49 protein-coding genes, 2 tRNA genes and 1 pseudogene are annotated in these 54,302 nt (G+C 66.0%); 39 read left to right on the top strand and 13 right to left on the bottom strand.

Annotation, left to right across the window (positions count from 1 at the left end; all coding sequences use genetic code 11):
* Positions 1 to 40: 40 nt before the first annotated feature.
* Together tatC and A9974_RS00460 are read left to right on the top strand one after the other, a co-directional pair.
* Positions 41 to 832: a twin-arginine translocase subunit TatC gene (gene tatC, locus A9974_RS00465; protein ID WP_183002236.1), complete on the top strand. Its 792-nt coding sequence runs from the start codon at positions 41 to 43 to the stop codon at positions 830 to 832.
* A gap of 139 nt (positions 833 to 971) precedes the next feature.
* Complete coding sequence (locus A9974_RS00460; RefSeq protein WP_183002235.1) at positions 972 to 1,403, top strand: helix-turn-helix transcriptional regulator; 432 nt, start codon at positions 972 to 974, stop codon at positions 1,401 to 1,403.
* Positions 1,404 to 1,425: 22 nt separating this feature from the next.
* Here the strand turns inward: A9974_RS00460 and A9974_RS00455 are convergent, their stop codons facing one another.
* The gene (locus A9974_RS00455; protein WP_183002234.1) at positions 1,426 to 2,586 is read right to left on the bottom strand and encodes a trypsin-like peptidase domain-containing protein; all 1,161 of its coding nucleotides are present in this window, start codon (positions 2,584 to 2,586) and stop codon (positions 1,426 to 1,428) included.
* 19 nt (positions 2,587 to 2,605) lie between these two features.
* On the opposite strand from A9974_RS00455, the gene A9974_RS00450 reads away from it, so the two are divergent.
* The gene (locus tag A9974_RS00450; RefSeq protein ID WP_183002233.1) at positions 2,606 to 3,382 is read left to right on the top strand and encodes a Nif3-like dinuclear metal center hexameric protein; all 777 of its coding nucleotides are present in this window, start codon (positions 2,606 to 2,608) and stop codon (positions 3,380 to 3,382) included.
* Between the two features lie 70 nt (positions 3,383 to 3,452).
* On the opposite strand, the gene mscL is transcribed toward A9974_RS00450, so the two are convergent.
* Positions 3,453 to 3,902, bottom strand: a complete 450-nt coding sequence (gene mscL / locus A9974_RS00445; protein ID WP_025139949.1) for a large conductance mechanosensitive channel protein MscL — start codon at positions 3,900 to 3,902, stop codon at positions 3,453 to 3,455.
* 140 nt (positions 3,903 to 4,042) lie between these two features.
* On the opposite strand from mscL, the gene petA reads away from it, so the two are divergent.
* The 8 genes from petA to A9974_RS00405 all read left to right on the top strand — a co-directional run bounded on the left by petA (position 4,043) and on the right by A9974_RS00405 (position 10,285).
* On the top strand, positions 4,043 to 4,684 hold the full coding sequence (petA, locus tag A9974_RS00440; protein ID WP_025139950.1) for a ubiquinol-cytochrome c reductase iron-sulfur subunit: 642 nt from the start codon (positions 4,043 to 4,045) through the stop codon (positions 4,682 to 4,684).
* Positions 4,685 to 4,758: 74 nt separating this feature from the next.
* Positions 4,759 to 6,147, top strand: coding sequence for a cytochrome bc complex cytochrome b subunit (locus A9974_RS00435; protein ID WP_183002232.1), 1,389 nt, complete (start codon positions 4,759 to 4,761; stop codon positions 6,145 to 6,147).
* Positions 6,148 to 6,171: 24 nt separating this feature from the next.
* Complete coding sequence (locus tag A9974_RS00430; RefSeq protein ID WP_183002231.1) at positions 6,172 to 7,023, top strand: cytochrome c1; 852 nt, start codon at positions 6,172 to 6,174, stop codon at positions 7,021 to 7,023.
* A 152-nt stretch (positions 7,024 to 7,175) separates the two neighbouring features.
* Positions 7,176 to 7,787, top strand: a complete 612-nt coding sequence (locus A9974_RS00425) for a glutathione S-transferase N-terminal domain-containing protein (protein WP_006388039.1) — start codon at positions 7,176 to 7,178, stop codon at positions 7,785 to 7,787.
* Positions 7,788 to 7,799: 12 nt separating this feature from the next.
* Positions 7,800 to 8,240: a ClpXP protease specificity-enhancing factor gene (locus A9974_RS00420; protein WP_183002230.1), complete on the top strand. Its 441-nt coding sequence runs from the start codon at positions 7,800 to 7,802 to the stop codon at positions 8,238 to 8,240.
* Between the two features lie 207 nt (positions 8,241 to 8,447).
* Positions 8,448 to 9,503 carry a tetratricopeptide repeat protein gene (locus A9974_RS00415; RefSeq protein ID WP_183002229.1) on the top strand — a complete coding sequence of 352 codons (1,056 nt, stop codon included), beginning with the start codon at positions 8,448 to 8,450 and terminating at the stop codon, positions 9,501 to 9,503.
* A gap of 181 nt (positions 9,504 to 9,684) precedes the next feature.
* Positions 9,685 to 9,760 (top strand) — tRNA-Thr (locus A9974_RS00410).
* A 318-nt stretch (positions 9,761 to 10,078) separates the two neighbouring features.
* Complete coding sequence (locus A9974_RS00405; protein ID WP_183002228.1) at positions 10,079 to 10,285, top strand: sulfatase; 207 nt, start codon at positions 10,079 to 10,081, stop codon at positions 10,283 to 10,285.
* A 135-nt stretch (positions 10,286 to 10,420) separates the two neighbouring features.
* Here the strand turns inward: A9974_RS00405 and A9974_RS00400 are convergent, their stop codons facing one another.
* The gene (locus A9974_RS00400) at positions 10,421 to 11,809 is read right to left on the bottom strand and encodes a GntP family permease (RefSeq protein ID WP_183002227.1); all 1,389 of its coding nucleotides are present in this window, start codon (positions 11,807 to 11,809) and stop codon (positions 10,421 to 10,423) included.
* 150 nt (positions 11,810 to 11,959) lie between these two features.
* Between A9974_RS00400 and A9974_RS00395 the strand changes: the two genes are divergently transcribed.
* From A9974_RS00395 to A9974_RS00380, 4 genes are all read left to right on the top strand, one after another.
* Positions 11,960 to 12,035: transfer RNA gene (locus A9974_RS00395), tRNA-Asn, on the top strand.
* A 133-nt stretch (positions 12,036 to 12,168) separates the two neighbouring features.
* Positions 12,169 to 13,071, top strand: coding sequence for a transcriptional regulator GcvA (gene gcvA / locus A9974_RS00390; RefSeq protein WP_183002226.1), 903 nt, complete (start codon positions 12,169 to 12,171; stop codon positions 13,069 to 13,071).
* 112 nt (positions 13,072 to 13,183) lie between these two features.
* Positions 13,184 to 13,657 (top strand): RidA family protein, encoded by a 474-nt coding sequence (locus A9974_RS00385; protein ID WP_183002225.1) that lies wholly within the window; start codon positions 13,184 to 13,186, stop codon positions 13,655 to 13,657.
* Positions 13,658 to 13,704: 47 nt separating this feature from the next.
* Positions 13,705 to 14,913 (top strand): aminotransferase class V-fold PLP-dependent enzyme, encoded by a 1,209-nt coding sequence (locus A9974_RS00380; RefSeq protein ID WP_183002224.1) that lies wholly within the window; start codon positions 13,705 to 13,707, stop codon positions 14,911 to 14,913.
* A gap of 18 nt (positions 14,914 to 14,931) precedes the next feature.
* Here the strand turns inward: A9974_RS00380 and A9974_RS00375 are convergent, their stop codons facing one another.
* On the bottom strand, positions 14,932 to 15,825 hold the full coding sequence (locus tag A9974_RS00375; protein ID WP_183002223.1) for an EamA family transporter: 894 nt from the start codon (positions 15,823 to 15,825) through the stop codon (positions 14,932 to 14,934).
* Between the two features lie 169 nt (positions 15,826 to 15,994).
* Between A9974_RS00375 and A9974_RS00370 the strand changes: the two genes are divergently transcribed.
* The 8 genes from A9974_RS00370 (at position 15,995) to A9974_RS00335 (ending at position 26,712) form a co-directional block, all read left to right on the top strand.
* Entirely contained in the window at positions 15,995 to 16,882 is an 888-nt protein-coding gene (locus A9974_RS00370) for a helix-turn-helix domain-containing protein (RefSeq protein ID WP_183002222.1), read from the top strand.
* A 112-nt stretch (positions 16,883 to 16,994) separates the two neighbouring features.
* On the top strand, positions 16,995 to 18,425 hold the full coding sequence (locus A9974_RS00365; protein WP_183002221.1) for a DUF2868 domain-containing protein: 1,431 nt from the start codon (positions 16,995 to 16,997) through the stop codon (positions 18,423 to 18,425).
* Positions 18,418 to 19,806, top strand: coding sequence for a GTPase/DUF3482 domain-containing protein (locus A9974_RS00360; protein ID WP_183002220.1), 1,389 nt, complete (start codon positions 18,418 to 18,420; stop codon positions 19,804 to 19,806). The genes A9974_RS00365 and A9974_RS00360 overlap by 8 nt, the downstream gene beginning before the upstream one ends.
* A 275-nt stretch (positions 19,807 to 20,081) precedes the next feature.
* Positions 20,082 to 21,689 carry an ABC transporter substrate-binding protein gene (locus A9974_RS00355; protein WP_183002219.1) on the top strand — a complete coding sequence of 536 codons (1,608 nt, stop codon included), beginning with the start codon at positions 20,082 to 20,084 and terminating at the stop codon, positions 21,687 to 21,689.
* A gap of 144 nt (positions 21,690 to 21,833) precedes the next feature.
* Entirely contained in the window at positions 21,834 to 22,805 is a 972-nt protein-coding gene (locus A9974_RS00350; RefSeq protein ID WP_183002218.1) for an ABC transporter permease, read from the top strand.
* A 10-nt stretch (positions 22,806 to 22,815) separates the two neighbouring features.
* Positions 22,816 to 23,742 (top strand): ABC transporter permease, encoded by a 927-nt coding sequence (locus A9974_RS00345; RefSeq protein WP_183002217.1) that lies wholly within the window; start codon positions 22,816 to 22,818, stop codon positions 23,740 to 23,742.
* Positions 23,743 to 23,749: 7 nt separating this feature from the next.
* Positions 23,750 to 25,477 (top strand): ABC transporter ATP-binding protein, encoded by a 1,728-nt coding sequence (locus tag A9974_RS00340; RefSeq protein WP_183002216.1) that lies wholly within the window; start codon positions 23,750 to 23,752, stop codon positions 25,475 to 25,477.
* A gap of 26 nt (positions 25,478 to 25,503) precedes the next feature.
* Positions 25,504 to 26,712 carry an amidohydrolase family protein gene (locus A9974_RS00335; protein ID WP_183002215.1) on the top strand — a complete coding sequence of 403 codons (1,209 nt, stop codon included), beginning with the start codon at positions 25,504 to 25,506 and terminating at the stop codon, positions 26,710 to 26,712.
* A 40-nt stretch (positions 26,713 to 26,752) separates the two neighbouring features.
* Here A9974_RS00335 and A9974_RS00330 read toward each other — a convergent pair whose 3' ends face one another.
* Together A9974_RS00330 and A9974_RS00325 are read right to left on the bottom strand one after the other, a co-directional pair.
* Positions 26,753 to 28,186 (bottom strand): YdgA family protein, encoded by a 1,434-nt coding sequence (locus A9974_RS00330; RefSeq protein WP_183002214.1) that lies wholly within the window; start codon positions 28,184 to 28,186, stop codon positions 26,753 to 26,755.
* Positions 28,187 to 28,318: 132 nt separating this feature from the next.
* Positions 28,319 to 29,791 (bottom strand): YdgA family protein, encoded by a 1,473-nt coding sequence (locus A9974_RS00325; protein ID WP_183002213.1) that lies wholly within the window; start codon positions 29,789 to 29,791, stop codon positions 28,319 to 28,321.
* 306 nt (positions 29,792 to 30,097) lie between these two features.
* Here A9974_RS00325 and A9974_RS00320 point away from each other — a divergent pair, with 306 nt between their 5' ends.
* The 4 genes from A9974_RS00320 (at position 30,098) to A9974_RS00305 (ending at position 34,734) form a co-directional block, all read left to right on the top strand.
* Positions 30,098 to 31,624: a DEAD/DEAH box helicase gene (locus A9974_RS00320; RefSeq protein WP_183002212.1), complete on the top strand. Its 1,527-nt coding sequence runs from the start codon at positions 30,098 to 30,100 to the stop codon at positions 31,622 to 31,624.
* Positions 31,625 to 31,669: 45 nt separating this feature from the next.
* Positions 31,670 to 32,299: a LysE family translocator gene (locus tag A9974_RS00315; RefSeq protein ID WP_183002211.1), complete on the top strand. Its 630-nt coding sequence runs from the start codon at positions 31,670 to 31,672 to the stop codon at positions 32,297 to 32,299.
* Between the two features lie 110 nt (positions 32,300 to 32,409).
* Positions 32,410 to 34,017 (top strand): peptide chain release factor 3, encoded by a 1,608-nt coding sequence (locus A9974_RS00310; RefSeq protein WP_183002210.1) that lies wholly within the window; start codon positions 32,410 to 32,412, stop codon positions 34,015 to 34,017.
* 24 nt (positions 34,018 to 34,041) lie between these two features.
* Positions 34,042 to 34,734 carry a hypothetical protein gene (locus A9974_RS00305; RefSeq protein ID WP_183002209.1) on the top strand — a complete coding sequence of 231 codons (693 nt, stop codon included), beginning with the start codon at positions 34,042 to 34,044 and terminating at the stop codon, positions 34,732 to 34,734.
* Between the two features lie 82 nt (positions 34,735 to 34,816).
* Here the strand turns inward: A9974_RS00305 and bfr are convergent, their stop codons facing one another.
* Both bfr and A9974_RS00295 read right to left on the bottom strand, forming a co-directional pair.
* The gene (bfr, locus tag A9974_RS00300; protein ID WP_025139974.1) at positions 34,817 to 35,293 is read right to left on the bottom strand and encodes a bacterioferritin; all 477 of its coding nucleotides are present in this window, start codon (positions 35,291 to 35,293) and stop codon (positions 34,817 to 34,819) included.
* Between the two features lie 422 nt (positions 35,294 to 35,715).
* Positions 35,716 to 36,579 (bottom strand): DMT family transporter, encoded by an 864-nt coding sequence (locus A9974_RS00295; RefSeq protein ID WP_255467939.1) that lies wholly within the window; start codon positions 36,577 to 36,579, stop codon positions 35,716 to 35,718.
* A gap of 175 nt (positions 36,580 to 36,754) precedes the next feature.
* On the opposite strand from A9974_RS00295, the gene A9974_RS00290 reads away from it, so the two are divergent.
* Positions 36,755 to 37,672, top strand: coding sequence for a LysR substrate-binding domain-containing protein (locus A9974_RS00290; RefSeq protein ID WP_183002207.1), 918 nt, complete (start codon positions 36,755 to 36,757; stop codon positions 37,670 to 37,672).
* Here the strand turns inward: A9974_RS00290 and A9974_RS00285 are convergent.
* Together A9974_RS00285 and rpoN are read right to left on the bottom strand one after the other, a co-directional pair.
* Complete coding sequence (locus A9974_RS00285) at positions 37,642 to 37,923, bottom strand: bacterioferritin-associated ferredoxin (protein WP_183002206.1); 282 nt, start codon at positions 37,921 to 37,923, stop codon at positions 37,642 to 37,644. The two genes, A9974_RS00290 and A9974_RS00285, sit on opposite strands and share 31 nt — an antisense overlap.
* Before the next feature lie 122 nt (positions 37,924 to 38,045).
* Complete coding sequence (gene rpoN, locus A9974_RS00280) at positions 38,046 to 39,491, bottom strand: RNA polymerase factor sigma-54 (protein WP_183002205.1); 1,446 nt, start codon at positions 39,489 to 39,491, stop codon at positions 38,046 to 38,048.
* Between rpoN and A9974_RS00275 the strand changes: the two genes are divergently transcribed.
* From A9974_RS00275 to leuA, 3 genes are all read left to right on the top strand, one after another.
* A complete protein-coding gene (locus A9974_RS00275; protein ID WP_183002204.1) occupies positions 39,490 to 40,131 on the top strand; it encodes a hypothetical protein in 642 nt (213 codons plus the stop codon). The two genes, rpoN and A9974_RS00275, sit on opposite strands and share 2 nt — an antisense overlap.
* A 193-nt stretch (positions 40,132 to 40,324) precedes the next feature.
* Complete coding sequence (locus A9974_RS00270; protein WP_183002203.1) at positions 40,325 to 41,302, top strand: tripartite tricarboxylate transporter substrate binding protein; 978 nt, start codon at positions 40,325 to 40,327, stop codon at positions 41,300 to 41,302.
* A 375-nt stretch (positions 41,303 to 41,677) separates the two neighbouring features.
* Positions 41,678 to 43,387, top strand: coding sequence for a 2-isopropylmalate synthase (leuA, locus tag A9974_RS00265; RefSeq protein WP_183002202.1), 1,710 nt, complete (start codon positions 41,678 to 41,680; stop codon positions 43,385 to 43,387).
* A gap of 160 nt (positions 43,388 to 43,547) precedes the next feature.
* Here leuA and A9974_RS00260 read toward each other — a convergent pair whose 3' ends face one another.
* Positions 43,548 to 44,876 carry an amidase gene (locus A9974_RS00260; protein ID WP_183002201.1) on the bottom strand — a complete coding sequence of 443 codons (1,329 nt, stop codon included), beginning with the start codon at positions 44,874 to 44,876 and terminating at the stop codon, positions 43,548 to 43,550.
* 313 nt (positions 44,877 to 45,189) lie between these two features.
* Between A9974_RS00260 and A9974_RS00255 the strand changes: the two genes are divergently transcribed.
* The 6 genes from A9974_RS00255 to A9974_RS00230 all read left to right on the top strand — a co-directional run bounded on the left by A9974_RS00255 (position 45,190) and on the right by A9974_RS00230 (position 51,224).
* Complete coding sequence (locus A9974_RS00255) at positions 45,190 to 46,203, top strand: LacI family DNA-binding transcriptional regulator (RefSeq protein WP_183002200.1); 1,014 nt, start codon at positions 45,190 to 45,192, stop codon at positions 46,201 to 46,203.
* A gap of 34 nt (positions 46,204 to 46,237) precedes the next feature.
* Positions 46,238 to 47,035, top strand: coding sequence for a phosphodiesterase (locus tag A9974_RS00250; RefSeq protein ID WP_183002199.1), 798 nt, complete (start codon positions 46,238 to 46,240; stop codon positions 47,033 to 47,035).
* A 118-nt stretch (positions 47,036 to 47,153) separates the two neighbouring features.
* Positions 47,154 to 48,209, top strand: a complete 1,056-nt coding sequence (locus tag A9974_RS00245; protein WP_183002198.1) for an ABC transporter ATP-binding protein — start codon at positions 47,154 to 47,156, stop codon at positions 48,207 to 48,209.
* A 33-nt stretch (positions 48,210 to 48,242) separates the two neighbouring features.
* Positions 48,243 to 49,538 (top strand): ABC transporter substrate-binding protein, encoded by a 1,296-nt coding sequence (locus A9974_RS00240; RefSeq protein WP_183002197.1) that lies wholly within the window; start codon positions 48,243 to 48,245, stop codon positions 49,536 to 49,538.
* A gap of 13 nt (positions 49,539 to 49,551) precedes the next feature.
* Positions 49,552 to 50,427: a carbohydrate ABC transporter permease gene (locus A9974_RS00235; protein WP_183002196.1), complete on the top strand. Its 876-nt coding sequence runs from the start codon at positions 49,552 to 49,554 to the stop codon at positions 50,425 to 50,427.
* Complete coding sequence (locus tag A9974_RS00230) at positions 50,424 to 51,224, top strand: carbohydrate ABC transporter permease (RefSeq protein ID WP_025139986.1); 801 nt, start codon at positions 50,424 to 50,426, stop codon at positions 51,222 to 51,224. The genes A9974_RS00235 and A9974_RS00230 overlap by 4 nt, the downstream gene beginning before the upstream one ends.
* An 8-nt stretch (positions 51,225 to 51,232) precedes the next feature.
* Here the strand turns inward: A9974_RS00230 and A9974_RS00225 are convergent, their stop codons facing one another.
* On the bottom strand, positions 51,233 to 51,550 hold the full coding sequence (locus tag A9974_RS00225; RefSeq protein ID WP_183002195.1) for a hypothetical protein: 318 nt from the start codon (positions 51,548 to 51,550) through the stop codon (positions 51,233 to 51,235).
* A gap of 95 nt (positions 51,551 to 51,645) precedes the next feature.
* Positions 51,646 to 51,990: a DUF1840 domain-containing protein gene (locus A9974_RS00220; protein WP_183002194.1), complete on the bottom strand. Its 345-nt coding sequence runs from the start codon at positions 51,988 to 51,990 to the stop codon at positions 51,646 to 51,648.
* A 321-nt stretch (positions 51,991 to 52,311) separates the two neighbouring features.
* On the opposite strand from A9974_RS00220, the gene argS reads away from it, so the two are divergent.
* Both argS and A9974_RS00210 read left to right on the top strand, forming a co-directional pair.
* Entirely contained in the window at positions 52,312 to 53,997 is a 1,686-nt protein-coding gene (gene argS / locus A9974_RS00215; protein ID WP_183002193.1) for an arginine--tRNA ligase, read from the top strand.
* A gap of 9 nt (positions 53,998 to 54,006) precedes the next feature.
* Positions 54,007 to 54,302: pseudogene (locus tag A9974_RS00210) on the top strand (SPOR domain-containing protein); the annotation flags it as partial.

Raw genomic sequence — 54,302 nt, 5'->3', positions numbered from 1 at the left:
CCCCCCCGGCCAAGCCCGCCACGCCCTCCGGAACGACAACGTGACCCAGGACGCCTCCCAAGAAGACGGCCAGCAGGAAAGCTTCATTTCCCACCTGGTCGAACTGCGCACCCGCCTGCTGCGCGCGGTCGCCGCGGTGGTGATCGTATTCATCATCCTGTTCATCTACCCCGGCGCGTCCGCCATCTATGACGTGCTGGCCCAGCCCATGCTGGCCTCGCTGCCGCAAGGCACCCGCATGATCGCCACCGGCGTCATCACGCCCTTCATGGTCCCGGTCAAGGTCACCATGATGGCTGCCTTCATCGTGGCGTTGCCGGTCGTGCTCTACCAGGCCTGGGCCTTCGTCGCGCCCGGCCTGTACAAACACGAGAAGCGCCTGGCGCTGCCGCTGATCATCTCCAGCACCTTGCTGTTCATCGCGGGCATGGCGTTCTGCTATTTCGTGGTGTTCCGCACGGTCTTTCACTTCATCGCGACCTTCGCGCCGCAATCCATCACGCCGGCGCCTGACATCGAGGCTTACCTCAGCTTCGTCATGACGATGTTCATGGCCTTCGGCATCACGTTCGAAGTCCCCGTGGCCGTGGTGCTGCTGGTGCGCATGGGCGTGGTCGAACTGTCCAAGCTCAAGAGCGCGCGCGGCTATGTGGTGGTGGGCGCCTTCATCATCGCCGCCGTCGTCACGCCGCCCGACGTGGTCAGCCAGTTCATGCTGGCCGTGCCGCTTTGCCTGCTGTACGAGATAGGCCTGATCTGCGCGCGGCTGGTCACACCCAAGCCCGGCGCCGAAGACGCCGCGGCCGACGCCTCGCTGACCGAGCGCCACTGAGCGGACACCGCTGATACAGCCCGGGGCCGGCCCCCGGGCGGACCGCCAGCGGCGCAAATACGCCGCACCGGCTGCAAGCGACACAACAAGCAGACCGTTTCCGCTTGTCCCGGCGGGGCTGCAATCCTACATTGCAACCATGTCGCTTGCCCTCCGGCTGCGCGCCCTGATGCGGCGGCGCGGCATCAAAAGCCAAAACCAGCTGGCACGCCTTTCCGGCGTGCCGCAGTCCTGCATCCACCGCATCCTTACCCGCGAAGACCGCTACTCGCCCACGCGCGGCACCTTGCTACGGCTGGCCAAGGCACTGGGCACGCACGTGCCCTGGCTGACCGACGGCATGGCCGATCCGGCCAATGGCGGCGTCACGCTGCCGCAGCCCGATACTTTGCCCAATGGCTACTGCACCGAGATCTGCGCGTTGCTGCGGCGCCAGCCCGAAACCACCCAAAGAAAAGTGCTGAAAGTCGTGCGCCTGATGATCGAAGACGCCGGAGCCAAGCCCGCCCCGCCAGAGTCGGCCGCCCGACGTGCCGCGGGACGCGCCGGCATCAAGCGGGACCTTGCATGAGCCCCCGCGACGCCGTCAGGCGTCAGCGCGGCAGCCCAGGGCGCGTGCCCACCACCACCGTCACCTCGGTCGTCTTGCCGCCGCGCAACACCCCCAGCGTCGCGCGCTGCCCAGGCGGCAGCTGCGCGATCTCGGCCAGCAGCCCCGAGGTGTCCGTCATCGGCTTGCCGTTCAATGTCTGCACGATATCGCCAACCCGCAGGCCGGCCTTGGCGGCTGGCCCGTCGCGTAGCACACCCGCGATGATTACCCCACGCGCATCGCGCTCCATCTGGAACGCGCGCGCCAGTTCCGGCGTCAGGTCCTGCGGCTCCACCCCCAGCCAGCCGCGCTTGACGCCGCCGGTCTTGACGATCTCGTCCATGACCTTGCGCGCGATATCGATCGGCGTTGCAAAACCGATGCCCAGCGATCCGCCCGACTCCGAATAGATGGCCGTGTTGATGCCCACCAGATTGCCCTGTGCATCCACCAACGCGCCGCCCGAGTTGCCCGGGTTGATGGCCGCATCCGTCTGGATGAAATTCTCGTAGGTATTCAGGCCCAGCCCGTTGCGGCCCAGCGCCGACACAATCCCCTGCGTGGTCGTCTGCCCCACGCCGAACGGATTGCCGATCGCCAACACCACGTCGCCCACCCGCAGACCGCGGTCCGGCGCCAGCGTGGCAGCGGGCAGATTGCGCAGCGTCGACAGCTTGAGCACCGCCAGATCTGTATCCGGATCGGCCCCGACCACCTTCGCCGTATCCTTGCGGCCATCCGCAAGCGCGACTTCAATGGCATCGGCCGCCTGCACAACGTGATAGTTCGTCAACACGAAGCCGTCGTGATTGACCACCACGCCCGACCCCAGGCTGGTGCTGGCCTGGCGCCGGCTGACCCCCGGCACCTGGCCGAACAGCTGGCGCAAGATGGGGTCCTCGGGCAGCGGCACCAGCGGCACGTCGACGTGCTTGGTGGTGTATACATTGACCACCGACGGCGCCGCCCGCGCCACGCCATCCGCATACGACACTGCCCCCACGAGCGGCCGCGCGCCGGTCGCCACCACGGGCTGCGGCGTCTGCGGCCCGGCAGCGGGCCCGCCCAGCCGCAGCAGGTCGGGGCGCAAGGTGGTCACGACGAATAGAATACCCAGGCAGACCGTGACGGCCTGAGCGAATATCAGCCAATATCGGCGCATGTTTCTGATAGGACTAGCAATGAGTAAAGTGGACTCCCATGTCCTGGCCGCCTGGCTGGACGACACCCTGCAAGCCGCCCGTTTCAAGGACTACTGCCCCAACGGGCTGCAGGTGGAAGGCCGTTCCGAAGTCGGACACATTATCACCGGTGTCACCGCCAGCGAAGCGTTGCTGCGCATCGCCGTCGAACGCGGCGCCGACGCCGTGCTGGTCCATCACGGCTGGATGTGGCGCAACGAAGACCGCCGCGTCATCGGCACCCGGCGCACCCGCATGGCGCTGGCGCTGAAAAACGACCTGAACCTGTACGCCTATCATCTGCCCCTGGACGCGCACCCCACGCTGGGCAACAACGCCCAGCTGGCGCGCGTGCTGGGCCTGACGCCCGAACGCCGTGACGACGGCGCGCCGCGCACCTGTGGCGCCGACAACCTGGTCTGGCTGGGCACGGCCGCCGGACTGTCCACCCTGGGCGAACTGGCCGCGCGGGTCCAGCAACGCCTGGGCCGCCAGCCCCTGGTCGTCGGCAACCCCGACCAGCCGCTGGGCCGCATCGCCTGGTGCACCGGCGGCGCCCAAGGCATGCTGGCCGACGCCATCGATGCCGGCGCCACCGCCTACATCACCGGCGAAGCCTCGGAATCCACCTTCCACCTGGCGCAGGAAACCGGCGTAGCCTTCATCGGCGCCGGCCACCACGCCACCGAACGCTACGGCGTGCAAGCCCTGGGGCAAGCCGTGGCCGAGCGCTTCGGCATCCAGGTCGACTTCGTCGATCTGGATAACCCGATATAGGGAAAACGACGAGATGCGGCCCCGCAACGAGCCGCCTCCCACGAAAAAGGCGCCCCGCGGGGCGCCTTTTTTACGGCCGCTTGAGCAGGTCGCGGATCTCGCGCAGCAGCGCCACGTCCTCAGGCGTCGCAGCCGGTGCGGCCGGCGCTTCCTCGGCCTTGGTGCGAGCCTTGTAGATGGCCTTGACCATCCAGAAGATCACGAACGCCAGCAACACGAAGTTGATGATGATCGTGACGAAATTGCCCCACGCGAACACGTTCGCGCCTGCCTTGGTCAGATCCGCGTAGGTCATCGGACCGTTGTATCCAGCGGGCATCGACAGCACGAGGAACTTGTTGGAAAAATCGACGGAACCGCCAAGCACGAAATTGACCAGCGGCATGACGATGTCCTTGACCAGCGAATCGACAATCCTGCCGAATGCCGCGCCAATGATCACACCAACCGCCAAGTCGACCGCATTACCTTTAACAGCGAAATCTCGGAATTCTTTGACGAAACCAGTCGCTTTGCTCATAAAAGCACTCCCTTCGTGATACGCCCGCCAGTGGGCTGGCGCTATAATACGCGGTTGCTATGTTGTTACACATTCCCGCGAACCCGATGCCGCAGAAGTGATGCTACTCGTAGAGCGGGCGCATCAACAAGGATAGGAAGATGAGTCAGGATACGCTGGTGCATGACGATGACGGTGCGGTTGATCCCAACCTGCCACCTGATCCTTCGCGACGTTTCTGGGTTACCACCGCCTGTGCTGTGGGTGGCGTAGCAGGTGTCGCAACGGCAATACCCCTAGTAAGCACGTTTTCCCCCTCTGAAAAAGCCCGCGCCGCCGGGGCCCCCGTGGAAGTCGACATTGGCGATATCCCCGTCGGCACCATGAAAACGGTGGAATGGCGCGGAAAACCTGTCTGGATCATTCACCGCTCTCCTGAGCAGCTTGCCGGCCTCAAGAGCCAGGACGCCCTTCTGGCGGACCCTGACTCCAAACGCGCCGGTTTCACGCCGAAATACGCAGAAAACGAAGGCCGGTCGCGCAAGCCCGAAATCTTCGTCTGTGTCGGTATCTGTACTCATCTGGGCTGCTCGCCCACCGCGCACTTCGAGACAGGTGGCGGTGGCGGCATGGGCGCTTCCTGGCAAGGCGGATTCCTCTGTCCCTGCCACGGCTCCACGTTCGACCTGGCTGGCCGGGTCTACAAGAACAAGCCCGCTCCCGATAATCTCGAAGTCCCGCCGTACCAGTATCTCACCGACACCCGCATCATCGTGGGCGTCGATGAAGACAACAAGGCCTGACGCTCGCGTCGCGCTTTTTTCCCGAATTACGTAAGTAAAACAAATACGCCACGTATTAGAGAAGGAGCCGTTACATGGCTGGCGAGAAAACCGTCGAGACGACAGGCCTGTTGGGCTGGCTGGACCGGCGCTTCCCGGTGACATCCACCTGGAAAGCCCATCTGTCCGAGTACTACGCACCGAAGAACTTCAACTTCTGGTATTTCTTTGGCTCGCTGGCGCTATTGGTGCTGCTGCTGCAGATCGTGACCGGCATCTTCCTGGTCATGCATTACAAGCCGGACGCCGAACGCGCGTTCCAATCCGTCGAATACATCATGCGCGAGGTCCCGTGGGGCTGGCTGGTGCGCTATATGCATTCCACCGGCGCGTCGATGTTCTTCGTCGTCGTCTACCTGCACATGTTGCGCGGGCTGCTTTACGGTTCGTACCGCAAGCCGCGCGAACTGGTGTGGATCTTCGGCGTCGCGATCTTCCTCTGTCTGATGGCCGAAGCCTTCTTCGGCTATCTCCTGCCGTGGGGCCAGATGTCCTACTGGGGCGCGCAGGTGATCGTGAACCTGTTCGCGGCCATCCCGTTCATCGGCCCTGAACTGTCGATCTGGATCCGCGGCGACTACGTCGTGTCGGACGCCACGCTGAACCGCTTCTTCGCCTTCCACGTCATCGCCATTCCGCTGGTGCTGGTGGGGCTGGTCGCCGCGCACCTGGTGGCCCTGCACGAAGTCGGCTCGAACAACCCGGACGGCGTCGAAATCAAGGAAGGCCCGAAAGACAAGTACGGCCGGCCCAAAGACGGCATTCCGTTCCACCCGTTCTACACGGTGCACGACCTGGTTGGCGTGGCGGGGTTCCTCCTCGTCTTTGCCTTCATCGTGTTCTTCGCACCGGAAATGGGCGGGTACTTCCTCGAGTTCAACAACTTCATCCCTGCTGACTCGCTGAAGACGCCTCCGCACATCGCCCCGGTCTGGTATTTCACGCCGTTCTATTCGATGCTGCGTGCCACCACCGACGAGTTCACCTGGGTCCTGGCCGGCGCTTCGGTGCTGGGCGCCATCGCGCTGCTCCTCAAGAGCAACCTGAAGGGCTTCATGCGCATCGCCGTCCCCGGCATCCTGATCGTCGTGGCCGTGCTGCTGCGCGTGATCGACGCCAAGTTCTGGGGTGTGGTCGCCATGGGCGGTACCGTGGTCATCCTGTTCTTCCTGCCGTGGCTGGACCATTCGCCGGTCAAGTCGATCCGCTACCGCCCCACGTGGCACAAGTGGATCTACGGCATTTTCATGGTCAACTTCCTGGTGCTCGGTTACATCGGTACGCAGCCGCCCAGTCCGCCGTTGAACATCACGTCGCAGATCGGCACGCTTCTGTACCTGGCATTCTTCTTCCTGATGCCTGTCTGGAGCCGCCTGGGCACCTTCAAGAAAGTGCCCGACCGCGTCACGTTCCACGCCCACTGAGCCCACGAGAATAACGGACTAACCATGATCAAGAAGCTGATTGGTGCCGTGGCCTTGATGCTCACGTGTACCGCCACTTTCGCCGCCGAAGGCGGCTATCCGCTGGACAAGGCGCCGTATCGCGTCACCGACATGGCGTCGCTGCAAAACGGCGCCAAGCTGTTCGTCAACTACTGTCTGAACTGCCATAGCGCATCATCGATGCGCTACAACAAGCTCAAGGACATCGGGCTGACCGACCAGCAAATCAAGGAAAGCCTGCTGTTCACCGGCGAGAAGGTCGGCGACATGATGAATATCGCCATGACCGCCAAGGACGCCAAGAAGTGGTTTGGCACGACGCCCCCGGACCTGTCCGTGATCGCCCGTGCCAAATCCGTCAACGCCGGCCCTTCGGGTTCCGACTACATCTACACCTATCTGCGCACGTTCTACCGCGACACTTCGCGCGCCACGGGCTGGAACAACCTGGTGTTCCCGGCCGTGGGCATGCCACACGCCCTCTGGGAACGCCAAGGCCCGCGCGAGCTGACCACGGTGGCCATGCACGAGGTCGAAGGCAAGGAAGGCGCCCCGAAAACCTGGGAACGGGTCACGACGGTGTACGATGCTCAAGGTTTTTCCACGGTCAAGGCTGAACCGGTAGCCAACTACCACGGCCATGCCACCTTCGATGCCAAATTTAAGGCCGCCAACCCGGCCCAAGTCGCAACATACGACAACGACGTCGCCGACCTGACTGCGTTCATGTCCTGGATGGCCGAGCCCGTCCAGACTTTCCGCGTCAAGCTGGGCGTCGGTGTCATGTTGTTCCTGCTGTTGTTTTTCCTGGTGATGTGGCGTTTGAACGCCTCTTACTGGAAACACGTGCGCTAACCGCAACGCCCCGCCAGGCTCACCTTCCGGCCCCAATTTTCAGGGCCGAGAGCGGCGGATAGGGCTGTACGCCTATCCCCGCCTGGCAATCGGGGCCAGCGCCTGCTAGATTAAGGCGCTGGCCTTTCGTTTTTCATAAAGGACTTACCGCCATGATGGTGCTCTATTCCGGAACCACGTGTCCGTTTTCGCAACGCTGCCGCTTCGTGTTGTTCGAAAAGGGCATGGATTTCGAGATCCGCGACATCGACCTGTACAACAAGCCCGAAGACATCTCGGTGATGAACCCGTACGGTCAAGTGCCCATTCTGGTCGAGCGCGACCTGGTCCTGTACGAGTCGAACATCATCAACGAGTACATCGACGAACGCTTCCCGCACCCGCAGCTGATGCCCGCCGACCCGGTCATGCGCGCCCGCACGCGCCTGTTCCTGTACAACTTCGAGAAAGAACTGTTCGTTCACGTCTCGACGCTGGAAGACCGCAGCGCCAAGCCGGACGAGAAGAAGCTGGCCAACGCCCGCCAGAACATCCGCGACCGCCTGGCCCAGCTGGCCCCCATGCTGCTCAAGAACAAGTACATGCTGGGCGAAGAATTCTCCATGCTCGACGTGGCTGTGGCTCCGCTGCTCTGGCGCCTGGACCACTACGGCATCGAACTGCCCAAGAACGCGGCGCCGCTGCAAAAGTACGCCGAACGCATCTTCTCGCGTCCGGCCTACATCGAAGCGCTGACGCCTTCGGAAAAAGTAATGCGTCGCTAAGGTTGTTGTGTGATGGGTGAAACTTCGACCAAACCGTATCTGATCCGCGCGCTGCACGAATGGTGCACCGATAACGGCTATACGCCGTACATCACCGTGCAGGTCGACGAGCACACGATGGTGCCCGTCGCCCACGTGCGCGACGGACAGATCACACTGAACGTCGGCACGCTGGCCACCAACCGTCTGGTGCTGGGCAATGAATTCATCGAATTCCAGGCCCGCTTCAGCGGCGTGACCGAAAACGTCTACGTTCCCGTGGGTGCCGTCAGCGCCATCTACGCGCGCGAAACCGGCGCGGGCATGGGCTTCGAAGTACAGCCCTACGAACCGCCGGCGCCGGGCACGCAAAGCGCGTCCGACACCGCCGCCCCTGAAGCCGACGCGGATGCCGCGCCCGATGACGGCGGCGACGACGAACCCAAGCGTCCGCGCCTGACCATCGTCAAATAGCGCGCCACGCGGGGACCGGATGCTCTTGATTCGACAAACCATCCCCGCGCGTTGCACCGGCCAGTCGCGCCGGTGCCACATGCCCGCCCTTGGACGCCCCTTTTCAGGGGCGTTTCTTCGTTCCGCGCCTGCCTCGATCCGTCAGCATCGCGGCGGACAGCGGCACGCATTTACGTTCGTTGTCGATGTCCACTCCGATCGGTGGGAATGATGAAATACATGATGGCCGCCTGGCTCTGCGCGACGCTGGCGGGCAGCCTCCCTGCCGCCGCCCTGGCGCAGGCAGCGCCCCCCCCGGCGCCCGTTGCCGCGGCGACGGATACCGCCGCGGCGCGGCAAGCGCTCGACGGCGTATCCGCCACGCAGTGGGTGGCCATGCGCAACGACATGCTCAGCCAGTTGGCCAACGCGGCACCATTGGCCGACTATCGCGCGCTGGCGGAATCGGGCAACGCCCGAGCCCAGGCGCTGCTGGGTTTCATCTACGCCAGCGAGCACAGCCTCGTGGCCGGCCTGGCGCAAGACCTGCCGCAAGCTGCCGGCTGGTTCCGGCTCGCCGTCAAGCAAGGCGACGTTCCCGCCCACGTCGGACTGGGCCTGCTCACGCTGCACGGCATGGGCGCGGCCCGTGACGATGCCGAAGCCGCCCGGCTGTTCCGCTACGCGGCAGATCGTGGCAGCAGCGCAGGCCAGGCCAACCTGGGCGACCTGCATATCGAAGGGCGCGGCGTCCCGCAGGATCCGACCGCGGCGGCGAGCCTGTATCGTCTTGCCGCCGAGCAGGGCCACATGAACGCCCAAACCAACCTCGCCGCGCTCTACGCCCAGGGCTGGGGCGTGCGCCAGGACGACGCCGAGGCCATGCGCCTGTACCGGCTGGCGGCGGCGCAGGGCAGCACGCAGGCCTACGTGGGGCTGGGCAACCTGTATCGCACCGGCCAGGGCGTGCCCCAGGATTACGCCGAGGCGGCGCGCCTGTACCGGCAGGCCGCCGACGGCAACGACGATGTGGGAAAGCTCTACCTGGGCCATATCTACGCCGCGGGGCTCGGCGTGACGCGCGATTACGCCGAGGCGGCCCGTTGGTACGAACTGTCCGCCCGGCAGGGCAACCCGCAGGCGCTGGGCAACCTGGCGGAGCTGTATCTGCGGGGCTGGGGCGTGGCGCAGGATGCCGCCATGGGACGCCGGCTGATGCAGGCGGCGGCCGAGCGTGGCCATGGCCCGGCCCGCGATTGGCTCGCGGCCAACCCCGCGCCATAGGCTGCCTCGCGCCACGCCGGTTCGGACACGGGCACGCCAAACACGGCCGGGCGGCTCCGCGCGGCAAACACCCGGCGGCCATGAAGCGTCCGCCCGCCGTCCGGCAGGGACACCGGGTGCCGGAAAGGATCTTCTTTTTTCATTACAATGCAGTCCCTGCGCATGCCCCCGGGCGCGCCGTGCCGGTGTAGCTCAGTTGGTAGAGCAGCTCACTTGTAATGAGAAGGTCGAGGGTTCGATTCCTTTCACCGGCACCAATTGAATGGCGAGGCAATACTTGCCTTGGAACCCGCGTCAGCCAACGGCTACGCGGGTTTTTTATCGCTCCGAGCAATGCCACGACATCTGGCTGGGACTGTGAGTCCTTCCACTCCCATTCAAGGTGGAATAATGGGCTTTTCCTCACACCCATCGAACCTTGTCTGACTTGCTGGCTTCGAGGGTGAAGAACGGCGTTTCCTGGCAAGCATCGAGCGAAGATCGTGCCTATTATTTGGTTGAACGAAATGACGTTGTGGAAATTGTTGGTGCCGGAACCAAGGCCATCAGCGACTTTGTCACGAAGAGGTATTGAAATGAACGCTGTCACCAAGAAGCTCTCCGAGGCCTTCGTCAAAGAGTCCAGACTCATTTCGAAGCCAGGTGCAGTCATCAAGGTTCATGAACTGACGCTTACAGATGTGGGCGTACGTGCCATTACAAGTGGGAGCGCAGGAATCCGGCAAGGTGCGCGTGAAGACGCTGGCCCACCGTCGCCCATGAAGAAAATGGCGCCGACATGAACGCATGGAGCAACTCCACGAACACCATAGATGGGCTGCTACCCGTCAATGTTGCGGTCCTTTAGGCCCCCCAACACCCAGTAAAAAGCCCAACCAAGCGGTTGGGCTTTTTACTTTCTTAGACCGGCCTTCCAATCACCCCAGCGCCGGCAGCATGTTGAACAGCAACACCATGATCAGGCCCACCACCGAGACGATGGACTGCACCACCGAGATCGTCTTGGTGGCTTCGCCCATGGTCATGCCGAAGGATTCCTTGACCATCCAGAAACCCGCATGATTGGCGTAGTTGAAGAACAGCGAACCGCAGCCGATCGACAGCGCCAACAGGGGCAGGTTCAGGTTGGGGTCGGCGCCGGCCAGCGGGGCCAGCAGGCCCGCGGCGCCTACGATACCGACCGTGGCCGAGCCGGTGGACACCGACAGCAGCATGGCGATCAGCCAACCCAGGATCAGGGGCGGGAAGGCAAACTGCTGAGTCAGGTGCACGATGGCATCGCCCACCTTGGCGCTGGTCAGTACCTGCTGGAAGGCGCCGCCGCCGGCGATGATCAGCATGATCCCGGCGATGGGCTTGAGACTCTGGCCTAGCGCATTGCGCAGTTTTTCGGCATCGCCGCCGCGCGGCAAGGCCAGGGTGGCCATGGCGAACAGCACGCCCAGCAGCATGGCGACCAGCGGGTTGCCCAGGAACGCGGCCGCGTGCAGCAGGCCCGAGCCCTTGGGCAGCAGCATCTCGGCCACCGCATGCACCAGCATCAGCAGCGCCGGCAGCAAGGCCGCCAGCACGCCCAGGCCCACGCTGGCCGGGACGCGGCCATTGGCGGCTTCCTGAGTGGCGGTGAACTGCTCGAGCAGGGCGTCGTCAGGGCGCGTGGTCATGCGCGGCGCGATGAAGGCGCCGTACAGGGGGCCGCCCAGGATCATGGCGGGCAACGCGGCGATGAAGCCGTAGATCATGGTCGGGCCGACCGTGGTCTTCAGGCTGGCGATCGCGGTCAGCGGCCCGGGATGAGGCGGCACCATGCCATGCATGGCCGCCAGGGCCGCAATGACGGGCACGCCGACGTAGACGTAGGCCGAGCCCTTGAAGCGTTCCTGGCTTTCGAGCTTGCGCGCCACGCTGAAGATCAGCGGCAGCATCACCACCAGGCCCACTTCGAAGAACATGGGGATGCCGATGACAAAAGCCACCAGCGTCATGGCCCAGGGAATCAGGCGGACGGAGGTGCGGGCCAGTATGGCGTTGGCCAGGCGTTCGGTGGTACCGGAATCGGCCAGGATCTTGCCCAGCATGGCGCCCAGCGCGATCACCACGCCGACCGCGCCCAGGGTCTTGCCCGCGCCGTCGGTCAGGCTTTTGACGATGGCGGTCGGTTCCATGCCCGTGGCAAAACCCACGCCCAGGGAAACGATCAGCAGCGCCAACAGCGGATGCATGCGGACGCGTGAAACGATGAGAGCGACCAGCACCAGAACGCTCACCAGCGCGGTAAGCAGCAATTGAATGTCGAACGAAGACATGGATAAACCCAAAAAAACGAGAGAGGTCGCGAACCTTCTGGGCGTCATGATACGGGATCGGCCTGTCACAGGCGGGCAATAACCCAGCGCCTTTGCCGCCCGTTTTGCATTCCCCGTAAAATTTGTGCATAATTCGGCCCCTCTACCTGTTCCCCGATAGCTCAGTCGGTAGAGCGACGGACTGTTAATCCGCAGGTCGCTGGTTCGAGCCCAGCTCGGGGAGCCAAAGAATGCAGTACTGAAGGGCCCGCAACTTGTTTGCGGGCCTTTTGCATTGGCGCCGGGGATTTTTGCATTGCGGGCGCCACCCGGCGTAGGATGACGCGCATCCCTCGTCCTACGTGCCAGCTTGCCACCCCATGCGTTCCCACCGCTCCTTGCCCGCCCTGGTTTCGCTGCGCGCCTTTGAAGCGGCCGCGCGGCGCCTGAGTTTCAGCCTGGCGGGCGAAGAACTGTTCGTCACGCAAAGCGCCATCAGCCACCATATCCAGCGGCTGGAATCCGAACTGGGCGTGGCGCTGTTCGAGCGCCGCACCCGCGCGGTGGCTCTTACGCCCGCGGGACAGGCCTATTACGAACGGGTGCACGCCGCCTTCGAGCTGCTGCGCCAGGGCACCGAGGCGCTGCGGGCGCCGGCGGCCGCGCGCCAGGTGCTCAAGGTCGGCCTGCTGGCCTCGTTCGCCACCCGCTGGCTGGCGCCGCGGCTGCCGGACTTTGCCGCCACCCATCCCGATATCGATCTGCAACTACTGCCCGACATCGGCCTGGCCGATGTGGCGGGCGGCGAGGTCGACGTGGCCATCCGCTACGGCCGCGGCACCTGGCCCGGCGTGCGGGCGCGCCGGCTCATGACCGAACGGCTGTCGGTGGTCTGCGCGCCTGCCTTGATCGCCGGCAAACGGCGCCCGCGCACGGCGCAAGACCTGCTGCGCTATCCGCTGCTGGCTTCGCATACCCAGCATCCGTTCGAATGGGACACCTGGGCGCGCCGCCATGCCTTGGACCTGAGCCACGCACAGACCGTGCACCTGCATGACTACAACATCGTGGTCGAGGCGGCGCTGGCCGGGCAGGGCCTGGCGATGGGCCGCCACCGCATGATCGCCGCGCAGTTGGCCAGCGGCGCCCTGGTCGAGGCGCTACCGGGCACCACCCTGGACGATGCCCGCATCGGCTGGTGGTTCGTCAGCCCCCGCGGCAAGGCCAACGAGGCAGCCCAGGCGTTCCAGGCCTGGCTGGCGCAGGCGGCGGCGTCGGACTGAACGCATTAGTTTTACTCATATATACCTGGCAAGAATTGATTGGTCAGGGCCGGCCCCTGCCGATAGCATCGGGGGGGTGCCTTTTCCCTTTTCCGTTTCACAGGTGATCCCCATGACCCGTTCGATCTCCGGCCGCGTGGCCGAACTTGGCCTGACGCTGGAAGCCGCGTCCGCGCCCGCCGCCAACTACGTCCCCTTCGTGCAGGAAGGCAACCTGCTCTACATCTCGGGCCAGATCTCCCGCCAGGGCGGCAAGGCCGCCTTCCTGGGCCAACTGGGCAACCAGATCTCCGATGAAGACGGCGTGACCGCCGCGCGCCTGTCGGGGCTGGGCATCCTGTCGCAGATCGCCGCCGCCACGGGCGACCGGCTTGACCGCGTGGCGCGCGTGGTGCGCCTGGGCGTGTTCGTGGCCAGCACGCCGGATTTCAACCGCCAGAGCGCGATCGCCAACGGCGCGTCGGACCTGATGGTCGAGGTGTTCGGCGACGCCGGCCGCCATGCCCGCAGCGCCGTCGGCGTGGCGTCGCTGCCGCAAGGCGTGGCCGTGGAAGTCGAAGCGGTTGTCGCGCTGACCCCCGCCTGATCCCCGTAGCGCCGGGTTGCGGCCCGGCGCGCCTGCCCGGAACCGCCATGCCCACCGTCCCCCTGACTCCCGCCGCTCTCCAGGCGCTGCGCGCCGCCACGCCTGGCACGCGCACCACGGTCCACTTCAACCATGCGGGCGCGTCGCTGCCGTCCGCCGCCACGCTGGATGCCATCCAGGCCCATCTGCGGCGCGAGGCCGAACAAGGGCCGATGGAAGCCGGCGTCGCCGCGCGCGCGCTCACCGACAAGGCCCGCAGCCTGGCGGCCCGGCTGCTGAACGCACAGCCCGACGAAATCGCCCTGACGGGCGGCAATTCGCCTGGCTGGGGCGCGGCCTTCGCGGCGCTGGGCCCGTGGCGCGATGGCGACCGCATCCTGGTCGGCCGCCACGAATGGGGCGGCAATCTGGCGGCCATGCGCCTGGCGACGCGCGGCGCGGACGTGTCCATCGAAACCATCCCGTCCGATGACAGCGGCTGCGTCGACCCCGAGGCGCTGCAAACCATGCTGGATGCGCGGGTGCGCCTGATCGCGCTGACCTGGCTGCCCGCCAACGGCGGCCTGATCAACCCCGCCGCCGCCATCGGCCGCGTCGCTCGCCAAGCGGGCGTGCCGTACTTCGTGGACGCGGCGCAGGCGGTGGGGCAACTGCCGGTGGACGTGGCCGAGGTCGGTTGCGACGTGCTGAGCGGCGCTGGCCGCAAGGCACTGCGCGGCCCCCGCGGCACCGGCCTGCTGTATGTGCGGCGCGATTTCCTGCCACGGCTCACGCCCGCCTTCGTGGATACCTATTCCGCACCGCTGGACGCCGACGGCCAGCCCAGGCTGCGCGGCGACGCCGCGCGCTTTGAATCCGCCGAGGCCTCGCTGGCCCTGCGCTGCGGCCAGGCCAATGCGCTGCAGGAAGCGCTGGACATCGGCCTGGACGCCATCCGCGCCCAGATCGACGCCACCGCCGGCGCCTTGCGCACGGAGCTGGCCGCTATTGCCGGCATCGACGTGCTGGATCAGGGGCGTGAGCGCTCCGGGCTGGTGTCCTTCAACCTGGCGGGCCAGGAAGCGTCCGCCGTGCAGCGCACCCTGGCGGCGCAGGGCATCGTCATCGGCAGCAACGGCGTGCCCTATACGCCGCTGGATATGAACGCGCGCGGCCTGGCGCAGATTGCGCGCGCGTCGGTCAGCTACCTGACCAGCGCGGACGACATCGACCGCCTGCTGCAGGCGCTGCGCACCCTGGCGCGCCAGGGCCGCTGAAACCGGCGCCGGCAGGCCTCAGGCGGCCACCCGGCGCGTGAACGGCGACCACTTCGTAAAGACAAGCAGGTTGCCGAACATGACCAGCGCCAGCCCCATCAGCGCGCCCGGCGTCCATTGGTAGCCCTCGGCAAAGGTCGACACGCTCAGCGCCACCACCGGAAACAGCACCGTGCAATAGGCCGCGCGCGCGGGCCCCATGCGGCCGACCAGCGTCAGGTAGGCCGTAAAGCCGATCACCGACCCCGGAATCGCCAGGTAGAGCAGGGCGCCCACGTACGCCGTGGACGTATCGAAGCGGAACGGCACGCCAGCCACCACGCACCCCGCCAGCAGCACCGCGGCGCCGTACAGCATGCTGTACGCATTGCCGGTCAGGGGCCGGATGCCGGCGCGCTGCTGCAACGACGACAGCATGTTGCCCGTGGAAAAGCAGAACGTGCCGAGCAGCGCGAAGCCCAGGCCCAGCAGCGTCTCATGGCTGGCCTGCTGTCCCGACAACTCCTGCCAGAACAACAGCACCAGGCCGGAAAACCCCACCAGCCCGGCCAGCATGACGCGCGGCGCGATGCGGGTGCCGAACCACAGCCGCGCGTTCAGCGCGTTCCACAGCGTGGCGGCCGAGAACACCACCGACACCAGGCCGCTGGGAATCCATTGCGTCGCGGTGTAGAAGCACAGGAAGTTCAGGCAGAACAGGCACAGGCCCTGACCCAGGCACAGCCAATGCCCGCGCCGGTCCAGGCGCTGCAATTTGCGCGTCAGCAGCAAGACCGCGAACAGCACCAGGCCGGCCAGCGCGAAGCGGTAGAAGATCGACACCGGAATGGCCACCACACCCAGTTGCAGCTTGATGGCGATCCAGGTGGTGCCCCAGATGACGACGGTCAGGAAATACAGGAATAGATTCACTTTGAGACACCCCGCAGGGCAGAAAAGGACATAAAGATCAGGACCGCGGAAAACCCTGACGGCTGGGTCCAGTCTGCCTCGGACTTATTCCCAAAAATTGCCGGTTCTTGCTGTTTTTCTGCACCTGCGCGCGCCGCGCACGCGTGGATCGCAGTAGCATTTCAGTTCCATGGGCACCACCGCTTCGGCTCCGTCCGATTTCTCCGTCTTTCGCACCCTGTCCGCGTCCACCGCCACGCTGGAACGCGCGGCCTCGCTGGGCGACGGCATCGCCATCTCGCAATGGGGCCGCAGCGCCCACGAGACGCTGGGTTACGACATGCCCGGGCACCACACGCTGTCGCTATATCTGCATGGCGGCGAGAAATCATTCCGCGTCGGCCATCAGCTGCACGGCGGCGCCGGCAAATTCTGTGTCCTGCCCGCCGAGCACTATTCGCGCTGGAGCATGAACGACACGGTGCACTTCCTGCATCTGTACATCGCGCCGCAACGGCTGGCGCGCGAAGCCGTCATGCGGCTGGACTGCGAGCCGCGCGCGCTGGAATTGCGGGACCGCACCTACATCCAGGACGACTCGCTGACCGATGTCTGCCAGGCCCTGCTGGGCACCGACTGGAACGCCCCGGCCGACCGGCTCGCGGCCAGCAGCGCGGCCGAAACCGTGCTGCACCACCTGCTGAACCAGGGCGTGTCGCGCAAAGCCGCGCCGCCCGCGCGCGGCGGCCTGGCGCCCGCGGTGCGGCGGCGCGTGATGGATTATGTCGACGCGCACCTGGCCGAGCCGCTGACACTGGACCAGCTGGCCGGCGTGGCCGCGCTGTCCACCTATCACTTCGCCCGCATGTTCCACGCCTCTTTCGGCGAGCCGCCGCACGCCTGGGTGCGCGCCCGGCGCCTGGCGCACGCCTGCGGCCTCCTGGCCGCGGGCAAGGGCGACCTGGCCGGCATCGCCCAGACATCGGGCTTCGGCAACGCCAGCCATCTGTCGCGCGTGTTCCGCGACGCCATCGGCGTCACCCCCGGCCAGTATCGCGCCGCCCGGCGCCGGCACTGAGCCGCTGGCCGGCCACTTGTGGCCGGCGCCAGCGCCTGCGACATGCCTGCCCGCCCCGGCGGTCTACAATGGCCCATCGCCCTTCGCGGCCTGATCGCCTGCCCCGCCCGCGATGCCATCGCAGACTCCTCGCGACCTTTCCTCCGCCCTCGACGCCGCCTCCCAGCCGCCCTTGCGCGCCCACTGGCTGGCTGAACTGATCCGGCTGCGCGAAGCGCACTGGGGGCCGCTGGAAGACGCCAGCGCGGTGCGGCAGGTGCGCCAGTTGGACGCCGGTCTTCCCGACCGCATCCTGGCCCGCGCGCAACTGCTGGCCCAACGTGAAAACCTGATCCCGCTGGTGGATGGCTGGCGCCGCAGCGCGCTCGCCGTGCTGGCCGTTTTGCTGCTGCTGGCGCTGGTGTCCGGCGTCGGCGTGGCCGCGGGCGCCCTGGGCGACGGCACGCGCCCGGTCAATGTGCTGTGGGCGCTGGGCGCCTTGCTCGGTCTGCACGCCCTGACCTTCCTGTTGTGGCTGGCCAGCTTCCTGCTGCGCCCCGCGGCGATGACCCCGCTGGGACGGCTGTGGCTGTGGGCCACCCGCAAGCTGGCGCGCGGCCCCGACAGCGCCCTGGTGCCGCAGGCCTTCCTGAACCTGCTGGCCCGCGCCGGCGCGCTGCGCGGCCTGTTCGGCGCCATCAGCCATGGCCTGTGGCTGGCAGGACTGAGCGCCGCGCTCGTGACCCTGCTGGTGCTGCTGTCCACCGCCAGCTACCGCTTCATCTGGGCCACCACGCTGCTGGCGCCCGACACGTTCGTCAGCCTGACGCAGGCCGTCGGCTGGCTGCCGTCGTGGCTCGGCTTCCCGCTGCCCGATGCCGCCATGGTGCGGGCCAGCGATGGCGCCCAGGTGCTTGCCGCCAGCGCGCAGGTGCAGTGGTCGCTGTGGCTGATCGGCGTCGTGGTGGTGTACGGCATCCTGCCGCGCCTGGTGGCCTGGCTGGCCTGCGTGGCCGTCAGCCGCCGCGCGCTGGGCGCGCTGGCCATCGACCCCACGCTGGCGGGCCATGCGGCGCTGCGCGACCGGCTGGAGCCGCCCGCCCAGTCCACCGGCATCGACCGGCCCGTGGATCCGCGACACGAACCCCGCGTGGCGCCGCCCGCGCCGCTGGCATTGGGCGGCCAACCCGTGCTCGCGGGCCTGGAACTGCCGCCCGACCTGCATTGGCCGCCGGCCGGCCTGCCGGCCAGCGTCCACGATGCCGGCAACCTGGACACGCGCGAGCAGCGCAACCGCCTGCTGGACGCGTTGGCGCAGGCCGCCGCCTCGCGCCTGGTGATCGCCTGCGACGCCCGGCAAACGCCCGATCGCGGCACCCTGGCGCTGATCGCGGACCTGGCGGCGCACGCCGGCGGCATGCGCGTCTGGCTGCTGGCTCCGTCCGGCGCCGGCACCCGCGAACCGCTGTGGCGCGAGCGCCTGGCGGCCCTGGGGCTGGCCGCCGATGCCATCGTCGGGCCTGGCGGCGCGCCGCTGGCCTGGCTGGAGAACGGCCATGCATGACAGCGTCATCGGCATCGCGGTGGTGGGGCACACCAACACCGGCAAAACCTCCCTGCTACGCACGCTGACGCGCGACACCACGTTCGGCGACGTCGCCGACCGCCCCGGCACCACCCGCCATGTCGAAGGCGCCCGCCTGCGGCTCGAGGGCCGCGCCGTGCTGGAATGGTTCGACACGCCCGGCATGGAAGACAGCATCGCCTTGCTCGAATACCTGGAACGCCTGGCCGGCCCCGACGAACGGCTCGACGGACCGGCGCGCATACGCCGCTTCCTGGATACGCCGGAAGCCCATGGCCGCTACGAGCAGGAAGCCCGCGTCCTGAAAAAGATGCTGGACTGCGATGCCGCGCTGTATGTCATCGATGCGCGCGATCCGGTGCTGGGCAAGCACCGCGACGAACTTGCCATCCTGGCCGCTTGCGGCCGCCCCTTGCTGCCGGTGCTGAACTTCGTCAATGCGCCGGTGCACCGCGCCGGCGAATGGCGCGACGCCATGGCGCGCCTGGGCCTGCACGCCGCGGTCGAATTCGATACCGTCGCGCCGCCGCTCGATGGCGAGCAACAGCTCTACACCAAGCTTGGCGTGCTGCTGGATCGCCACGCCGATACGCTGGCGCGGCTGGCCGACAGCCTGGCCCGCCAGCGGCGCGAACGGCACGCGGCCGCCTACGAGCTGCTGGCCGACCTGCTGGTCGACGTGGCCGCCTTGCACATCGCCAGCGCCAGCGACAACACCGCGCTGGCCGCGGCCTCGCAGCAGTTGCGCGAGCAGGTGCGCCAACGCGAACAAGCCTGCGTCACCGCATTGCTGGCGCTGTACAACTTCCGTGCGTCCGACTTTGCCGACGATGCCCTGCCGCTGCAAGGCGAGCGCTGGGGCATGGACCTGTTCCATCCGCAAGCGCTCAAGGACATGGGCGTGCAGGTGGGCATGGGCGCGGCGGCCGGCGCCATGGCCGGCGCCGCCGTGGACCTGTTCAGCGCGGGCCTGAGCCTGGGCACCGGCATGCTGATCGGCGCCGCGGCCGGCGGCCTGTGGCAGGGCGTGGAAAAGCTGGGCAAGCGCGTGGCGGGCAAGCTGCGCGGTTGGCGCGAGATCAGCGTGGACGACGCCGTGCTGCGCCTGTTGGCGCTGCGCCAACGGCACCTGATCGACGCGCTGGAGCGCCGCGGCCACGCCGCTCGCGATCCGCTGCGGCTGGACCGTCCCGACGACGAATCGCTGCGCCGCGGGCCCTTGCCCGAAGCGCTCAAGGAAGCCCGCAGCCGGCCCGAATGGTCGGCGCTGGCCAAGGGCCACGAAGACAGCGAACGCCGCAAGCAAGTCGTGCGCGACTTGGCGAAAACCCTTGCATCGGATCCGGCCCCGGCGCCCTGACGCCACGCGCCCCGGGCGCTTGCGAAACGCACCATTCAGGGCTCGAAGCAAGCAAGTACTAACCCCAATCCAAACCGATTGACGCTTAAACGAATGCGTCTATAAGATTCGTTCTGCATCGGTGCGGTCCGTCCCGGCCAATGACAATCACAAGGGGTTGGATCTACCGTGAACCGCCTTTCGTCGTAAGCAGCAACGCCATGCCCCGGCTCCCGGTGGGGCCAGGGCCCTATCACTTCTGTCGCGCTATCCGCGCATTACGGAGCATGAGGGCTATGCGTACTTTCCCCCACATCAAGCAAGCGGCGCTGGCAGCTGCCCTGACTGCCTCATTGGCATTCAGCGCCGGCGCGGCCGCCAAGACCTTCCACTGGTCGTATCAAGGCGACGCCACGTCGATGGATCCGATGGCGCTGAACGAAACCTTCACGCTGGGTTTCCAGGGCAACATCTATGAAACGCTGGCCGGCTACGACGGCAACCTGAAACTGACGCCCTTGTTGGCGGAAAGCTGGGAAAACCCGGAGCCCACCAAATGGGTGTTCAAGCTGCGCCGCGGCGTGAAATTCCATGATGGCTCGCCGTTCACGGCCGACGACGTCATCTTCTCCTGGAAGCGCAGCCTCACGCCGGGCTCCGACATGAAGGGCTACGGCGCCAAGGCGTCCGACATCAAGAAGGTCGACGACTACACCATCGAAGTCACCACGCCTACGCCCAACCCGATCCTGCCGCGCGAATGGGTGTTCCTGTACATCATGAGCAAGTCGTGGTCAGAAAAGAACAAGACTACCGAGGCCACCAACGTCAAGGGCGACAATCAGGGCAACTACGCCAATATCAACGCCAACGGCACCGGACCGTTCATGCTGGTCTCGCGCCAGCCGGACGTGAAGACCGTGCTCAAGCGCTACGACGGCTACTGGAACAAAGACATCAAGACCAACGTGGACGAGGTCATCTTCCAGCCGATCACGCAGGAAGCTACCCGCGTGGCCGCGCTGATCTCCGGTGAAATGGACCTGGTCCAGCCCGTGCCGGTGCAGGACTGGAAGCGCCTGGAAGACGCCAAGGGCGTCAAGCCGCTGACCGCGCCCGAAGCCCGCGCCATCTTCATCGGCATGGACCAGGACCGCGACGAACTGCTGTTCTCGGACGTGAAGGGCAAGAACCCGTTCAAGGATCCGAAGGTGCGCGAAGCGGTGGTGCTGGCCGTGGACACCAAGGCCATCAACGAAAAGATCATGCGCAACGCGGCCAAGCCGCTGGGTTCGCTGATCGCCACCGCGATCAACGGCTACGATGAATCGTTCGGCGCGCCCTACAAGCCGGACCCCGAACGCGCCAAGAAGCTGCTGGCCGAGGCGGGCTACCCCAAGGGCTTTACCGTCACGATGGACTGCCCCAACGACCGTTACGTCAATGACGAAAAGGTCTGCCAGGCCGTTGCCGGCATGCTGGCGCGCGTGGGCATCAAGATCAACCTGCTGGCGCAGACCAAGTCCAAATATTTCGGCAAGATCCTGCTGCAGGCCGGCAACCAGACCAGCATGTACATGCTGGGCTGGACGCCCAGCTCCACCGACGCGCACAACACGCTGCTGAACCTGACGTCGTGCCGCGACGCCAAAACGGCCGCCGGCCAGTTCAACCTGGGTGGCTACTGCAACAAGAAGGTCGACGAGCTGACCAACAAGATCGGCGTGGAAACCGATCAGGCCAAGCGCAATGCAATAATCAAGGAAGCCTTCGGCATCGTGCGCAGCGACTTCGGGTATCTGCCGTTGCACCAGCAGCCGATGTCGTGGGGCGTGAAAGACAACATCAAGGTCATCCAGCGCGCCGACGACGTGCTCGACCTGCGCGACGTCGTCCTGCCGTAGTCCCCCGGGCCCGCGGCGCTCGCGGGCCCTTGCTGAAGCGAACGCCGGGCGGCTCGCCGCCGCCCGGGCGCGCCCGGCCCAGCCCCGCTTGCCGCCCAGGGCAACGCGCGGCCCGGCGTTATCCGACCAAGAGGGCATCCGACCATGCTTTCCTTTATTGCGCAGCGGCTGATCCAGTCGGTGCTGGTGATGTTGACGGTGGCGCTGATCGCGTTCTCCATGTTCCGTTATGTCGGCGATCCGATCGCCAGCATGGTGGGCCAGGACACCACGCCCGAACAGCGCGATCAGCTGCGTGAACAGCTGGGCCTGAATGACCCGTTCGTGGTGCAGTACGCGCATTTCGTCGCCAATGCGGCGCGCGGCGACTTCGGCATTTCGTACCGCCACCGCCGGCCGGTCAGCGAACTGCTTGAAGAACGCATGCCCGCCACGCTGGAGCTGTCCTTCGTGTCCGCCGTGATGGCGCTGGCGCTGGGCATTCCGATGGGCATCTACACCGCGCTCAAGCGCCACGGCGTGCTGTCCAAGGCCTTCATGGCCGTCTCACTGATCGGCATTTCCCTGCCGACCTTCCTGATCGGCATCCTGCTCATCCTGTTCTTCGGCGTGCAGCTGCGATGGCTGCCCAGTTTCGGCCGCGGCGACGTGGTCGGGCTGGGCTGGTGGACCACAGGCTTTCTGACCAAATCCGGCCTGCTGGCGCTGATCATGCCCGCCATCACGCTGGCGCTATTCCAGATGACCTTGATCATGCGGTTGGTGCGTGCCGAGATGCTGGAAGTGCTGCGCGCCGATTTCATCAAATTCGCGCGTGCCCGCGGCCTGCCCGAGCGGCTCATCAATTTCCGCCACGCGCTCAAGAACACCATGGTGCCGGTCATCACCATCACCGGCCTGCAGCTGGGGTCCATCATCGCCTTCGCCATCATCACCGAGACGGTGTTCCAGTGGCCGGGCATGGGGCTGCTGTTCATCCAGGCCATCAGCATGGTCGACATCCCGGTGATGGCCGCCTATCTGGTGCTGATCGCCTTCATGTTCGTCGTCATCAACCTGGTGGTCGATCTGCTGTATTTCGCCGTCGATCCGCGCCTGCGCGTGCAGAGCAAATAAGGGAACCCACATGATTGCCCGCATCGCTCCCTTTTTCACACGCGCCGCCGACAGCGACCTCTGGCACAGCTTCAAACGCTCGCCGGGCGCCATCATCGCCGCCGCCGTCACGTTGGTCATCGTGCTGGGCGCGCTGGGCGCGCCCCTGATCGCGCCGCACAACCCGTTCGACCTGGCCTCCGTGAACATCATGGACGCCAACACGCCGCCCGCCTGGGAAGAGGGCGGCAGCCCCGATTTCCTGCTGGGCACCGACGACCAGGGCCGCGACATCCTGTCGGCCGTGATGTATGGCTCGCGGGTATCGCTGCTGGTGGGCGTCGCCTCGGTGCTGTTCTCGATGGTGCTGGGCGTCACGCTGGGCCTCATCAGCGGCTACGCTGGCGGCCGCGTCGACAGCTTCATCATGCGCATCGCCGACGTCCAGCTGTCGTTCCCCGCCATCCTGGTGGCCCTGCTGATCGACGGCGTGGCCCGCGGCCTTTTGCCGCGCGACATGCACGACCAGCTGGCGCTCTACGTGCTGATCTTCGCCATCGGCATCTCCGGCTGGGTGCAGTACGCGCGCACCGTGCGCGGCTCCACACTGGTCGAGCGCAACAAGGAATACGTGCAGGCGGCCCGGCTCATCGGCATCGGCCGCATCACCATCCTGCGCCGCCATATCCTGCCCAACGTCATGGGCCCGGTGCTGGTCATCGCCACCATCCACCTGGCCATCGCCATCATCACCGAAGCCACCTTGTCGTTCCTGGGCGTGGGCCTGCCGCCCACCGCGCCGTCGCTGGGCACGCTGATCCGCATCGGCAACAGCTATCTGTTCTCGGGCATGTGGTGGATCTCCATCTTCCCCGGCATCGCGCTGGTGGCGCTGGTGCTGTCGGTCAATCTGCTGGGCGACTGGCTGCGCGACGCGCTCAACCCCAAGCTGCGCTGAGGACGTCATGGCCCTGCTCAACATCGACGATATCCGCATTGAATTCCCCAGCCGCCGCGGCACCCTGGTCGCCGTGGACGGCGTCTCGCTGTCGCTGGAAAAAGGCGAAATCCTGGGCGTGGTCGGCGAATCCGGCGCCGGCAAGTCCACCATCGGCAACGCGGTGATCGGCCTGCTGGAAGCGCCCGGCCGCCTGGCCGGCGGCGCCGTAAGGCTCAACGGCGAACGCATCGACACGCTCACTCCCGCGCAACAGCGCAAAGTGCGCGGCCGCCGCATCGGCATGATCTTCCAGGACCCGCTGACCTCGCTGGACCCGTTGCAGACCGTGGAAAGCCAACTGGTTGAAACCATGCTGGTGCACCTGGACCTATCACACGACGCGGCCAAGAAGCGCGCCGTGCAGCTGCTGGCGCAGGTCGGCATCGACCAGCCCGAGCTGCGCGTGCAGCAGTATCCGCACCAGTTCTCGGGCGGCATGCGGCAACGCGTGGTGATCGCGCTGGCGCTGTGCTGCGAACCCGAAGTGATTATCGCGGACGAACCCACCACGGCGCTGGACGTGTCCATCCAGGCGCAGATTCTCGAGCTCTTGAAAAAGCTCTGCCGCCAGGAACAGGTCGGCATGATCATCATCACCCACGACATGGGTGTGATTGCCGACGTCACCGACCGGGTAGCCGTGCTTTACCACGGCAAGCTGGTCGAACAAGGGCCCACCGCCAAGATCCTGGGCGATCCCGACCATCCCTACACCCGCAGCCTGATCTCGGCCGTGCCGCGCCCGGACATCAAACTCAAGCGCTTTCCGCTGGTCACCTATATCGAAGACGTCAAGACGCCGGCCAAGCCGCTGGACCTGGCCACGCACTGGCTGGGCCAGCGCCGCGACTTCGGCGCGGCTACCGGCGGCCCGCTGGTACAGGTCAAGGACCTGTCCATGCGCTTCGTGCTCAAGAGCGCGCTGCTCAAGCGCAACCAGCGCACGCTGGATGCCGTCAAGCGCGTCAATTTCTCGATCGGCGAAGGCGAGGTGTTCGGCCTGGTCGGCGAATCCGGCTCGGGCAAGTCCACCGTGGCGCGGCTGATCTCGGGGCTGTACACGCCCAGCGAAGGCTCGGTCCATTTCGGCGGCACCGACCTGACGGCGCTCAAGGGCGAAAAGCAGCTCAATCCGTTCCGCCGCCAGATCCAGATGATTTTCCAGGACCCGTTCTCTTCGCTCAATCCCCGCATGCGCGTGCTGGACATCGTGGCCGAGCCGATCCGCTTTCACAAGCTGGCGGCAAATGAAGCCGAAACCCGCCAGATCGTAGCCGACCTGCTCGACGTCGTCGGGCTGGGCGACCGTGCCGCCGAACGCTTTCCGCACGAATTCTCCGGCGGCCAGCGCCAGCGCATCTGCATCGCGCGCGCCCTGGCCACGCGGCCGCGCTTCCTGATCTGCGACGAGCCTACCTCGGCGCTGGACGTGTCCATCCAGGCGCAGATCCTGAACCTGCTCAAGGACCTGCAGGAACAGCTGGGCCTGACCATGCTGTTCATCAGCCACGACCTGCCGGTCATCCGCCAGATGTGCGACCGCGTCGGCGTGATGCGTTACGGCGAATTGCTGGAAGTGGCCGATACCGAAGCCCTGTTCGAACATCCTCAACATCCCTACAGCCAGCACCTGCTGGGGCTGATGCCCCGCCTGCAAGCCATGTCCCGCGAGGGGCTGGAAGTGATCGGCTAGGGGTCACCCACGACTAGGAGCGAGACATGACGGCAACGCGGCAAACCCTGTTCATCGGCGGCAAGGTGTTCGACGGGCATGGAAAAGTCCTGCCCAGCCACGGCGTGCTGGTCGAAGACGAGCGCATCGTGCGCGTGGCGCCGGCCGGCGAATTCACGGGCTTTGCCGGACGGCGGGTGGACACCACCGGCATGACGCTGATGCCTAGCCTGGCCGATTGCCATGTGCACCTGGTCTATACCGGCGGCGCGGACCCGCAAACCCAGATGGCCAAACAGGGGCCGGCGCAGATCACGTTGACCGCGCTCGAGAACGCCCAGGCGGCGCTGCGCGGCGGATTCACGGCGCTGCGCGATTGCGGCGGTAAGGACTACCTGGAATTCGGGGTGCGCGACGCGATCGCGCGTGGCGTCTTTCCCGGGCCGGCCATCAAAGCCTCGGGCCGCATCATCTGCATGACGGGCGGCCACGGCAACCGTATCGGCCGCGTTGCCGACGGCTGCGAGGAAGTGGTCAAGGCCGTGCGCGAGCAAGTCCATGCCGGCTGTGACCTGGTCAAGATCATGGCCACCGGCGGCGTCATGACGCCGGGCGTCAGCCCCATGGACGCGCACTACAGCTTCGACGAAATGAAGGCCGGCGTGCACGAGGCCAAGCGCTTTCGCAAAAGCACGGCCAGCCACGCGCAAGGCACCCAGGGCATCCTGAACGCGGTACGCGCGGGCATCGACTCCATCGAGCACGGCATCTTCATGGACGAAGACTGCCTGCGCGAAATGCTGCAAGCCCAGACCTATCTGGTGCCCACCATCGCCGCGGTGCGCAACATCGTGGCCAACGCCGACAATGGCATTCCCGCCTATGCGGTGGAAAAAGCCCGCGCGGTGGAACAACGCCACCGCGAATCCATCCAGATGTACTACAAGGCGGGCGGGCGCATCGCACTGGGCACCGATGCCGGCACGCCGTTCAATCTGCATGGCGACAACGCCATGGAACTGGCCTACATGGTCGAATTCGGCATGACGCCCGTGGACGCGTTGATCGCTGGCACCTCGCGCGGCCATGACCTGATGGGCATGGAGCGGCACGGCGCTGTGGTGGAAGGCAATGTGGCCGACCTGTTGCTGGTGCAGGGCGATCCCACGCAAGACATCATGAAAGCCGCCGACAAGCGCTTCCATGTGGCGGTGCTGCGCAACGGTGACGTGGCGGCGGGGGCCTTGCCGGCCTGAAGTTCCGCGGACGCGCGCCCCGGCGCGGGTCCGGTGGACCTTAGCGGTAGCGGGGAACCTGCGACCGGGCCATGAACGCCTCCACTGTCATGCGCTCGCCATTGATTTCCACCTGGCCGCCTTCGTAGTACAGGTGGGACGTCAACTTGCCGCCTTCTTCGTGGCCCCAGCGGCTGGCCAAGAACCGATCGCGGATGGCGTCCGCCTGCTGCCGGGCCGCGTCGCGCGCGACGTCGACCGGCTGCCCTTGGGCCAGGCCACGCACCGAGATCAGATCGACCAGGCTCTCGGTGGGCACGCTCAGGCGGAAATCCAGCTTCTTCACGGTTTCCTTCATGATCGCGGCGGGTGCGCGGTTCCAGAGGGTGGGCGCGTCCAGCGCGACCTCCAGACGCAACGTCGCCGGGCCGCTGGGCGTGTCGATCTGCAATGGGTCTATCGAAAAGCCCGGCTTGGCGAGCAGGACCGTCATCAGGTGCGCCATACCTGCCATCTTTTCGCCCATCGACGCGCGGCCCGCGGCCTGCTCCATCGTGTCACGAAATGCCCGGAAAGACGCCATATCCACGTTGACCGCGCGGGCGCCCATCCGGACGCTGGCCACCTGCGTACCGCGCACATCGATCCCCGCAATCTGCGCCTTGAACGAGCCGTTCATGGCGCTTCGCGGGCCGCTGGCGTCGGCGCTCATCACCAGGTCACGCAACGTCACCGGCTGATCATCGATCTCCACGGCCCAGTGCTTGATCTTCGCCTGGCTGGCGCCGGCAATCACCCCGTCGGCGGTCTCGGTCGACTCATGCGAGAAGTCCAGCCCGCGCAGCGACAAACGGCGCGTACGCGTGACGCCAGCCTGATCGACCGGCTCGGTGGAATCCATCTTCTCCGTCGCGATGGCAAACGTGGTGTGCCTGCCGTCCGACGCCACACTGGCCCGGGCCTGCAAGCCCGAGAAGCTCACCGTGGTGCCATCCTGGGCATACTCGACCGGTGCCAGCGTCAACGTGCCGGACACCACCTGGCCGTAACTGGCCACGGCCTCGGCCACCACGGGCGCTGCGCCCTTGGCGCCGGAGAACCACGCCTCCGTCGGCGGCGTTTGCGCCAATTGCACGCGGGCGGCGGCCATGGCGGGCAGGAGATGGCCTTCAGACAACCGGAACAGGGGGAAGGGACCGTGGTCGATCCGCGCCACGAACTGGATGTCCTGCGCTTGCGCCGTGCCGTCCTTGTCCAACGAGGTGGACAGGACACGGTAGCGGGCGTGCGACGTGAACACGCCGCGCTCGAACGACACCTGTTCGAATGACACGGACTGCTCCATCGTCAGACCGATCTGGCGCGCCTGCGCGCCAACCGTCTCGGCCAGGGGCCCCATTCCAGCCTCCAGCTGCTTGCCGGTGTACCAGGCCGTGCCCGTCCAGATCGCGCCCAGCGCCACCACGGCGCAACTCACCGATGCCCATTTTTTCATGATGCCCCTTGTGGTCTTGCCGTCAGCTTGCACACCGCCAATGAACAACGGGCTGCCGCGCCTGATTGCGCCGCAGCCCGTCCAGGAAGGGCGCCGGCATCATGCCGGCGCGCCCTGAGTCGTGCGCAGACTTTAACGCATACCGCCCATTGCACCGCTCATGACCATCATCATGAACTGCTGCAGCGGCATCTTCTTGCCGTTGAAGTCGACCTGGCCGTCAGCGTAGTTCAGGTAGGAAACGATGTTGTCGTTTTCGACCTTGGCAACACCCATGGCGGTGGCCATGGTGCCCACCATTTCAGCCTGGCCCTTGGCGGTCTGCGCAGCACGGTCGGCCGGCACGCCCTGCAGCTGCGGCTGGATGGCCATCAGGTCGGCCATGTTGCCCTTGGACAGCACCAGCTTGGCGTCCAGCTTGCGGATCGCTTGCATCGCCATGTCCGAGGCCGGCTTGTCAACCGATGCCGGCTTGGTCAGGTCCACATCCAGGTTGAAGGTGGACGTGCCGTTGGCGGTGCGCACCTGCAAGGGCGACACCGACAGGCTGGGGTTGCCGGCCAGCAGCAGTTCGACGTTGGTCTTGAGCACTTGCTGTTCTTCAGGCGTGAAATCCGGCGTCGCCTTCTCGCCGCCGCCTTGCACCATGCGGCGCGACGCAGCTTCGTAGACGTCGTTCAGGGCCTTGAGCGCCTTGGGATCCAGATTCTTCAGGCCGATGGCCAACTGCATGCCCGCCATGTCCTTGTTCTCGACATTGATCATGCCGAAGTCCAGCACCATCTTGCCGCTCACGCCGGCGTCGGCTTCCGACAGGTCCACGGCCAGGCTGGTGTCCTTGAACTGGACGGGCGGGCGGGTCTTGGACGAAATGGTCCAGTCCTTGAAGGTCAGCTTCTGGCTGCCCATGAGCATGTCGCTCTTGCCCGGCGTCAGGTCGCTGTTGAACACGATGCCCTTGACGGCCATGCCCACGATGTCGCTTTCGTCGGCCGGACCCGACAGCGCCAGGCTATCGCTTTTCATTGCGAAAACGCCGTGCTTGGTGGCGGTTTGGTACTCGACATCGCCCGTCATGCCGGCAAAGGTCAGCGTGGTGGCGTTGCTGGTGGCTTCAGCCGGGGCCAGGTTGAACGTGCCGGTGATGTTCTTGCCATAGCTGACGCTGTAGGCGCCCGACAGCGGCGTAGCACCCTTGGTGGCGGCGAACCAGCCCTTGACGGCAGGGGTTTCCTCGATCTTGAAGCGGCTGGCAACCATGGCCGGCGCCAGCTTGCCCGACGCCAGGTTCGACAGCGGGAAGGGGCCGTGATCCAGTTTCTCGGTGAACTGGACTTCGTGCTCTTCGACCGGCTTGCCATCCTTGGCGGGCAGCGTGAACTTCACGCGGTAGCGTTCGGACGAGGAAAACACGCCGCGCTCGAACGACATCAGTTCGATCACGGCAGTCACGCCCCATTTGTCGGCGACCTTCTTGAGTTCGACGTTGCCTTCGTCAATCGACTGTTTGACGAACGCCTCGGCCTTCTGGCCCGTATACCAGGCCGTGCCCGTCCAAATTGCGCCCAACGCAACGACCAGACCCGCTACTGCCGCCTTTTTCATAGCAACCCTTTATTTCTTTATGTGGGAGATAAGCGCTCGGATTATAGGGAGCGTCGCACTAGGGATTACACCTAAATCGTAATAGGCGCTGCCAAATGTTACTTAGTTATACCCCCGGCGGGAATTCCGCGGGTGTTGCAACGCCGCATCAGCTACAATCGCCCCGTGTGCTTTGCCAATCTGCACACGTCCGCTAGGCACTTCGCCGCCAAGCTTCGCCCAATAAGGGCGCTTCCCTTTTCTCCTTATTCGTCCGCCTGGATTGGAGTCTCTCAACTTGAGCGACGGGCTGCCGCTGGAGTTGTTTTGACTACCTCTTCCTCTTTCGCCGACCTCGGGCTGGCTGATTCCCTGTTGCGCGCCATTGCCGACACCGGCTATACCGCACCCACCCCCATCCAGGCCCAGGCGATTCCGCAGGTCCTGAAAGGCGGCGACCTGCTCGCCGCCGCCCAGACCGGCACCGGCAAGACCGCCGGCTTCACGCTGCCCATCCTGCATCTGCTGATGCAGAAAAAGCCCGAGGCCCGCAAGCCCGGCCGCCCCCGTTGCCTGATCCTGACCCCGACGCGTGAACTGACCGCGCAGGTGGCCGAATCGGTGCAGACCTACGGCAAGCACACCTCGCTGACATCCATGGTGATGTTCGGCGGCGTCAACATCAACCCCCAGATCTCCGCGCTGCGCAAGCCGCTGGACATCCTGGTGGCCACGCCTGGCCGCCTGCTGGATCACTGCGGCCAAAAGACGGTGGACCTGTCCGGCGTCGAGATCCTGGTGCTGGACGAAGCCGACCGCATGCTGGACATGGGCTTCATCCGCGACATCCGCAAGATCCTGGCCCTGTTGCCCAAGCAACGCCAGAACCTGCTGTTCTCCGCAACGTTCTCGGACGAAATCCGTTCGCTGGCCCGCGGCGTGCTGAATGATCCGGGCGAAGTCTCGGTCACCCCGCGCAACACCGCCACCGAACTGGTGACCCAGACGGTGCACCTGGTCGAACAGCACCACAAGCGCGACCTCATCAGCCATATCATCCGCGAAAGCGGCTGGCACCAGGTGCTGGTGTTCACGCGCACCAAGCACGGCGCCAACCGCCTGGCCGAAAAACTGGTCAAGGACGGCCTGACCGCCGCCGCCATCCACGGCAACAAGAGCCAATCGGCCCGCACCCGCGCGCTGGCCGGCTTCAAGGAAGGCACCGTCACGGTGCTGGTGGCCACCGACATCGCCGCCCGCGGCCTGGACATCGACCAGTTGCCCCAGGTGGTGAACTTCGAGCTGCCCAACGTGCCGGAAGACTACGTGCACCGCATCGGCCGCACGGGCCGCGCCGGCGCTACGGGCGCCGCCGTCTCGCTGGTGGACAACAGCGAAATCAAGCTGCTCAAGGACATCGAGCGCCTGATCAAGAAGACCATCGAACGCAAACCGGTGCAGGACTGGACCCCGCCCGCCACCAGCGCGGCAGCCTTTGACCGCCAGGAACGCGACGAAGACGCACGCCAACCGCGCGGCGGCAGCCGTAACGGTGGCCGCGGCGGCAACGGCAATGGCAACGGCGGCGATCGCCGCTCGCGCCCGGCCAACGCGGCGCCGCGCGGCGCCGCTGGCGGCCGTGCCCCGGCGCCGGCTCGCGCCGGTGGTGAAGGCCGCGGCAACCAAGGCCCGCGCGACGGCAAGCCCGCCGAGCGTCCGGCTCACGCCGGCCGCAACGAGGCCCGCCCGCAGCAGAACCATCGCCGCCCCGAAGGCGCGACGTCGCGTCCCGCCGGCAACGGCGGCTCGGGCCGTCCGGCCGGCGGCCCGCGCGCCGCGCTGCTGTCCAAGTAATATCAACGGCATACCCACCACAGCGACCTTCGGACCCGCGCCATCATGCCCCTTTCTACCTGGTTGACGTTCTTCCTGGCTTCCTGGGCCATTTCGTTCTCTCCCGGCGCGGGGGCCATTTCGGCCATGTCCTCCGGACTGAAATACGGGTTCGCGCGCGGCTACTGGAACACGGCCGGCCTCATCATGGGCATCCTGTTCCAGTTCGTCGTGGTTGCCGTGGGCCTGGGCGCGGTGCTGGCCACTTCCGAGATGGCCTTCAACGTGGTCAAGTACCTGGGCGTGGCCTACCTGATCTACCTGGGCGTGCGCCAGATCCGCACCGACGCCGCGCCCGTCGCGGTGGACGCGGGCGACCCCAAGCAGGCCTCGATCCGCGAGCTGGTCATGCGGGGCTTCCTGATCAACACCATGAACCCCAAGGGCACGGTGTTCCTGCTCGCCGTGGTGCCGCAGTTCGTGGACACCGCCTTGCCGCTGACGCCGCAGTACGCGGCGCTGGCCGGCACGCTGGCGTTCACCGACCTGGTCGCGATGGGCGTCTACACCTTGCTGGCCGCCCGCGTGCTGCGCCTGCTGCGCAACGCCAGGCACATCCGCTGGATGAACCGCGCCTTCGGCTCGCTGTTCATCCTGGCCGGCGTGTTCCTGGCGTCGTTCCGCCGTCATTCCTGAATTTTTCCGCGCGGGGCATGCGCCGGCAACGGCGCGTGCCCCGCTTGTTTTGATGCACTATCCCGGTCCGCGCCGGACTGAACAGCGGCGTTAAGTAAAATCCTCCGACCATGAACATCCCTCAAGAAGTCGCGCGGCGCCGCACATTCGCCATCATTTCCCACCCTGACGCGGGTAAAACCACGTTGACCGAAAAGCTGCTGCTGTTCGCAGGCGCGATCCAGATCGCCGGCAGCGTCAAGGCGCGCAAGGCTTCGCGCCACGCCTCGTCGGACTGGATGGAAATCGAAAAGCAGCGCGGCATTTCCGTGGCGTCCTCGGTGATGCAGATGGAATACCGCGACTGCGTCATCAACCTGCTCGACACCCCGGGCCACCAGGACTTCTCCGAAGATACCTACCGGGTGCTGACGGCGGTTGATGCCGCGCTGATGGTGATCGACGCCGCCAACGGCGTCGAACCGCAAACGATCCGCCTGCTGCAGGTCTGCCGCGCGCGCAACACGCCCATCATCACGTTCATCAACAAGATGGACCGCGAAGTGCGCGAGCCGCTGGAGCTGCTGTCCGAGATCGAAGGCCACCTGGGCATGGACGCCGTGCCGTTCTCGTGGCCTGTGGGCATGGGCAAGTCCTTCGGCGGGGTGTTCGACATCCGCCGCGACCGCATGCGCGTGTTCCGCCCCGGCCAAGAACGCCGCTCGGACAACGACGACGTCATCGAAGGCCTGACCAATCCCGAAATCGCGCGCCGCTACGGCTCGGCTTTCGAGCAGGCCAGCAGCGAGATCGAACTCATCAACGAAGCCGCGCCCGCGTTCGACCGCGATCAGTTCCTGGCCGGCAAGCAGACCCCGGTGTTCTTCGGCTCGGCCATCAACAACTTCGGCGTGCAGGAAGTGCTGGACGCGCTCGTCGACCACGCGCCGCCCCCGGGCCCGCGCGTCGCGCTGCAACGCGAAGTGCTGCCCGAAGAACCCAAATTCACCGGCGTCGTATTCAAGGTGCAGGCCAACATGGACCCCGCGCACCGCGACCGCGTCGCGTTCGTACGCGTCAGCTCCGGCCGCTTCGAACGCGGCATGCGCCTGAAGGTCGCCCGCACCAACAAGGAAATGCGGCCCAACAACGTGGTGTCGTTCCTGTCGCAACGCCGCGAATTGCTGGACGAGGCCTATGCCGGCGACGTGATCGGCATCCCCAACCACGGCGTGCTGCAACTGGGTGACGTGCTGACCGAAGGCGAGACCCTGCAGTTCACGGGCCTGCCGTTCTTCGCGCCCGAACTGTTCCAGGCGGTTGAAGTGAAAGACCCGCTGCGCACCAAGCAGTTGCGCACCGGCCTGACCCAATTGGGCGAAGAGGGCGCCATCCAGGTGTTCCGTCCCGAGGCCGCCGGCGGCGCTTTGCTGCTGGGCGCGATCGGCCAGCTGCAGTTCGAAGTGGTGGCCCACCGCCTGAAGACCGAGTACGGCGCAGACGCCCGGATGCTGCCTTCGCGCTACACAATGGCACGTTGGATTACGTCTGAAAACCCCAAGGCGCTGCGCAAGTTCATGGATGCCAATGCCGCCCATATCGCCTATGATGTCGTCGATGCGGCGGCGTTTTTGATCAGTTCCCCTGCGCAGTTGCGCGTAGCCGAGGAACTGTATCCGGATGTGAAATTCCACGCCATGCGAGAGCACGGCGGCAAGGTATTCGGAGACAAGGCGTAGACCCGTTCGGGTACCGCACGGCAGATGAGGGTAGCAATGTCTTGGCGTTTATTATTCGCAACGCTTCTGCTGGCGCTCGGCGCGTCGGCCTGGGGCGGTATTCAATTGGGTGACTGGCTGGTGGCGCATGCGCCGCCCGCCGCGCCTGCGCCCGGCCAGGATGCGGCCGCGTCGCAGCAGCCCGTCCTGGACGCCAATGGGCGTCCCTACGTGGCCCAGCCGCCGCAACCGCGCATCGACGGCACGCTAGGCGTGCCCGACAAGCCCGCCGACCGCGAATGGGCCATCAATACCGTGTCCCTGTTCGATACCGTCAGCGACCCGGCCGTGAAGCTCTCGCGCGAACGCATCAGCCAGGAACAGGCCCGCGAAATCGCCGCCGCCTCGGCAGTGCCGCTGCCGCAGGGCACCTCCGACGTCAGCACGCTGGACTTGCAGGCGCCCGGCACCGGCACCGCCGTCAACGGCGGCCAGGGCCAGGCCCAGGTGCAAGCCGGCGGCTACGGCAACCCGCAGCTGGTGCAACCGCCCCCGCCCAACTCGTCGCCCGCGCCTGGCGCCCCCGGCTGGCAAGACGCGCTCAAGCGCGAGCTAGCGCAATGCGCCTCGCAGGGCTTCTTCGAGCGCCCCTCGTGTTCCTGGGCCGCCCGCAACAAATACTGTGCGCCGAACCGCGCCTGGGGCACGATGGCCGAATGCCCGGCCCGTCCGCAATAAGCCAATCTTCCTGGCCGCGCCATATTCGCGCGGATAAAAAAATGGCGCCCCCAGGGGCGCCATTTTCATGTCGTGGCCGCGATTACTCGGGCACGGACATCTGGCTTTGCAGGTAATTCTGCAGGCCGACCTTGTCGATCAGATCGATCTGGGTTTCCAGATAGTCGATGTGCTCTTCCGTGTCGTCCAGGATGTCCTGGAACAGATCGCGCGAAACGTAGTCGCGCACGGATTCGCAATGCGCGATGGCTTCGCGGACCGTGGCGTGAGCGGCTTGCTCCAGCTTCAGGTCACAGGCCAGCAGCTCGGGCACGTCTTCGCCGATCAGCAGCTTATGCAGGTCTTGCAGGTTGGGCAGGCCGTCGAGCATGAAGATGCGCGCGATCAGGCGATCGGCATGCTTCATTTCGCCGATGGACTCTTCGTATTCGTGCTTGCCCAGTTTGTCGAAGCCCCAGTGGTTCAACATGCGCGCATGCAGGAAATACTGGTTGATTGCCGTCAGTTCGTTGGTCAGTTGCTTGTTCAGGAACTGGATGACGGTTTTATCGCCTTTCATAATGGACTCCTTGCAGTCAGGCGCGACACGCATCGCATCGCGACAAGAAGCGCACGATGCCGCGAGTACGCAACCCCGGCAGACTACCATCCTGCGCGGGCCCGCGACTACCCTTGGCGCGCATTTGGTAAACCGCTTTACGAGCGCTACAAGAAAGCGACAAACAAATGAGAATGAGTATGTGTGCTTGAGGATTTGCAAGCGCAGCGCAAGCGATCCGCGCCTTGCGCGCCCACGCATTGCGCGAATGCCGCTGCCTTTATCGCACTATCAAGCTGCGCAGACGTCCATGCCGCACGGATTTACACACCCGTTCCGCACAAACCGCCGCGTTGCACAAGAACAACCCATAACCGTGAATCCTGGCCGCATGGCGGCCGATGTGCAGTCGGCGCGCCGCGCGCCGTGAATATCGATTGGGGTCACGGCGCGCGCCGCGTGGCCAGCCAGATGCCGAATGCAATCGGCACGATGCCCAAGAGATCCAGCCACGACACCGGTTCGCGCAGTACCAGCCAGCCAAACAGCAAGCCCAACGGCGGCATCAGGAAATGCAGCGCGCTGGCGGCCGTGGCGCTGGCGCGGCCCAGGATCATGAACCACAGGTAGTAGCCGCCGATGGACACCGCCACGATCATGTAGGCCATGCTCCAGAACAGGCTCGCCGTGAAGCGCGCATCGCCAATGTTCTCGTGCAGCAGCGCCACGGGCAGCAGCGCCACCGCGCCAGCCAGCGACTGGATGCCCGTGGCCGTCCACAGGTTCGCCGTGGGCTTGAGGCGCTTGTAGAGCAACGTGCCGGCCACCAGCGCGACCAGGCCGCCCACGACCAGCAGCGTGCCATGCAGGTCCTCCTGCATGCCCGTCAGGCGTGAACGCAACACCAGCGCCACGCCGGCCAACCCCAGGCACAGCCCAAGCATCTTGCGCCAGCCCAGCCGTTCACCCAGCACCGGACCGGCCAGCACGCCGATCAGCAACGGATTGGTGCTGATCAGCACCGCGGTGAAGGCGGACGACACCGTGGTCATGCCGCTCCAGCTCAGGCCCAGGTACAGGGCATTGTTCAGCACCCCCAGCACCGCCAGCGCGGCGACGTCCCGGCCGCTGGGACGCGACCAGCGGCCGCTGGCCACCGCCACGCCCAGCATCAACGCCCCAGCGATCAGGAAGCGAACCGTCAGCAAGGTCAGGGGCGGACAGTCCCGCACCGCGATCTTGGCCGCCGCGAACGCCGAGCTCCACAGAAAACAGAAGGCCGCGATAGGCGCCCAGGTCACGCCCATCGGCGTGCCGGCCGAGGCCGAAGGTAGGGAGGCGGGGAGGGTCGATGACGCCTTCATGGGCAGGTCCGATTAGACAGGCAGGGAAGAGGAGCCCATTCTGGGCGCGCCCCTATCCATTGACAAACGCTTTATTTGGATCAAAAGTATTCGAAAAACCAATGCAAAGGCCTTTGCCATGCTTGACCTCGATCTTTTGCACAGTTTTGTCTCGGTGGTGGATGCCGGCGGCTTCACCCGGGCCGGCGAACGCGTGCACCGCAGCCAATCCACGGTCAGCCAGCAGATCCGCAAACTGGAAGAAACGCTGGAATGCGCCCTGTTCGTGCGCGAAGGCCGCCAGGTGCACCTGACCGAGGACGGCGAACGCCTGCTCGGCTATGCCCGGCGCATGCTGGCCCTGTCGACTGAAGTGCGCGAGGCGGTCAGCGGGCGCAAGCGGGTCGAGGTGATCCGGCTGGGCATCCCGGACGATTTCGCGGCGGACACGCTGACCGCCATCGTGGCGCAGTTCGCCCGCGCGCGCCCCGCTGTCCGGCTATCGGTGCGCTGCGACCTGACCACCGCCCTGACGCGCGGCCTGGAGCGCGGCGACCTGGATCTGGCCCTGCTCAAGCGCGAACCCGGGGCAGGCGCCGCGCTGGCGGCCTGGCCCGAGCAGTTGCACTGGATCGCCGGCCAGGACGAGCTGCCCGCCGCGACCGAACCCGTGCCCCTGGTGGCCTTTCCGCAAGGCTGCATCTACCGCAACCGTGCCATCCACGCGTTGGAGCACGCCGGGCGCCGCTGGCGCATCGCCTACGAAAGCCCGAACCTGATGGGGCTGCAGGCCGCGCTGGCGGGAGGCTTGGGGGTGGCTTTACTGGAACGCCGCTGCATGGCGGCGGGCCATCGGCTGGTGGATGCGGCGTTACCGTCCGTGCCGCCGACCGAGTTGGCGCTATGCCTGTCGGAACCGGCGCGCGAACCCGTGCGCCAATTGGCGGCGGCGATCAGGGAGTTCTGTGAAGCGGAAACGCAACGGCTCGCGGGGCAAAGCCTGCGAGCCGTGAAGGGCGGCGTCGTTCAGGCGACGGCGACCTGGATGACCGGATAGCTGCTGTTCGCCGCGGACGCACCCATGTCGGCCATGGCGGCCGGCGGGTTGACCGGAACGGCGATCGAGCGCACATCGCACACGCTGGAGCAGCGGCCGCCCGGCAGGTATTCGGCGGCGGTGGCCGCACAGCAGCCGCAGCACGTGGCCACGCCCAGCTCGAATTGCAGGTCGGAAAGCGACGTCGCGCCCGCGTCCACGCTGGCGCGGACTTGGCGTTCGGTGATGGCATTACATACGCAAATGTACATGAGAATAATTATCGAAAATTATTCCGCTGCTGGCAAGTCCCCTCATGCAAAAAAATTTGCAACCAACTTGTCACGCAACCCGTTGAAATAAGGGACGTTTTTGAAAAAATCCGTCCCCTATTTCACCGGGCCGAGGCCTGCGCCTTGCGCAGCGCGGCGGGCGCGATCCGCAGCGCTTCGCGGTATTTTGCGACCGTGCGGCGGGCAATGACGATGCCCTGGTCCGCCAGCTTTTCCATGATCTGGCTGTCCGACAAGGGCTTGGCCCGGTTCTCTTCGGCCACCATCTGGCGGATGAAGGTCTGCACCGCCGTCGCCGAGGTAGCGTCGCCGCCGTCGGTCGACACCCCAGCTCCGAAGAAGCGCTTAAGCTCCAGCGTGCCAAACGGAGTGAGCATGTACTTCTGCGTTGTAGCGCGTGAAATGGTGGATTCGTGCAGGCCCAGCTCGCCGGCGATGTCTTTCAGGATGAGCGGCCGCATGGCCGCCGGCCCCTGGCTGAAGAACGCAGTCTGGCGCTCGACGATGGCCTGGGCGACGCGCAGGATGGTGTCAAAGCGCTGTTCGACGTTGCGGATCATCCACTTGGCCTGCTGCAGTTGCGATTGCAGGCCGGCGTGGGCGGATTCCTTCTGGTTGCCCAGCATCTGCGCATAGAGCCCGTTGATCTGCAGGCGCGGCACGGCGGCGCTGTTCAGCGTGACCTGCCAGCCGCGGCGCGTCTTGCGCACGATAACGTCAGGCACGGCATAGTCGGCCGCCGGCACTGTCCAGGCGCGGCCGGGGCGCGGCTCCAGGCGCAGGATCAGGCTGTGCGCGGCGCGCAGCGTGGTCTCGTCACAACCCACCGCGGCGCACAGGCGGGCGTTGTTGCCCGTGGCCAAGAGCGCCAGATGCTGCGCACAAATGAGGCGGGCGCAGGCCAGCACCTTGGGGTCCGCGGCCTCGGGCAGGCGCGACAGGTCAGGGTTGCGCAATTGCAACAGCAGGCATTCGGACATGTCGCGCGCGCCGATCCCGATGGGGTCGAACGACTGCAGCAGCGACAACGCGGCGCGCAACTCGTCCAGGTCGGGTTCGGAATCGGCCGGCAGCCAGCCCAGGATTTCTTCCAGGGGCGAGCCCAGGTAGCCGTTTTCGTCCAGTTCGTCGATCAGCAGCGCGGCCAGCGTGGCGTCGCGCGGCGCGGCCCGGGTCAGCGCCAGTTGCCCCAGCAGGTATTCGCGCAGCGTGTCGGGCCGCGCGGCCTCGGGCAAGCTGGAATCGTCGTCGGGATAGACCCCGCCCGAGCCCGGCATTTCGTCCACCGGCGTCTCGCGCTCGGCGGCGGGCTCGTCGTCCTGCACCGAAGACTCACGCTCGGATTCCGCCGGCGTTTCCGCCGACGGCGACTCATCGTCGCGCTCCAGCAACGGATTATCCGCAAGCACTTGCGAGATCTCCGCCTCGAGATCGAGCGTAGACAGCTGCAGCAACCGGATGGATTGCTGCAGTTGTGGGGTCAGCGTCAGATGCTGGCCAGGCCGCAGTTCTAAAATTGGACGGGTCATAGGTACAATATTTTGCATGATGAATCAGACTTCGCCCGCAAGCGTTCGCCAGGATTGCCGACTGATCGGTCAGACCCTGCTCAAACTGGCACTTCCCAGGCTCATCCTGCGCGCGATCGTGATCGCCGTCGCAGTGATCATCTGGTATCTCGCCGCCTCCTGGATCCTGGATTTCGGAAAGCGCATCAACTACGAGTTCCTGCATTCGCTGGGCCAGCCCACCATGGACATGGTCCAGAAGGTCAATCCGTACATCTGGTGGGTCGTCGCCGGCATCTGGACGCTGATCGTCTTCTTCATCCTGCGCGCCTGGCTGTCCGCCAGCCTGGCCTCGGGCCGCGCCACCCCCGTCAGCACCGGCGTACTGGCCGATCTGGCGCCGCAACTGTCCGAAGAATCCCTGGGCGTGCTGCGCTGGACCTGGGGTACCCGCGAAGAACCGTTCACCGTCGGCGACCTGCAACGGTCACTGTCGGAAATCCGCCACAACCGCATCGGCAAGATCGCCATGGTGGCCGAACAAGCCAACATTCTGGAAGGCACCGCGGCCAAGCCCCCGCGCGACAGCCGTGACGACGGCCGCCGCGACACCCGCGCCGAGCCCCGTGGCGAACGCGAACGCTACATCGAACCGCGCATCGGCGGCCCGGCCCGCTAAGCCTTCTTTTCCTGACGTTTTTCCCGCATCCAGGCCGCCGCAAGGCGGCCTGTTTGTTTCAGTGCCCTGCCAGCCGGGCTCCCCTATACTGGCCCTCCAGGCTCGCGCAACCGCGGGCTGCGCACCCTTCCAATAAAACAAGCCGGCTGACGAGACACGCCGGATGCGCGGCCGGCCCCTGGAGTTGTTTTTCATGTTCCGCACCCCTGTCCGGTATGCCGCCGGCTTGCTGCTGGCCTGCTCGGCCGCCGTCGTCGCCGCCCCGGCATCCGCCGCCTGGCCCGACAAACCCATCACGTTCGTCGCGCCGTTCAGCGCCGGCGGCGCCAACGATCTTGTCGCCCGCATCATCGCCAAGGCGGTGGGCTCGACCCTGAACCAGCCCGTCATCGTGGAAAACCGTCCCGGCGCCGGCGGCGTCGTCGGCGCCGCGCACGTCGCGCGCAGCGCCGCCGATGGCTACACCTACCTGGTGGGCAGCAACGGCACGGTGACCAACAGCCTGATCCGTTCGGACCAGCCCTACAAAGACGAAGAACTGACCCCGGTCGCGCTCTTGACGGTGACACCGTCGGTCATCGTGGCCAATCCGTCCAACCCGGCCAAGGACCTGAAGGACTTCGTCGAGCGCGCCAAAAAGGCCAAGACGGACCGTATCACGTTCTCGACCGCCGGCAACGGCAGCACGCCGCATTTCGTGGCCGAGATGGTCAAGGAAGCCACCGGCCTGCCGGTCGAGCCCATCGCCTACAAGAGCGGTTCGGAAGGCGTGACCGCCGTGATCGGCAACCAGGTCGACGCCACCTCCGAGGCCAGCATCGTCACGCTGCCGCTGATCCAGGCCGGCAAGCTCAAGGCCCTGGCCACCACCTGGGACAAGCGCATGGCCAGCGCGCCGGACATCCCCACCACCGCCGAACTGGGTTTCCCCGCCATCCGCATCGGCCACTGGGCCGGCCTGTACGCGCCGGCCGGCACGCCCGCCGACGTGCTGGACAAGATGAACGCGGCCATCGAGAAGTCGCTGCAAACCAAGGAAGTGCAGGACGCGCTGCGCCAGAGCAGCATCGAACCGGGCGGCGGCTCGCGCGCCAGCTTCGTTGAATTTGCCGCCAACGAACGCGAACGCCTGGGCAAGGTCGTGAAAAACGGCCACATGCAGACGCAATAAGGCGCGCCGGGGGCAGATCTGCCCCCGGTTTTTTTATCGCGTTTTCATTTGCGCTGGCCCGAAAAGTATGTTTGACTAGCAACCTATGGCCGCTTACCGCACCCCCCTCGCGATTGCTACCGGACGCTTTGCCGCTCCGGTTGCCGGTCTGCGCGCTTCTATTTCGTCCATCGCGCTATCGCTATACCTACCGATCGGTTGCCGGGCCTAGTGTCCCCGTGGTAGCTCGGCAGCCACGCTTGCCACACGCGATTTCCCTTTTTCAAAACTGAATCCCCTCGCCAGACTCGGCGAACCCCCTGGCATCAGAGCGCCTATCGGCCGCATGCCATCCGGATTCAGCATCAAACCGAAAGAACTGATCGAGGTGTAGTGATGATGCTTGCCAACCCCGCCACCAAATACGTCCCCTTCGCGCCCTTTGCCCGCGACTTTTCCGAGCGCACCTGGCCCAGCCGCCGCATCACGCAGCCGCCGATCTGGATGAGCACCGACTTGCGCGACGGCAACCAGGCCTTGATCGAACCGATGAGCGTCGAGCGCAAGGTCCGCTTCTTCGAACAGCTGGTCAAGATCGGCTTCAAGGAAATCGAAGTGGGTTTCCCGTCTGCCTCGCAGACCGACTTCGATTTCGTGCGCAAGCTCATCGACGAAAAGCGCATCCCCGACGATGTGACCATCATCGTGCTGACCCAGTCGCGCGAAGACCTGATCAGCCGCACCGTTGAAGCCGCCGCGGGCGCCAAGCAAGCCATCGTGCACATGTACAACGCCTGCGCGCCGGCCTTCCGCAAGGTCGTCTTCAACATGTCCAAGGACGAGATCAAGAACATCGCCACCACCGGCACGCGCTTGATCAAGCAATACGTCGCGCAGCGCCCCGAAACGCAATGGCGCTACGAGTATTCGCCCGAAGTCTTCAGCACCACCGAACCCGAATTCGCGCTGGAAGTCTCCAACGCCGTGGCCGACGTATGGCAGCCCACGCCGCAAAGCAAGATGGTGCTGAACTTGCCCGCCACCATCGAAGCCACCAGCCCCAACCTGTACGCCGACCAGATCGAGTGGATGCACAAGAACCTGGCCCGCCGCGACAGCATCGTGCTCAGCGTGCACCCGCACAATGACCGCGGCACGGCCGTGGCCGCCGCCGAGTTCGCCGTCATGGCCGGCGCCGACCGCATCGAAGGCTGCCTGTTCGGCAGCGGCGAGCGCACCGGCAACGTCGACCTGGTCACGCTGGCCTTGAACCTCTACACGCAAGGCGTGCACCCGGGCCTGGACTTCTCGGACATCGACGAAGTGCGCCGCTGCGCCGAGTACTGCAACCAATTGCCGGTGCACCCGCGTCATCCGTATGCCGGCGACCTGGTCTTCACGGCCTTCTCCGGTTCGCACCAGGACGCCATCAAGAAGGGCTTCGCGTTGCAGCAAGCCGACGCCGTCTGGGAAGTGCCGTACTTGCCGATCGACCCGGCCGACCTCGGCCGCAGCTACGACGCCGTGATCCGCGTGAACAGCCAGTCGGGCAAGGGCGGCGTGTCGTACCTGCTCGAGCAGGAGCACGGCCTGGTGTTGCCGCGCCGCTTGCAGATCGAATTCAGCCGTGCGATCCAACGCGTCACCGACGAAACCGGCCGCGAAGTCACCGCCGACGACGTGCACACGATCTTCAACCGCGAATACCTCGAGCAAAAGTCGCCCTGGAAGCTGATCCGCCATCGCATCGACGGCAATCCGTCGGCCGGCGAAGGCCAGCACTTCAGCATCGAAGCAGAACTCGAATACAACGGCGAACGCCGCATTGTGACGGGCAAGGGCGATGGCGCCATCTCGGCCTTCGTGGCCGCGCTGGACGTGCCGGTGCGCATCATGGACTACCACGAGCATGCCATCGGCACCGGCACCGACACCCGCGCCGCCTCGTATGTGGAACTGCGCGTCGGTGAATCCAGCACCGGCTTCGGCGTGGGTATCGACCGCGACATCGTGACCGCGTCCTTCCAGGCCGTGCTGAGCGCCGTAAACCGCCACATCAACGCTGGCGCCGTCACCACCGAACAAGAGGCCGCCGAGGCCGCGTGATCCGCGACCCGGAAGCAGGGGGTGGGCTTACCGCCATCACCTCCAACGCTCGCCTCTTATCATGAGGCGGCGCCGCACACAAAAAGCCCGCCGTTATCCGGCGGGCTTTCTTTTTTTTGGCAAAGGGCGCGGGGCAGGCAACACCGCGCAACCGGGCGGGTCAGCCCCGCGGCCACATGTCGGACGCGCCGATGTCAGGTTCGCGCGCGGCCAGCAGGCGCTCGTGCACCCAGGCCGCGATCGACAGCGTGCGGTAGTCGTCGTGGCGCCGGCCGATCAACTGCAACCCGACCGGCAGCCCCTGCGGGCCGGTGGCAAAAGGCAGGTTCAGGCAGGGCAGGCCGAACAGCGTCCAGGCACGGGAGAACTGCGGATCACCCGTGCCCAAGTCGGCAAACGGCGCCTCGCCGCTGGCGCTGGGCGCCAGCAGGATGTCGTACTTGTCGAACCATTGATCCACCCGCGCGCGTGAATCCGCGGCCCGCTCGAGGTTCTTGATGTGTTCCTCGGCGGTGATCTGGGCGCCGGCTTCCAGGACGGCCTGGATCTTGGCGCTGAGCTGCCCCGCGTGCTCGAGCCGTTCGTAAGCCAGCGACTGGGACGCTTCGAAAGCCATGACGTCGGCGTGCAATTGCACCAGCATGCAGTCTTCGGGCGGCAGCGGCACTTCTTCGACATGGGCGCCCGCGCGCGCTAGCGTGGCCGCGGCCTGCGCGAAGGCTTCCTTGGTTTCGGATTGCGCGTGACGCCATTGCAGGCTGCGGTACATGCCGATGCGCGGCTTGGCGTCGTAGGAAAGTTCGAGCATGCGCGGATCGCGCATCAGCACCGAGGCGAACAAGGCCACGTCCGGCACCGAGCGGGCAAAGCCGCCGACGGTGTCCAGCGATTCGGCCAGGCTTTTCACACCCGCGCGGGGAATGGCGCCGAAGGTGGGCTTGAAGCCGACAATGCCGCAATACGAGGCCGGGCGGATGATGGATCCGGCGGTTTGCGAGCCCAGCGCGAACGGCACCATATCGTCGGCAACCGCCGCGGCCGAGCCGCTGGACGAACCGCCGGGCGTATAGGCTTCGTTGCGCGGGTTGCGCGTGGGTCCGGCCTGGTAGGTGGCGAACTCGGTGGTGACGGTCTTGCCGATCACCACGGCGCCAGCATGGCGGCACAGCGCCACGGCGGCCGCGTCCAACCCCGGACGGTGCCGTTCGTAGATGGGCGAGCCGTAGCGCGTTGGCAGGTCGGCTGTGTCGAACAGGTCTTTCACGCCTAGCGGCAGGCCGTGCAGCGGGCCGCGCAGGGCGCCGCGATCCAGCGCTTCGGCATGGTCCAGGGCGGCCTGCTTTTGCAGCGCCGTCCAGGCATGAATGGTGTTTTCGCGTTGTTCGATGCGCGCAAAGCAGGCACGCACCAATTGCACCGCAGTCAATTCGCGCCGTTGCAGCTTGCGCGCCGCTTCAAGCGCGCCAAGTCTGTTTAAGGCAGTAGACATGATCCTTTCCTCTATCCCGGTGCCGCGCGATATGCGCGGTACTGACTTACGCACCCGGTCCCCTTGACCTGGGGTTTATCCCGATCTGGCGCGGCATGATGCGCGCCGATTTTGACAAACCCAGCCATTGTCCGCGTTGCGTCAATTAGGAAAACCACTGAAAAACCACGTTTTTCCGGGTATTTCCGCGTGCATTGCGCCTTGGCTTTATGTTGTTGCGTTGTTATCAGCATAGCGCAAACGGGTGCAACACAAAGGTCATAATTCCCTTGTAAGATGAAAACGTTTTCAGCAAACCGCCAGCAATGTAGCCATGGTGTCGCGCGCATCGCCCCGCTTTTCCATTATCGAAGTGGCCCGCAAGGCGGGGGTATCCCCCGCCACGGTTTCGCGCGCGTTCAATCAGCCGGATATCGTCCATCCGGAAACGCTGGCGCACATCCGCGCCATCGCCAAGCGTGCGGGTTTCCGGCCCAACCGCGTCGGCCGCAGCCTGCGTTCCGGCAGCACGCGCACCATCGGCCTGATCCTGCCCACGTTGTCCAATCCCGTATTCGCCGAGTGCTTTGAAGGCGCCGAACGGCGAGCCCGCGAATCCGGCTACAGCGTCATGCTGACCGCCACCGGCTACGACCCCGCGGTGGAGTCGGCCGCCGTGCAGGGCCTGATCGATCATCAGGTCGACGGCCTGATCCTGACGGTGGCGGACGCGGCGCGCAGCGCCACGCTGGACGACCTGGACAGCGCCGGCATGCCCTACGTGCTGGTCTACAACGAATCCACTGCCCATCCTTACGCCTCGGTCGACAACCGCGCGGCCGCCATCGATATGGTGTCGCACCTGGCGGCGCTGGGGCACCGCCGCATTGCCATCGTGACCGGCCCGTTGACGGCGTCCGACCGCGCGCGCCGCCGCCTGATGGGTGCCCGCGCCTGCGCCAAGAAGCTGGACCTGGAACCCATCCAGCACATCGCCATGAGTTCGCACACGGGCAGTGACGCCGAGGCCCTGAAGACGGCCTTGCGCGGCAAGCAGGCGCCCACCGCGCTGTTCTGCTCGAACGATCTGCTGGCCACGGCGGTGATCGCCGATCTGGTGGCATTGGGCCTGTCCGTGCCTGGCGACATTTCGGTGTGCGGCTTTGACGGCATGCGCTTCGGCGCCTTGCTGACACCGCCGCTGACCACGGTTGCCCAGCCTAGCGACGGCATCGGCCTGGCCGCCTGTTCGAACCTGCTGGCGCAGATCCATGGCCAACCGCCGCAATCTGACCGCCTGCCTCACTGCATCGTCGTCGGCGGCACCGCGGCGCCCGTGCGCCGCTGACTTTTTCCTCCAGATTCCTGCAAGAGACCTTTCCATGCTTATCGCCCAAATCACCGACCTGCACATGCGCACGCCAGGCGACAAGGCCTACGGCATCATCGACCCCGCCGCCTTCCTGGGGCCCGCGGTGCGCGCGCTCAACGCGCTGTCGCCGCGCCCCGATTGCGTGCTGATCACGGGCGACCTGACCGACCTGGGCAAGCCTCACGAATACCAGGCGCTGCGTGAACAATTGCAGGCGCTCGAAATTCCGTATTTCCTGTTGCCCGGCAACCACGACGACCGCGCGCAGTTGCGCGCCGCGTTTCCGGACCACGGCTACCTGCAAGGGCAGGGGCCGTTCATTCAATACGCCGTCGAGACCTATCCGCTGCGCCTGCTGGCGCTGGATACCGTGGTGCCCATGAAGAGCCATGGCGAACTGTGCGCGGAGCGCCTGGGCTGGCTCGCGGCGCACCTGGCCGAGCAACCCGGCCGGCCGACCCTGGTGCTGATGCACCACCCGCCGTTCCTGACGGGCATCGAGCACATGGACGCCATCGGCCTGCTGGCGGGCGCCCCTGAACTGGAAAAGATCGTGGCGCGTTATCCGAACGTGGAACGCGTGTTATGCGGCCATCTGCATCGCACCATCTTTCGCCGGTTCGGCGGCACCATCGCGTCAACCTGTCCGGGCACTGCGCACCAACTGGCGCTGGAACTCGGGCCGCGGCCGACATTGCAGTATGTCATGGAGCCCCCCGGCTACCAGTTGCATTGGTGGCACGACGGCGCGCTGGTCACGCACCATGCGGTGATTGGGGAATACCCCGGCCCGTATCCCTTCGCCTGAGCCGGATTCTCGATTACAAACACAATGCCATATGTCCGTCATGTTTGCGCTGCACAATGAAAAGGATTTCATTGCTCGCGACACGGGGCGGATCTAACAATTAGATCTACGAGACAGCATGTCATCCATCGTTCTGGATAACCTCACCAAGCAGTACGGCAACGCGGCGGCGATCCACGGCGTCAGCTTCACGGTGCCGGCGGGCAGCTTCACCGTGCTGCTGGGTCCGTCGGGCTGTGGCAAGTCCACCACCTTGCGCATGATCGCCGGGCTGGACACGCCCACCTCGGGCACCATCCACATCGGCGACCGCGACGTCACGCAACTGCCGCCGGCCAAGCGCCGTATTTCCATGGTGTTCCAGTCGTATGCGCTGTTTCCGCACCTGTCGGTGCGCGAGAACATCCTGTTCGGCCTGAAGGTCCGCAAGGAACCGGCGCGCGATTTCGACCGCCGCCTGCAACGCGTGGCCGGGCTGTTGGGCCTGGGCCATCTGCTGGACCGCAAGCCGTCGCAATTGTCGGGCGGCCAGCAACAGCGCGTGGCGCTGGGTCGCGCGGTGATTTCCGAAGCGCCCGTCTGCCTGATGGACGAGCCCCTGTCCAACCTGGATGCCCAGCTGCGCCATGAGATGCGCCGCGAGATCCGCGCGCTGCAGCAGGACCTTGGCATCACGATGGTGTACGTCACGCACGACCAGACCGAAGCCATGAGCATGGCTGACCAGGTGGTGCTGCTGCGCGGCGGCCAGATCGAACAGCACGATACACCGGACGGCCTGTATGCCCGCCCGGCCAGCGAATTCGCGGCGCGCTTCATCGGCACGCCGCCCATGAACCTGATCGGCCTGACGACCCTGCAAGGCGTCACGGTAATCGCCGGCATGCATGGCCCCGCCGTTGCCGGCGCACCCGCCGGCGCGGTCAAGCTGGGCGTGCGGCCCGAGCACATCCGCATCGACGGCGACGGCATCGCCGCCACCGTGGAAAGCGTGGAGTACTTCGGCGCCGATTCCATCGTGGTGTGCCGGGTCGGCGACACCAGCGGCGTGGCCGTGCGCGTGGGCGGGCACCTGCGCGCCCGCGCCGGCGAAGCGCTGCGCTTGTCCTGGCCCACGGAACAACAGCATTTCTTTGCCGCCGATTCGGCGGTCATCAACACCGTCGGGCGCTGAAGACGCCCAATCCACAGGAAAGGAAACGCAATCATGCGACGCATCGTACTGAAGACCCTGGCCGCCAGCCTGGCCGCCGCTTGCCTGTCGCTGCCCGCGCACGCACAGCAAAAGCCCGTTGAAGTGGAGTTCTACTACCCCGTCGCCGTGGGCGGCCCCATCACCAAGATCGTCGACGACATGGTGACGGACTTCCAGAAAGAAAACCCGAACATCAAGATCAAGCCGATCTACGCCGGCTCGTACCAGGATTCGATCGCCAAGGCGTTGACCGCGCTGAAGGGCGGCACTCCGCCGCAGCTGGCCGTGCTGCTGTCCACCGACATGTTCACCCTGATCGACGAAGACGCGATCGTGCCGGTGGACTCGCTGGCCAAGAGCGATGCCGACAAGCAGTGGCTGGGCGGCTTCTACGATGCGTTCATGCAGAACAGCCGCACCGGCGGCCACACCTGGGGCGTGCCGTTCCAGCGTTCGACCATCGTCATGTACTACAACAAGGACCTGTTCAAGGCCGCCGGCCTGGATCCCGAGCGCGCGCCCGCCACCTGGGCCGAGCTGGTCGAGTATGGCAAGAAGCTGACCAAGCAGGACGCCGCCGGCAACACCACGCAATGGGGCATCGAGATCCCGTCGGGCGGCGCATTCGCCTACTGGCTGTTCCAGGCCCTGACCACGCCCAATGGCGCGATCCTGATGAACGAGGCCGGCAACGAGACCTTCCTGGACAAGCCCGCCGTGGTCGAGGCCGCGCAATTCTGGCGCGACCTGTCCGCCAAGCACAAGATCATGCCCACCGGCACGATCGACTGGGGCACCACGCCCAAGGACTTCCTGGAAAAGAAGGCCGCCATCATCTGGACCACCACCGGCAACCTGACCAACATCCGCAAGAACGCCGACTTCCCGTTCGGCGTGGCGATGATGCCGCAGCAAAAGCGCGGCGGCAGCCCGACCGGCGGCGGCAACTTCTACATCTTCAAGAGCGGCACGCCTGAGCAGCAACAGGCTGCGCTGAAGTTCGCGCAGTGGGCCACCACGCCGGAACGCGCGGCCGACTGGAGCATTGCCACCGGCTACGTCGCGGTGACGCCGGCCGCCTGGCAGACCGAGAAGATGAAGAAGTACGCGCAGGAAGTGCCGGCCGCCGCCGTGGCGCGCGACCAGTTGCAGGTCAGCGTGGCCGAGTTCTCGACGCACGAGAACCAGCGCGTCACCAAGACCCTGAACGACGCCCTGCAGGCGGCGCTGACGGGTTCCAAGACGCCGCAGCAAGCGCTGACCGACGCCCAGCGCGAAGCCGACCGCATCCTGCGTTCCTACAAGTAGACCGCCAAGCACGATGAGCCGCTCTTTGAATGCGCTTTATGGCTGGCTGCTGTTGCTGCCAGCCATCGTGCTGCTCGCCGCCTTCACGCATTACCCCGCGTTGGCGACGTTCTGGCACAGCTTCTATTCAACGCCCAAGGGCGCGCGCCCGGCCCGCTTCGTCGGGCTGGACAACTACGCGGTGATGCGCGATGACCCGGTTTTCTGGCAGTCGCTCTGGAACAACCTGTGGTTCGCGCTGGGCACCATCCCGACCTCGATCGGCATCGCGCTGGTCATGGCGCTATGGGTGAACCGCAACCTGAAAGGCCGCGGTTTTCTGCGGATGGCGTACTTCACGCCGACCGTGCTGCCCATGGTGGCCGTGGCCAATATCTGGCTGTTCTTCTACACGCCGCAGTACGGGCTGATCGCGCAGGTGATGCAGCTGTTCGGCTCGCCCGGCCCCAACTGGCTGGGCAATCGCGAAACGGCATTGCCCGCGTTGATGCTGGTGACGGTATGGAAGGAATCCGGCTTTTTCATGATCTTCTACCTGGCCGCGCTGCAAACCGTGTCGCCGTCCCTGCGTGAAGCCGCCATGCTGGAAGGGGCCTCGCGCTGGCAGTATTTCCGGCGCGTGCTTTGGCCGCTGCTGATGCCGACCACGCTGTTCGTGCTGATCAACGCGCTGATCAACGCCTTCCGGCTGGTGGACCACGTGGTGGTCATGACCCGCGGCGGGCCCGACAACGCCAGCACGCTGCTGCTCTACTACATCTACCAGGTGGGCTTCAGCTTCTGGGATACCGCCTACGCCGCGACGCTGACCGTCGTGCTGCTGGTGGTGCTGGCGCTGACGGCGCTGATCAAGTTCCGCTGGCTGGACCGCAGGACGCACTATCAATGAAAGACAAGCTCGATACCCTGGGCGCGTGGGCGCTGGGCCTGTTGTGGATCCTGCCGCTGGCGTACGCCATGTGGGCGGCGTTCCATCCGCCGGCCTATGCCACCCGCTTCGACCTGTTCGCCCCGCTGACGCTGGATAACTTCGCGCGCGCCTGGCAGGCCGCGCCCTTCCCGCGTTACTTCGCCAACACCTTCCTGCTGGTCACGATGGTGCTGGCCGCGCAGCTGGTGCTGTCCACGCTGGCCGGCTATGCCTTCGCGCGTTTCGAGTTCCGCGGCCGCGACTTCGTCTTCATGCTGGTGCTGCTGCAGCTGATGATCATGCCTGACGTGCTGCTGGTGGAAAACTACCGTTCGATGAGCCAGCTGGGCATCCGCGACACGGTGTTCGCCATTGGCCTGCCGTACTTCGCGTCAGCCTTCGGCATCTTCCTGTTGCGCCAGACCTTCAAGACCGTGCCGCGCGAACTGGAAGAAGCCGCGCGCATGGAAGGCGCCAACGCCTTGCAGATCCTGTGGAAGGTGTACGTGCCGCTGGCCAAGCCGATCTACGTGGCCTATGGGCTGGTGTCCGTCAGCCACCACTGGAACAATTTCCTGTGGCCGCTGATCATCACCAATTCCGTGGAATCGCGGCCGTTGACGGTGGGCTTGCAGGTGTTCTCGTCGACCGACCAGGGCATCGACTGGTCGGTGATCACGGCCGCCACGCTGATGTCCGCCGCGCCGCTGCTGATCGCTTTCCTGCTGTTCCAGCGTCAGTTCGTCCAGTCGTTCATGCGGGCGGGCATCCGCTGAGCAGGAGGTCAGTACCCCACGGTCAGGCCGGGCAGGTCTACCGTGATGCGCGGGCGTTCCAGCGCCAGCGCCAGATTCTCGGCGAACTCGCGGGCTTCTTTTTCGTCGGTGGACAGCGTGTCGTAGCCCAGCGCGTCCGCCACGCCCAGCACCTTGTCCAGCAGCAGGACCTTGCCGCTGGGACGCAGGGGTTCGCAGCCCAGGGTTTCCCAGGCGCCGTCGAACCAGTCGCGCGCCTGGTTCTGACGCTGCGGATTGGGTTCGACGTTGGCCGAGAGGTCCAGCGAGCGCCGGGTATCGAAGACGATCGTGATGTCGCTGCGCATAGCAGGGGTTCCTTGAAATGGCGTCAGCCGCAAAAAGACGGCAACACGAGGGTAGGCAAAAACCGCCGGGCAGATTGTCCCGCCGGCGACATTGCCTACCAGCCGCGGGACACTTCCCAGGTAACCTCGGCGCCCGCGGCCTGGGATTGCCGCATCATGTCCAGGAGCGGATAGGCCCGCTCTTTCAGGCCGACCGTGCGCGCCATGGGCGGCACCGGCGCCTTGTCTTCGTCTTCTTCGTCGTCATCGTGGTGGCCCAGGGATTCCTCGATGGCGTGCTCGATGCCCTTGATGCCCGGGCCGAGCTGGTCGACGGTGAACACGCCGCGCTCGGGAATCTTGTCGCCAAAGGACTTGCCCGCCGCCTGCAGCAGGACGCCGGCATGGTCGGTGAGCATCAGGACTTCCGCCACGACCTTGGAATGAAATGTAATCAGCATATTCCGGTCTCCTACATTGAATACCTTCCATACACTACCGCAACGTCCGGGGGATGCCAACTGACCCCCCAGGCGCGGGCCGCCCGGGCAGGGCCCGGCGCCGGTGGCGCCCGCCAAATCACGCTATGATTCAGGAGATTCCCGTGACGGCAGGAGCCGCGGCGGCCGAGAATCCGGCGCTTGGCGCCTGGTCGCGCCCGCCAGGCGCGCCCGCCGCGCCGATGCCGCCCCCAGGCCCCGCCGGGGCGCCCACACGGGCCGCCGGCCCGGCCGCGACCCGTCGCCGCCTTCGTCACTCACCCAGAACTTCTCCAGACGCCCATGCTCCCCGAGCAACAAAAACAACTTATTTCCCTGATCCAGGCCGCCGTTGCGCAGAGCCTGCCCGATGCCCAGGCCAACGTGCTGCTGGAGCGCCCCAAGGTCGCCGCCCACGGCGACGTCGCCACCAACGTGGCCATGCAGCTGGCCAAGCCGGCCAAGCGCAACCCGCGTGAACTGGCCCAGGCCATCGTCGACGCGCTGCTGGCCCAGCCCGGCGCCCGCGAGCTGATCGAAAGCGCCGACATTGCCGGCCCCGGCTTCATCAACCTGCGCGTCACCGCCGCCGCCCGCCAAGCCGTCATCGCGGCCGTGGCCGAACAGGGCGCCACCTTTGGCCGCGCCCCGCGCGCCGGCGAGAAGATCCTGGTGGAATTCGTGTCCGCCAACCCCACCGGCCCGCTGCACGTGGGCCATGCCCGCCAGGCCGCGCTGGGCGACGCCCTGTGCCGCCTGTACGACGCGATCGGCTGGGATGTGACCCGCGAGTTCTATTACAACGACGCCGGCAACCAGATCGAGAACCTGGCGATCAGCGTGCAGGCCCGCGCCCGCGGCCTGACCACCGACTCGCCCGACTGGCCGGCCGACGGCTACAAGGGCGACTACATCGCCGACATCGCCCGCGACTTCCAGGCCGGCAAGACCATCCAGGCCTCGGACGGCGAACCCGTCACCGCGACCGGCAACATCGACAGCCTGGACGACATCCGCGTCTTCGCCGTGGCCTACCTGCGCCGCGAACAAGACCTGGACCTGCAGGCGTTCGGCCTGGTGTTCGACAACTACTACCTGGAAAGCTCGCTCTACACGTCGGGCCGCGTCGAGGCCACCGTCAAGGCGCTGGTCGCCGGCGGCCATACCTATGAAGAGGGCGGCGCGCTGTGGCTGCGCACCACCGAACTGGGCACGGGCGACGACAAAGACCGGGTCATGCGCAAGAGCGAAGGCGGCTACACCTACTTCGTGCCGGACGTGGCCTACCACAAGGCCAAATGGGAACGCGGCTTTCACCGCGCCGTGAACATCCAGGGCAGCGACCACCACGGCACCGTGGCGCGCGTGCGCGCCGGCCTGCAGGCGCTGGAAGAGGGCATTCCCAAGGACTACCCGTCCTACGTGCTGCACAAGATGGTCAAGGTCATGCGCGGCGGGCAAGAGGTCAAGATCTCCAAGCGCGCCGGCAGCTACGTCACGATGCGCGACCTGATCGACTGGGTCGGCCGCGACGCGGTCCGCTACTTCCTGATCCAGCGCCGCGCCGACACGGAATTCGTGTTCGACGTCGACCTGGCGCTGTCCAAGAGCGACGAAAACCCGGTCTATTACATCCAGTACGCCCATGCGCGCATCTGCTCGGTCGTGAACAACGCCGGCATGCCGGCGGCGGACGTGGCGTCGGCTGATGTGTCCCTATTGACCGCCCCGACCGAATTCGCGCTGATGCAGCGCCTGGCCGAATTCCCCCACGTCGTGGCCCTGGCCGCGCAGGAACTGGCCCCGCACCACATCGCCTTCTGGCTGCGTGACTGCGCCTCGGACTTCCACGCCTGGTACAACGCCGAGCGCGTGCTGGTCGACGACGCCGCGCTGAAGCTGGCGCGCCTGCGTCTGGCCTCGACCACGCGCCAGGTGCTGGCCAACGGCCTGGAGCTCCTGGGCGTGTCCGCCCCCGAGCGGATGTAACATCGGTACATGGCGACCAAGCGCAAACCCACCCGCCGTTCCGGCGAAAGCGGCAGCACCCTGTACGGGGCGCTTGCCGGATTGCTCATCGGGCTGATCGTGGCCGCTGTCGTGGCGTTCTACGTCACCAAGGCGCCCGTGCCCTTCGTGGACCGCGCCAGCCGGCAAGGCGACGCAGGCAAGCTGCCCGACCCGCGCCAGGCGCCGGACCCCAACGCCGGCCTGTACGGCCGTGATGGCGCGGCGGGCACGCCGCCCACCGGCCCCACCGCCACGGCGCCCGCGCCGCTGCCGGGGGCTGGCAC

This window comes from Achromobacter sp. UMC71, from assembly GCF_014170305.1.
GTDB lineage: Bacteria > Pseudomonadota > Gammaproteobacteria > Burkholderiales > Burkholderiaceae_B > Achromobacter.
Note: the sequence above shows the minus strand (reverse complement) of the source record. Positions and strands in the feature narration are given on the sequence as shown.

Bases quoted from the DNA above. Each gene is read 5' to 3' on its own strand.
- A9974_RS00460 (WP_183002235.1), top strand. From the start codon at position 972: ATGTCGCTTGCCCTCCGGCTGCGCGCCCTGATGCGGCGGCGCGGCATC.
- A9974_RS00455 (WP_183002234.1), bottom strand. From the start codon at position 2,586: ATGCGCCGATATTGGCTGATATTCGCTCAGGCCGTCACGGTCTGCCTG.
- A9974_RS00450 (WP_183002233.1), top strand. From the start codon at position 2,606: ATGAGTAAAGTGGACTCCCATGTCCTGGCCGCCTGGCTGGACGACACC.
- mscL (WP_025139949.1), bottom strand. From the start codon at position 3,902: ATGAGCAAAGCGACTGGTTTCGTCAAAGAATTCCGAGATTTCGCTGTT.
- petA (WP_025139950.1), top strand. From the start codon at position 4,043: ATGAGTCAGGATACGCTGGTGCATGACGATGACGGTGCGGTTGATCCC.
- A9974_RS00435 (WP_183002232.1), top strand. From the start codon at position 4,759: ATGGCTGGCGAGAAAACCGTCGAGACGACAGGCCTGTTGGGCTGGCTG.
- A9974_RS00430 (WP_183002231.1), top strand. From the start codon at position 6,172: ATGATCAAGAAGCTGATTGGTGCCGTGGCCTTGATGCTCACGTGTACC.
- A9974_RS00425 (WP_006388039.1), top strand. From the start codon at position 7,176: ATGATGGTGCTCTATTCCGGAACCACGTGTCCGTTTTCGCAACGCTGC.
- A9974_RS00420 (WP_183002230.1), top strand. From the start codon at position 7,800: ATGGGTGAAACTTCGACCAAACCGTATCTGATCCGCGCGCTGCACGAA.
- A9974_RS00415 (WP_183002229.1), top strand. From the start codon at position 8,448: ATGATGAAATACATGATGGCCGCCTGGCTCTGCGCGACGCTGGCGGGC.
- A9974_RS00405 (WP_183002228.1), top strand. From the start codon at position 10,079: ATGAACGCTGTCACCAAGAAGCTCTCCGAGGCCTTCGTCAAAGAGTCC.
- A9974_RS00400 (WP_183002227.1), bottom strand. From the start codon at position 11,809: ATGTCTTCGTTCGACATTCAATTGCTGCTTACCGCGCTGGTGAGCGTT.
- gcvA (WP_183002226.1), top strand. From the start codon at position 12,169: ATGCGTTCCCACCGCTCCTTGCCCGCCCTGGTTTCGCTGCGCGCCTTT.
- A9974_RS00385 (WP_183002225.1), top strand. From the start codon at position 13,184: ATGACCCGTTCGATCTCCGGCCGCGTGGCCGAACTTGGCCTGACGCTG.
- A9974_RS00380 (WP_183002224.1), top strand. From the start codon at position 13,705: ATGCCCACCGTCCCCCTGACTCCCGCCGCTCTCCAGGCGCTGCGCGCC.
- A9974_RS00370 (WP_183002222.1), top strand. From the start codon at position 15,995: ATGGGCACCACCGCTTCGGCTCCGTCCGATTTCTCCGTCTTTCGCACC.
- A9974_RS00365 (WP_183002221.1), top strand. From the start codon at position 16,995: ATGCCATCGCAGACTCCTCGCGACCTTTCCTCCGCCCTCGACGCCGCC.
- A9974_RS00360 (WP_183002220.1), top strand. From the start codon at position 18,418: ATGCATGACAGCGTCATCGGCATCGCGGTGGTGGGGCACACCAACACC.
- A9974_RS00355 (WP_183002219.1), top strand. From the start codon at position 20,082: ATGCGTACTTTCCCCCACATCAAGCAAGCGGCGCTGGCAGCTGCCCTG.
- A9974_RS00350 (WP_183002218.1), top strand. From the start codon at position 21,834: ATGCTTTCCTTTATTGCGCAGCGGCTGATCCAGTCGGTGCTGGTGATG.
- A9974_RS00345 (WP_183002217.1), top strand. From the start codon at position 22,816: ATGATTGCCCGCATCGCTCCCTTTTTCACACGCGCCGCCGACAGCGAC.
- A9974_RS00340 (WP_183002216.1), top strand. From the start codon at position 23,750: ATGGCCCTGCTCAACATCGACGATATCCGCATTGAATTCCCCAGCCGC.
- A9974_RS00335 (WP_183002215.1), top strand. From the start codon at position 25,504: ATGACGGCAACGCGGCAAACCCTGTTCATCGGCGGCAAGGTGTTCGAC.
- A9974_RS00330 (WP_183002214.1), bottom strand. From the start codon at position 28,186: ATGAAAAAATGGGCATCGGTGAGTTGCGCCGTGGTGGCGCTGGGCGCG.
- A9974_RS00325 (WP_183002213.1), bottom strand. From the start codon at position 29,791: ATGAAAAAGGCGGCAGTAGCGGGTCTGGTCGTTGCGTTGGGCGCAATT.
- A9974_RS00315 (WP_183002211.1), top strand. From the start codon at position 31,670: ATGCCCCTTTCTACCTGGTTGACGTTCTTCCTGGCTTCCTGGGCCATT.
- A9974_RS00310 (WP_183002210.1), top strand. From the start codon at position 32,410: ATGAACATCCCTCAAGAAGTCGCGCGGCGCCGCACATTCGCCATCATT.
- A9974_RS00305 (WP_183002209.1), top strand. From the start codon at position 34,042: ATGAGGGTAGCAATGTCTTGGCGTTTATTATTCGCAACGCTTCTGCTG.
- bfr (WP_025139974.1), bottom strand. From the start codon at position 35,293: ATGAAAGGCGATAAAACCGTCATCCAGTTCCTGAACAAGCAACTGACC.
- A9974_RS00295 (WP_255467939.1), bottom strand. From the start codon at position 36,579: ATGGGCGTGACCTGGGCGCCTATCGCGGCCTTCTGTTTTCTGTGGAGC.
- A9974_RS00290 (WP_183002207.1), top strand. From the start codon at position 36,755: ATGCTTGACCTCGATCTTTTGCACAGTTTTGTCTCGGTGGTGGATGCC.
- A9974_RS00285 (WP_183002206.1), bottom strand. From the start codon at position 37,923: ATGTACATTTGCGTATGTAATGCCATCACCGAACGCCAAGTCCGCGCC.
- A9974_RS00275 (WP_183002204.1), top strand. From the start codon at position 39,490: ATGATGAATCAGACTTCGCCCGCAAGCGTTCGCCAGGATTGCCGACTG.
- rpoN (WP_183002205.1), bottom strand. From the start codon at position 39,491: ATGCAAAATATTGTACCTATGACCCGTCCAATTTTAGAACTGCGGCCT.
- A9974_RS00270 (WP_183002203.1), top strand. From the start codon at position 40,325: ATGTTCCGCACCCCTGTCCGGTATGCCGCCGGCTTGCTGCTGGCCTGC.
- leuA (WP_183002202.1), top strand. From the start codon at position 41,678: ATGATGCTTGCCAACCCCGCCACCAAATACGTCCCCTTCGCGCCCTTT.
- A9974_RS00260 (WP_183002201.1), bottom strand. From the start codon at position 44,876: ATGTCTACTGCCTTAAACAGACTTGGCGCGCTTGAAGCGGCGCGCAAG.
- A9974_RS00255 (WP_183002200.1), top strand. From the start codon at position 45,190: ATGGTGTCGCGCGCATCGCCCCGCTTTTCCATTATCGAAGTGGCCCGC.
- A9974_RS00250 (WP_183002199.1), top strand. From the start codon at position 46,238: ATGCTTATCGCCCAAATCACCGACCTGCACATGCGCACGCCAGGCGAC.
- A9974_RS00245 (WP_183002198.1), top strand. From the start codon at position 47,154: ATGTCATCCATCGTTCTGGATAACCTCACCAAGCAGTACGGCAACGCG.
- A9974_RS00240 (WP_183002197.1), top strand. From the start codon at position 48,243: ATGCGACGCATCGTACTGAAGACCCTGGCCGCCAGCCTGGCCGCCGCT.
- A9974_RS00235 (WP_183002196.1), top strand. From the start codon at position 49,552: ATGAGCCGCTCTTTGAATGCGCTTTATGGCTGGCTGCTGTTGCTGCCA.
- A9974_RS00230 (WP_025139986.1), top strand. From the start codon at position 50,424: ATGAAAGACAAGCTCGATACCCTGGGCGCGTGGGCGCTGGGCCTGTTG.
- A9974_RS00225 (WP_183002195.1), bottom strand. From the start codon at position 51,550: ATGCGCAGCGACATCACGATCGTCTTCGATACCCGGCGCTCGCTGGAC.
- A9974_RS00220 (WP_183002194.1), bottom strand. From the start codon at position 51,990: ATGCTGATTACATTTCATTCCAAGGTCGTGGCGGAAGTCCTGATGCTC.
- argS (WP_183002193.1), top strand. From the start codon at position 52,312: ATGCTCCCCGAGCAACAAAAACAACTTATTTCCCTGATCCAGGCCGCC.